This is a genomic window from Stenotrophomonas sp. S49, from assembly GCF_016624905.1.
Lineage (GTDB): Bacteria > Pseudomonadota > Gammaproteobacteria > Xanthomonadales > Xanthomonadaceae > Stenotrophomonas.
This window is the reverse complement of record NZ_JACVUD010000013.1, coordinates 1-57,024: the sequence shown is the minus strand read 5'-3', so window position 1 is coordinate 57,024 and position 57,024 is coordinate 1. Positions and strand designations below refer to the sequence as shown.

Genomic DNA, 57,024 nt, shown 5'->3' with positions numbered 1-57,024 from the left:
CCGCGTGCCTCCTGGCCGACATGATGCGCGGTGCCGCGCCTACTTCCCGGCCGAGGGATCGCAGCCGTCCTGCTGCTCGCAGAACTGTTGTGCCCGGCGTCGCTGTTCGGGAGTCAGCTCCGGCGGCGGCCGTGCGATGGCGGCCTGGATCTGGTCGGGGCCACCGGTGAGCTTGTTCAGACCGCGACCCGCCGCCAGTACGCCCTTCACCACGCCCATCATGATGTAGCCACCACCCATGCTCACCTGCTCGGGCGATGGCGGCTCGCTCCAGTCGCGACTGAAACGGTTGTCACCGAACTTCACCGGGTTCTTGAAACGGTACAGGTCCAGCGCCTCGTCCTCGGGCTTGATCGCACGTACTTCTCCCAACGTGGTGACATCGCCCTGCGGCGGCGCGGCGGCATCGGCGGCATCTGCGGCCGGCACCCCGCTCGCTGCAGGCGGGTCGATCACGGGGTCAACCTGCTGCGCGTGCGCAGTGGCGGCCAGCATCATGCCGGCCAGAAGTGCTCCCTGCAGTTCCCGTCGTGCCACAGCCATCGCCCTGTCTGGTACGTCCAATCCCCGAGGATACGCATCACGGCTTCAGATTTCGTTGGGCGCGGCGTGAACGTTCAGGGTGCATCCGATCTTGCGTTGTGCGGCACGCAACCTGCGATTTGCAACAATCGTCATTCCCATCGGTGCATCAGGCCGCCACGCTGCCGGGTTACCCACGCACGCGAGCACCATGGCCCACGTTCCGACACTCCTTCCGCTGCAGATGCGCTGCAGCTGATGTCACGCGTGGCATTGCTGGTCGGGCTGGCCTTGCTGGTGGCGATGGTCACGGCGGCCCTGCTTGAGTGGACGTCGCGCGTCCGCTGCAGAATGAACGCCCTGCGGCGAAGCAGCCCATTGCGCATGCTGGATGATCGGGAACGCGCCGCATTGGCGACGCTGCGCGTCTTGACCGGCTGCATCCACGACGACCAGGTACGCGTGCTGACCGGCGCATTCACCGGAGGGTCGCGCCGCGCCAACTACCCGGTCTGCGACGGCCAACTGGCCGGCATTCCCGTGCTGATGCCCCGCCAGGCGTGGTCACACCTCGCCGACCATAATGATGCCGAGGTGGTGATGGCCAGGCACTGGGCCGTCGTCGTGCGCCTCAATGGTTTCGAGGTGGCATCCCTCCGCCGTCCCGCCGCCGCGCGCATCCACGGTGAGCGGCGGGAGACACCGGCCGAAGTCGCGATGCGCCGCGGTCCCGGGTTGCGGCCCGCGGCACTGCCGATCACCGCCCTGGCGCTGTGGGCAGCCGTGGACCTGTCCGGCGTCGCGGCACTGTTCATGGTGCTGATTGCCGCAGGCACCGCGTGGCTGGCGTGGCCACGACGCCGCGGGCCCGCAACCACCCAGCGCGTGCTGCAGCTGCAGGGGCAGCTGCAGGCGTATCGGCAGCGTTCCGATGTCGGGCCGGTGTGGCTGCTGGGCGCCGACCGGCGCGTGCAGCTCCCGTGGGAATGGGCTGATGCCCGCGCGTTTGCCCAGCGGCGGTCGATGCGGCTGGAGGTCCGCGCCGATGATGGCGCGGTGCTGGGCGCAGGGCCGGGCTGGTGCCTGGCCCGCGATCGGCAACGCTTTCCGCCCGCTGGCGGGCTCTGGCAGCTGGCCTGGCTGAGCCTGCTGCTGTTGCTGTTGCTTGCCGGCTGGCTGGGCGATCTGCGATGGCTGCCGGTCGCGGCCGTGCTGGCAGCGTGGCATGCGCTGCGATGCATCCTGGCCATCCGCCAATCCCTCCGCCGCAACGCTGCACGCACCGCCGACATTGCGCAGCGCGCCAACCCCGGGCACTGAATGGTTCACTGCATCCCGGCACACCGTCTCACACCCTGAGACCCATCTGTGGTGCCATGTGACCCCTCGCAAACCGTCCCGGCTCCCTCCTCCATGGCCTACGAACTCGCCAAGCGCACGGCCGACGCCGAGCAGAAGCTCGCCACCCGCGACGGCCTGCCCGCGCGCGATGGCGCCCTGCTCAGTGCGCGCCTGCAGCGCCGCTACCACGACCGCATCACCGGCAGCTTCGCCATTCCCGGCCGCGAGGGCCGCTACGCGCCTGTTCCCGATTCGGTGCCGCCGGCCCTGGCCGCCGCCCTGAAGGCACGCGGCATCGAGCAGCTCTACAGCCACCAGGCCGAAGCCTGGGAGGCGAGCCAGCGCGGCGAGCACGTGGCCATCGTCACCCCCACCGCCAGCGGCAAGTCGCTGTGCTACACCCTGCCGGTGGTCAGCGCGGCCATGCAGGACAAGGCCAAGGCGCTGTACCTGTTCCCGACCAAGGCCCTGGCCCAGGACCAGGTGGCCGAGCTGCTCGAACTCAACCGCGCCGGCGACCTCGGCGTGAAGGCTTTCACCTTCGATGGCGACACCCCGGGCGATGCGCGCCAGGCCATCCGCCTGCACGGCGACATCGTGGTGTCCAACCCGGACATGCTGCACCAGGCCATCCTGCCCCACCACACCAAGTGGGCGCAGTTCTTCGAGAATCTGCGCTACATCGTTATCGACGAAGTGCACACCTACCGCGGCGTGTTCGGCAGCCACGTCACCAACGTGCTGCGCCGGCTCAAGCGCATCTGCGCGTTCTACGGCGTGCAACCGCAGTTCATCCTGTGCTCGGCCACCATCGGCAACCCGCAGGCGCATGCCGAAGCCCTCATCGAAGCCCCGGTCACCGCCATCACTGAATCCGGCGCGCCCAGCGGGCCCAAGCAGGTGCTGCTGTGGAACCCGCCGGTGATCAATCCCGACCTGGGCCTGCGCGCCTCGGCACGTTCGCAGAGCAACCGCATCGCCCGCATCGCGATCAAGTCCGGGCTGAAGACCCTGGTGTTCGCGCAGACCCGGCTGATGGTGGAAGTGCTGACCAAGTACCTGAAGGACATCTTCGACCACGACCCGCGCAAGCCGCCGCGCATCCGCGCCTACCGCGGCGGCTACCTGCCCACCGAGCGCCGCGAGACCGAACGGGCCATGCGTGCCGGCAACATCGACGGCATCGTCAGCACCTCGGCGCTGGAACTGGGCGTCGATATCGGCAGCCTGGACGTGGTCATCCTCAATGGCTACCCCGGCAGCGTGGCCGCCACCTGGCAGCGCTTCGGCCGCGCCGGTCGCCGCCAGCAGCCCGCGCTGGGGGTGATGGTGGCCAGCTCGCAGCCGCTGGACCAGTACGTGGTGCGCCATCCGGACTTCTTCGCCGAAGCCTCGCCCGAACACGCGCGCATCGCGCCGGACCAGCCGCTGATCCTGTTCGACCATATCCGCTGTGCCGCCTTCGAACTGCCGTTCCGGGTCGGCGATGGCTTCGGCCCGATCGATCCGGAGGTGTTCCTGGAAGCGCTGGCCGAAACCGAGGTCATCCACCGCGAGGGCGAGCGCTGGGAATGGATCGCCGACAGTTATCCGGCCAACGCGGTGAGCCTGCGCGCGGTGGCCGATGGCAACTTCGTGGTGGTCGACCGCAGCGATGGCCGCCAGCAGATCATCGCCGAGGTCGACTATTCCGCGGCCGCGCTCACGTTGTACGAAGGTGCGATCCACATGGTGCAGTCGACCCCGTACCAGGTGGAAACGCTGGACTGGGAGGGCCGCAAGGCCTACGTCACGCGCACCCACGTGGATTACTACACCGACAGCATCGACTTCACCAAGCTCAAGGTGCTGGACCGTTTCGATGGCGGCGTGGCCGGCCGTGGCGATTCTCACCATGGCGAAGTGCACGTGGTGCGCCGCGTGGCCGGCTTCAAGAAGATCCGCTACTACACGCACGAGAACATCGGCTACGGCCCGGTGAACCTGCCCGACCAGGAACTGCATACCACTGCGGTGTGGTGGCAGCTGCCGCAGGCGCTGCTGCTGCGCGCGTTCGCCAGCAAGCAGGATGCGCTGGATGGCTTCCTCGGCGCAGCCTACGCACTGCACATCGTCGCCACCGTGGCGGTGATGGCCGATGCGCGCGACCTGCAGAAGTCGGTCGGCAACGGCGATGGTTCGTGGTTCGCGATCGCCGACCAGACCGGCCGTGGCCAGCTGCGCGGCGGCGAGGGTGATCCCGGCATCGTCGAGCTGCTGCAGGAATTCGTGCCGACGGTGTACCTGTACGACAACTTCCCCGGCGGCGTCGGCCTCAGCGAGCCGCTGTGGCAGCGCCAGGCCGAACTGGTGCAGCGCGCGCGCGAACTGGTGCAGCGCTGCGACTGCAAAGCCGGCTGCCCGGCCTGCGTGGGCCCTGTGCTGGCCGCGCAGGAAGAGGATGACACCTCGCCGCGCGCGTTGGCGCTGCGCGTGCTCGACCTGTTCGATGCCGAGGCCTGCCAGCATGTGCGCGACGTGGTGGTGACCACGCGCGACCCGATGGAGCTGCTGGCACCGTGAGCCTGAGCCTGGACAAGCTGCGCCTGCTGCGGAAGCAGGCCGGCGACCCGAAGGCGAACGCGCCGGCCGCGCCCGAGCCACCGCCGGCAGCACCTGCCCCGGTAGCCGCCAACGATGCGCGGCAGCCTGCGGCCGAGCGCTCGGTGTTTGCCTGGGTGGAACAGGAGATCCGCCACAAACCGACCGGCGCGGCAGCACCTGCAACGGCACCGCCCGCACTGCGGCGGCCGGAGGTGGGCGGCCTGCATCGCCTGCTCGGCCTGCGCACGCGCGGCACCACCGCCCCGGTGCGGGCCAGCGCGCGGGACCGGCAGCTGCCCGGCGACGAAATCGCACCGGGCCTGTTCCTGATCGAATCACTGCAGCCGCAGGCGATTCCCGCGCAGCCGTTGTCGCTGGATTTCGCCCGCCGCGAGGGCGAGCACGTGGCCGCGCGCGACCTGCTGTTCTTCGATACCGAAACCACCGGCCTGGCTGGTGGCACCGGCACCCGCGCCTTCATGATCGGTGCCGCCGACTGGCATGCCTGCCCGCAGCGCGGCGAAGGCCTGCGCATCCGCCAGCTGCTGATGTCCACCATGGCCGCCGAGGACGCGATGCTGGCCACCTTCGCCAGCTGGCTGCAGCCGTCCACCGTGTTCTGCAGCTACAACGGCCGCAGCTACGATGCGCCGCTGCTGAAGGCCCGCTACCGGCTGGCACGGCAGCGCTGCCCGATCACCGCGTTGGACCATGTGGACCTGCTCTACCCCACCCGCCGCCGTTATCGCGGCAGCTGGGAGAACTGCAAGCTGTCCACCATCGAACGCCAACTGCTGCGCGTGGTGCGCGAGGATGACCTGCCCGGTTCGGAAGCACCGGCGGCATGGCTGCGTTACCTGCGCGGCGGCGATGCAGTGAACCTGCGCCGCGTGGCCGACCACAACCACCAGGACGTGGTGACCCTGGCCCTGCTGCTGCAGCGGCTGATCCGCGAGGAACAGCGCGAGCGCGAGACGCTGGCGCTGGTTGGGCAATAACACGGCGCGGATTCAGGCAGCGTTGACACAGCTGACACGCGCAGCGGCGACACTGCCGGTTATTCCATCCTGCGGAGTCGTGCCCATGCGTTCTTCTTCCCTGTTGCTGCTGGCCGCCATCCTGCCGTTGGCTGCCTGCAGCCACGCCGGCGGCAACAGCACCGCCGATACCGGCAGCCTGCCGGCCAAGGTGTCCGATGGCCCGCAGGAGTGCCGCCCCGAAGCGCTGGAAGCCTTCACCGGCAAGACCGCCGACGAGGCGACGATCAAGAAGCTGGTGGCCGACAGCGGCGCGCGCAACGCACGCGTGGTGAAGCCGGGCATGGCCGTCACGATGGATTTCCGCCAGGACCGCGTGACCGTGCACGTGGACGCGCAGAACAAGATCGAGCGCGCCAGCTGCGGTTGATGGGGTAGCGCCGGGCCATGCCCGGCGGGTTCCATTCGCATACGCGCCGCTGCGCTCGCCGGGCATGGCCCGGCGCTACCGCCTCGTCAGAGCTGCTGGGCCTTGCCGCTGGCCATGGCGCGGGCGATCACCTGCTTCACCTGCGCCGAGGCCTGCGCCTGCAGCTGGGCCTGGCGTTCCCCCAGTTCGGCCTGCCGGCTGCCCAGCGCGGACTGGCGCAGGCCCAGCTGGGCCTGCTGATCGGCCAGCTCGCTGATATCACGGCTGTGTGTGTCCTGCAGGTCCTGCATTGCACGACGCACTTCGGCGTCGGCTGCGCGGGCGATCGCGGCATCGTCGGTCACACCGCGTGTCGCCCTTGCCGCCTCGGCCGCAGCCTCACGGTTGATGTCGGTGGCGCGCACGGCCTTGCTGGCCGCCTGCGTCGCCACTCGGGCGATTTCACGCGCATGCACCGCCTGCTTGCGGCCCAGCTCGCCCTGTTGGCGCCCCAGCGCGCCCTGCTCGCGGCCCAGTTCACCCTGCTGCCGGCCCACTTCCGCCGACTGCGCGTAAACGCGCTGCAGCGGCTGGATCAGCGCCGGGTCACGCACGGCGTAGCGCTTGTTGCCCTCGCGGAACCACAGCACCGGGCCCTCGCGGCCGACATCGCGGCGGGCCTGCTTGATGTCGTCGATGGTGGCGCTGGCGTAGCTGCGGCCGTGGTCGATCAACACGTGGCCACGTTCCATATCGTTGCCCAGGTGCAGCTCGCCCACCGTGGTGTAGCTGTCGTCGCCATCCTCGTCGTCCACAGGGGGCGCCGGAGGTGCGGGCGGCGCAGCGGGGGCCGCCGGTGCGGCAGGCGGCGGGGGCATTACCACGTGGGCGGCGGAGGCCGGCACAGCGGGCGCGGCCGGCGGTGCAAGCGGTGCAGGCACCACCTTCGGCGGGGCGGGCGGCGCCGGCGGTGCCGGGGCGGCCACCAGACGCATCGGCGCCACGCCCACCGCAACCACCAGGGCGGTCAAGCCGATGGCGAGGATGCGCGGGCAGGCACGACGCGGCTGCAGGCTCATCAGGCGGCGCTTCAGGCTGGTGGTGCTGGGCGCGGCACTGGCCACGCCCAGATGCGGTGCCGGTGCTACGCCCAGCTGCAGCAGCAGGCGGCCATAGGCGTGGCGGCTGGCACCGTGCTGGCCGACCACCGCCGCATCCACCGCTTCCTCGCGGGCCTGGGCATATTCGCGCACGGCCATGCGCAGCAGCGGATGGAAGAAGAACAGGTGCTGCGCCAGGGCCGGCAGCAGCCCCCACTGCAGGTCACGGCGCTGCAGGTGCTGCAGTTCGTGGGTCAGCGCCAGATCCAGCGCATCGCCCTGCAGGGCATTGGCACCGGCCGGCAGCAGCAGCACCGGGCGCAGCGGACCCACCAGCTGTGGCGCGTCCACCTGTTCGCTCATCCACAGGCGCGGTGCGCGGCGGAGGCCGTGGGCGTCGGCAGCCAGCTGCAGCGCCTGCACCAGGGCAGCGTCTTCGCAGGGGTGCGAGGCGGCCAGCAGCGCGCGGCACTGGCGCCACTCACCGAAGGTGCGCCACGCCATCACCAGCACACCGGAAAGCCACAGCGCGGCCAGCGCCAGCGCCCACCAGGCCATCGGCGATACGCCGCTGCCGATCGACGCGGCGATGTCAGGGGCCTGGTTGATAGGCGCGGTGGCCAGCAGGTTCGCCGAGAGTTCCGGCGCCATCGGATGGATCGCATCGGCGGCCAGATCGGTGGCGCTCATCGCCACGTCCTGCGGCGCCGGCAGCCAGGCCAGCTGCAGCGGCTGGCTCCAGAACAGGCCCAGCACGGCCTGCAGCGACACCAGCCACCACAGGCGGCAGCGGGTGCTGGCCGACAACGACGGCAGTGCGCGGCACAGCCCATACACCAGGGCCACCAGCAGCACGGTCTGCAGACTGGTCCAGCCCAGGCGTTCCAGCAGGGAAATCAGCATCGTAGTGTCCATGGCTCAGCCCTCGTGGCGACGCGATTGGAGTTGGGCGACCAGTGCTTCCAGCTCGGCCAGCTCGTTGTCACTGACTTCCTGGCGCTGCGACAGGTAGGCCACGAACGGCGACACCGAACCCTGCAGGGTGTTGTCGACGAACTGGGCCACGGCGCCCTGCAGCACGCTCTCCGGGCCACGAGTGGCCTGGTAGCGGTAGACGCCCTCCTGCTGCTCGCGCTGAAGATACCCCTTGGCGCGCAGCCGCTCCATCATCGTCAGCACGGTGGAACGGGCCAGCCCGCGGGCCTCGCCGTAGCCACTGGCGACCTCGCCCACACTGGCCGGCGCATGTTCATCGATGTACTGCAGCAGGGCCAGCTCCTGGTCCCCGATGGTCTTGCCACGCATGACACCACTCCCTTGACTACACGTGTCGTCAATTTCTACGTGACGACAACTGTAGTCAACCCCCCGGAAGTCATGGGCCGACGAACGGTAGGGGTGGGTGATGGGCTTAAACCTTCTCCCCGCCCCACGCATCCGATCCCCGACAACCCGCCGGGAGTGCCCATGTTCCGCCCAACGCTACCCATCCTGCTCCTACTCGTTGCTGCCCTGCCTGTGGCAGCCGCTTCGCCCGGCCCTGATGCCGCCAACGAACAGGCCCGCCGCCTGATCCGCCAGACCATGCAGGACGAGCACATCCCCGGCCTGCAGGTGGCGGTGGTCAAGGACGGCCAGGTGGTGCTGTCCGAGGCCTTCGGCCTGGCCAACGTTGAAAACGGCGTCGCCGCCACGCGCAGCACGCGCTTCCCGCTGAACTCGGCCACCAAGGCCTTTACCGGCGTGGCGGCCGTGCAGCTGGCGCAGCAGGGCAAGCTGGATCTGGAAGCGCCGCTGGCGCGCTATCTCGATGCGCTGCCGGCGGCATGGCAGAACGTTCGCGTGCGCCAGCTGCTCGCGCACACCTCGGGCCTGCCGGACATCCTCGATGAGCGCGGGTTGCTGGGCGGTGGCACCGAGGCGCAGGCTTGGCAGGCCGTGACCGCGCGGCCGATGGATGCCGCACCCGGCCAGCGCTTCGCCTACAACCAGACCAACTACCTGTTGCTGGCGCGGATCATTGCGCGGCAGTCGGGCATGCCCTACGAACGCTTCCTCGCCAGCAGCCAGTTCGGCACGGTCGGCATGGACCGCACCACCTTTGGCGACAGCTACGACCTGGTACCCGATGCGGCGACGATGTACAGCTTGGCGCCGCGCGCGACTGAAGCGGCCGACACGCCGCCGCGACTGTCGCACTGGTTCTACGACGTGCCGCCCAGCCTATGGGCCGGCGGCGGCATCCTCACCACCGCCGATGACACTGCCCGCTGGCTGGCCGCGCTGGCCGACGGCCGCCTGCTGGGCGAACCCGCGCGCACGCGCATGTGGACGGCCGAGCCTCTCGCCGACGGCCGGGCCGGCCCTTGGGCCGCCGGCTGGCCGGTGCTGCAGGCGGCGCCGGACCGTCAGGTTGCCGGGATCGGCGGCGCGCGATCAGCGTTCATCGTCTACCCCGACCGCGGCGTGGCGGTGGTGGTGCTGACCAACCTGGTCGGTGCGAACCCGCAGCGGTTCATTCCGCGTATCGCCGATCTCTATGCGCCTGCTGCAACAGGGCCCTGAACACCTGCCAGCACGCGCGTCTCATCGGCCGTCTCAGCCACATGCAACACCAGTGTATGCGGCAGCTCCAGCGCAGGGTGCTGGGCAATGGCGCAGAACGCGAACACCTCCGCCAAGGTGTCGCGGTCGTGCCAGGTGGTCATCACGAAGTCCGCGCCCTCGCCCTCCAGCGATGCCAGGTCCACCGCATCATCCCAACCGCTGCACTCGATGCCCCAGGCCATCATGTAGCGGCAACCGCTGCGCACCAGCCAGTCGCTCACCCGCGCCTGCCACTCGGCCTCCACGGCGATTTCGACAGCAACAATGGCGCGGTAAGGGGAGCGGGTCCGTTCGGGCGGTATGGCGTCCGGCGGCAGCCACAGGTATTCAACGGTGCCGTCCATGCCCACCTCATCCTCTGTTCGCGCGCGCCGAGTATTGCTGCCGGCCAGCGACCGGCTCTACCGTCGGCTCAGCCGCGCGGGCCGCCCATCACCGGCAGGATCACGCCGCTGATGTAGCTGGCGCACGCGGGCGAGGCCAGGAACACATAGGCCGGCGACAGCTCTTCCGGCTGTGCGGGCCGACCCATGTCGCTGTCCTTGCCAAATTCGGCCACGTCCTGCGCCTGCTTGTCGGCGGGGTTCAAAGGGGTCCACACCGGCCCCGGCGCCACGCAGTTCACCCGGATGCCACGCGGCAGCAGCTGGCTTGCCAGCGCCTTGGTGAAGGCATGGATGGCGCCCTTGGTAGCCGAGTAATCGATCAGCGCCTTGCTGCCGAACAGGCCGGTTTCCGAGCCAGTGTTGATGATGCTGGCGCCCTCGCCAAGGTGCGGCAGCACCGCCCGCGCCATCTGAATGTAGCCGCCGATGTTGGTCTGCAGCGTCTCCTGCAGGTGCGCGTCTTCTAGGTCTTCAAGGCGCTCGCAGTGCAGCTGGAACGCCGCGTTGTTGACCAGGATGTCGATGCCGCCGAAGGCCTTGGCCACCTGCTTCACCGCCTTGTTGCAGAAGCGCGGGTCGCGCACGTCGCCGGCGATCACCACGCAGCGGCCGCCTTCGCGTTCCACATGCTGGCGGGTGATGTCCGCATCCTCGGCCTCGTCCAGATGCAGCACCGCCACATCGGCGCCCTCGCGGGCGAACAGCACCGCCACCGCGCGACCGATGCCGGAATCGCCACCGGTGATGATCGCGCGCATGCCCTGCAGCTTGCCGCTGCCCACGTAGTCGGGGGCGAGGAAGCGCGGCGCCAGCTCCAGCGCGTGTTCGTGGCCGGGCTTGGGCAGATGCTGGGCCGGCATGGTTTCCGGCTGCTTGCGCGTGCCGGCCTGGGTGGCCGTCTTCTTCGCCGCCTTCTTGGTGGCGCGCGCATCCTTGGCCTTCTCCTGGTCCTGCAGTCGCCGCTGCCGCGACGCCACGCGGGCCGCACGCGGATCACTGGCGGCGGCCTTGCGGGTGGCGGTCTTCACCACGCGCGGGCGATCGCTGTCGGCAACCGGCTTCGTCGCGGTGCTGCCTTTGCGCACTTTGGGCGATGCCTTGCGGCGGGCGGGCAATGTCTTGGTCGTGGCCATGCAGGTCTCCTCGGGAGGGAAAGGGGCCGCCAGCCGAAGGCCGGCGCTACCGGGGGCGGCGGGCGCCGCTCGTGCAGTGTCCCTACCGGGGCTGTTGGGCGCAGTGAGTGCGTTGTGTCCATCGCGTGCACGGCTTCATTCCGCCACCACGCGTGTCGTCGCACCCTGCAGCAACGACACACATCAGGAACGCCCCCATGAAGCACGCCATTGCCACCGCCGCCGTCTGCTTCGCCCTGGCTGCCTGCAGCAGCAGCCCGGTCGCCCAGATCCAGCCCATCGACGGCGTGATTTCCGGCCAGTGCCACACCGACATGGTGCGCGGCGCGGTCGGGCTGGCTGCCTCTGACATGACCGTCGAACGCGCCCGCGTGGACAGCGACAGCCTGAACGTGCAGGTCACCCGTGGCAGTCGCGAGCACAGCGGCAACACGGCCAGCGGCAATGCCGATCCGGCGGCGGGCGCGGCAAGCGAAGGCGGTGATCGCCTGACCATCGAGACTGGGCGCACCAACAACATCACCGCCATTTATTGCGGGTAACAGCCGTCGAGCAAGCTCGACGCTACGGGGCCCTCGCGCCACCCCGCCGGGCCAACCGCCGCGCCCGGCGCAGCACTTTCAGCGTGGCCTGTTCCCACTGCCGCGGGCCGCGCAGGCCGGCCAACGAGGCCAGCTCACCGCGCTCCCAGCCGGCAAACACGCACGGGTCGATATAGGCCTTGCGGCACACGGCCGGCGTGTTGCCCAGCCGGGCCGCCACCTGGCACACCACTTCGCGCTGCGCCTTGGCCAGCGCCCGCTGGCTGGCCGGTTCCGGCAGTTCGGTGGCGGCGAATGCCTGCACCGCCGCCAGCGTGCCGCCCCAGGTGCGGAAATCCTTGGCGGTGAAGTCCTCGCCCATCACCTCGCGCAGGTAGTCGTTGACCGCGCCGGAATCGACCGGCTGCACGACATCGTCGTCGTCGCGGTACTGGAACAGCGCCTGCCCCGGCAGCTGCTGCACGCCGCGCACCAGGGTGCCAAGCCGGCGGTCGCCCACGGTTACCTCATGCAGCTGCCCGGATTTGCCACGGAAGCGCATGCGCACGCGGCCGCCGCGCAGCAGGTCCAGGTGGCGGTTGCGCAGCGTGGTCAGGCCAAAGGATTTGTTCTCCTTGGCGTAGGTTTCATTGCCCACCCGCACCAGGGTATCGGCCAGCAGCGCGACCACCACCGCCAGCACCTTCTCGCGCGGGTAACCACGCTGCTTGAGGTCTCGGCTGAGTCTGCGGCGCAGGGCAGGCAGCGCTTCGCCGAAGGCGATGATGCGGTCGAATTTGCCCGAATCACGCATTGCCGCCCACTCGGCGTGATAGCGGTACTGCTTGCGCCCACGCGCATCGCGGCCGGTGGCCTGCAGGTGGCCGTTGGCATGGGCGCAGATCCACACCGCGGTGTAGGCCGGCGGAATGGCCAGCGCGCGGATGCGCTGCAGCGTGGCGGCGTCGCGCAGCGCGTGGCCGTCTGCATCGCGGTAGCTGAAACCCTTGCCTGCGCGGCGCCGGCTGATGCCCGGCTGGGTGTCGTCAACATAGCGCAGGCCGGCGGCGCGTGCGGCCTGGCGTTCGGGGGTGGGGGCGTTGGGCATGGCTGGCAGCATGGCCAGCGCCGTGCAGCCGACGCGTCAATAACGCAAGACAAACACGTGAGGGTGGGTTCGCGGCTATGCTCGGGGCATACCCTTCCATCCCTTTCTGGAGTCCTTGATGTCGTTTCCGATCCGCGCCCGATCCCTGTCCGCCCTGCTGCTGCCGGCCGTGCTGGCCTTGACCGCCTGCCAGGCGCCGTCGATGGACGAGCAGGATGCGGCGACCGCCCATGCCCAGCAGGCCGCCGAAGCGGCCAAGGCCCCGGCCGATGAAGCCGGCAAGGCCACCGAAGCGCCGCCGGCCGGCACCTGCGATGCCAGCCAGGTGCAGAGCCTGGTCGGCCAGGCCTACACCGATGCGGTGGGCAAGCAGGCCCAGGAAGATGCTGGCGCCAGCCAGGTGCGCGTGCTCAAGCCCAACGACGTGGCCACCATGGAATTCCTGGGTGATCGCCTGAATGTGGAAGTGGACGCCAAGGACGTGGTGAGCGGCGTTCGCTGCGGCTGAAAACCCCTGCGCTGGCAGGCACTTGCCAGCGCTTTGGTTGCACGCGCAACCGTGTGTTGCGGCGTTGCAGCAACTGTGATCTAGTCGAGGCATCCGGTGGCCTCACGATGCGCTCCAGGGAATGAGCGGGCACGAGTGTCCCCGCTCATTTCATTTCGCATCGAGGTAGAGATGGCCCCCCGCAACCGCCAAGGGCTTTACGACCCGCGCTCCGAGCGCGATGCCTGTGGATTCGGCATGGTCGCCCAGCTCGACGACCAGCCTTCGCGTCTGCTGGTCGACACCGCCATTGCCGCGCTCTCGCGCATGACCCACCGCGGCGGCGTCGCCGCTGACGGCCTGACCGGCGACGGCTGCGGCCTGCTGTTGCGGCGCCCCGATGCCTTCCTGAAACTGCTGGCCAGCGAGGCCGGCATCGCCATCGGCGCACGCTTCACTGCTGGCCTGGTGTTCCTGCCGCACGATGAAGCTGCCGCCCAGGCCTGCCGCGCGCAGCTGCAGCAGCAGATCGAAGCGGTGGGCTGCAAGGTGGCGGGCTGGCGCCTGGTGCCAACCGACGACAGCGTGTGCGGCCAGCTGGCGCGTGACACCCTGCCGCGCATCGAACAGGTGTTCGTCGATGCCGGTGTCGGCCAGGATGATGCCGGCTTCGCGCTGGCCCTGTTCTTGGCCCGCCGCCGCAGCGAACAGCAGCTGCGCGAGCACGCCGATTTCTACGTCACCACGCTCACCCCGAACGCGATCAGCTACAAGGGCATGGTGCTGCCGGACAAGCTCAGCCGCTTCTACACCGATCTGCAGCGGCGCGAACTGGCGTCCAGCGCGATCGTGTTCCACCAGCGCTTCTCCACCAACACGCTGCCGCGCTGGCCGCTGGCACACCCGTTCCGCATGCTCGCCCACAACGGCGAGATCAACACCATCGAAGGCAACCGGCGCTGGGCGCAGGCGCGCAGCAAGGTGTGGAAGACCCCGCGCTTCGATATCGCCGAGTTCGATCCGGTCATTTCCATGCACGGCTCGGATTCGCAGAGCCTGGACAACATGCTGGAACTGATGGTGTCCGGTGGCATGGAGCTGATCCAGGCGCTGCGCATCCTGGTGCCGCCGGCCACCCAGTCGCTGGAATTCAAGGACCCGGACCTGGCCGCGTTCTACGAGTTCTACGGTCTGAACAGCGAGCCGTGGGACGGCCCGGCCGGCATCGTTGCCTGCGACAGCCGCTATGCGGTCTGTACCCTGGACCGCAACGGCCTGCGCCCGGCGCGCTGGATGCTGACCGCCGACCGCCACTTCCTGGTCGCTTCCGAAGCCGGTGTGTGGGAAGTGCCCACCGAACGGGTGGTACGCAAGGGCAAGCTGGGGCCGGGCGAAATGATCGCCATCGACCTCAAGCGCGGCGACCTGCTCGATTCGGAAGCCATCGACCGCATCAACCGCGGCCGCGCGCCGTACAAGCAATGGCTGCAGCAGGGCGTGACCTACCTGCAGACCGAACTGATCGATCCGTCGCTGGTGGAAGAACCCTTCGACGAACGCACCCTGCGCAGCTACCACAAGCTGTACCAGCTCAGCAGCGAAGAAGTGGAGCAGGTGCTGCGGCCGCTGGCCGAAACCGAGCAGGAAGCCACCGGCTCGATGGGCGATGACACGCCAATGGCGGTGCTGAGCCAGCGCAGCCGCCCGCTTTACGACTACTTCCGCCAGGCCTTCGCGCAGGTCACCAACCCGCCCATCGATCCGCTGCGCGAAGACTGCGCCATGTCCCTGTCCACCCAGCTCGGCAAGGAGACCAACATCTTCCATGCCGGCCCGGAGACGGTGAACCACGTCATCCTGAATTCGCCGGTGCTGAGCCAGCGCAAGCTGCGCCAGCTGCTGAAGATGGACCAGTACGTGCAGGCCAACCGCCTGCTGGATCTGTCCTACAGCGAAGACGAGGGCCTGCGCGCGGGCATCGAACGCATCTGCAGCGAAGCCGAACAGGCCGCCCGCGAGGGCATGGTGATGTTGCTGCTGTCCGACCGCTACCCGGTGGCCGGGCGGCCGATGGTGCATGCGCTGCTGGCCACCAGTGCCATCCACCACCACCTCTCGCGCCTGGGCCTGCGCTGCGACGTCAACCTGATCGTCGAAACCGGCACCGCGCGCGACCCGCACCACATGGCCTGCCTGCTCGGCTTCGGCGCCACCGCGGTGTACCCGTACCTGGCCTACCAGACCCTGTTCGACCTGGGCCGGCGCGGCATCCTCAAGCTCAGCAAGGGCGGCGAGCAGTCGCAGATCGGCCGCCGCTACCGCAAGGGCGTCTACAAGGGCCTGTCGAAGATCATTTCGAAGATGGGCATCTGTACCGTGGCCAGTTACCGCGGCGCGCAGTTGTTCGAGATCATCGGCCTGGAACCGGACGTGGTCGAGCTGTGCTTCCCCGATACCGCCTCGCGTATCGGCGGCGCCGGCTTCGCGCGCCTGGACGCCGACGCCCGCGAACTGTGCGCGCAGGCCTGGGATGCACAGCAGGGCGTGGATGTAGGTGGCCTGCTGAAGTACGTACACGGCGGCGAGTACCACATGTACAACCCGGACGTGGTGACCACCCTGCAGCGCGCGGCGCGCAGCGGTGACCCGCGTGCTTGGCAGCAGTACTGCGATGCCGTGCATGCACGGCCGCCGTCGGCACTGCGCGACCTGCTGGAACTGGTACCGGCCGCTACGCCGACGCCGCTGGACGAGGTGGCCGCGGCCAGCGAACTGTTCCCGCGCTTCGATACCGCTGCCATCAGCCTGGGTGCGCTCTCGCCCGAGGCACACGAAGCGCTGGCCATCGCCATGAACCGCCTCGGCGGCCGCAGCAATTCCGGCGAAGGTGGCGAAGATCCCGCGCGCTACGGCACGCAACGTCGCAGCAAGATCAAGCAGGTGGCCTCGGGCCGCTTCGGCGTCACCGCCGAATACCTGGTCAATGCCGAGGTGCTGCAGATCAAGGTCGCTCAGGGCGCCAAGCCCGGCGAAGGCGGCCAGTTGCCCGGGCACAAGGTCAATGAACTGATCGCGCGGCTGCGCTACGCCAAGCCGGGCATCGGCCTGATCTCGCCGCCGCCGCACCACGACATCTATTCCATCGAAGACCTGGCCCAGCTGATCTACGACCTGAAGCAGGTGAACCCCACCGCGCTGGTGTCGGTGAAGCTGGTCAGCCATGCCGGCGTGGGCACGATTGCGGCCGGCGTGGTCAAGGCCGGCGCCGACCTGATCACCATTTCCGGCCATGACGGCGGCACCGGCGCATCGCCGGTCAGCTCGATCCGCTATGCCGGCGTGCCGTGGGAACTGGGCGTGGCCGAAGCGCACCAGGCGCTGCTGGCCAACGACCTGCGCGGGCGCACCCTGCTGCAGACCGACGGTGGCCTGAAGACCGGCCTGGACGTGGTGAAGGCCGCACTGCTGGGTGCGGACAGCTTCGGCTTCGGCACCGCGCCGATGATCGTGCTGGGCTGCAAGTACCTGCGCATCTGCCACCTGAACAACTGCGCCACCGGCGTGGCCACCCAGGATGACCGCCTGCGCGAAAACCACTTCACCGGCCAGCCCGAGCGCGTGGAGAACTTCTTCCGCCTGCTGGCCGAGGAAGTGCGTGGCTGGCTGTCCTACCTGGGCGCGCGTTCGCTGGAAGAGATCGTCGGCCGCACCGACCTGCTGCGGCAGATCGACGCGGCACCGCGCGAGGGCGTGCGCGTGGACCTGTCGCGCCTGCTGGCCGATGCCCGCTACGAGGGCAGCCATTGCGCCGCCCAGCGCCTGTACGAATCGCCGGACAGCCTGGCCACGCAGATGGACGGCCTGCTGGCCCAGGCCATCGAAGAGAAGCGCGGCGGCGAACACCGCTTCCTGATCCACAACACCGACCGCAGCATCGGCACCCGGCTGGCCGGCGCGGTGGCACGCGTGCACGGCAACCAGGGCATGGCCGAATCGCCGCTGGAACTGCGCTTCCGCGGCAGTGCCGGGCAGAGCTTCGGTGCGTTCAACGTTGGCGGCCTGCATCTGGAAGTGGAAGGCGAAGCCAACGACTACGTGGGCAAGGGCATGGCCGGCGGCCGCCTGGTGGTGCGCCCGCCGCGCGGCGCGCGCTTCGAGGCACGCAGCACCGCCATCATCGGCAACACCTGCCTGTACGGCGCCACCGGCGGCGAGCTGTTTGCCGCTGGCCGCGCGGGCGAGCGCTTCGCCGTGCGCAATTCCGGCGCGCTGGCGGTGGTGGAAGGGGCCGGTGATCACTGCTGCGAATACATGACCGACGGCGTGGTGCTGGTGCTGGGCAAGGTCGGCCTGAACTTCGGCGCCGGCTTCACCGGTGGCCTGGCCTACGTGCTGGACGTGGACCGCGATTTCGTCGACCGCTACAACCACGAGCTGATCGACATCCACCGCGTGTCCGCCGAGGGCTTCGAGAACTACCGCCAGCACCTGCACCGCCTGATCGGCCGCCACCGCGAGCTGACCGGCAGCATCTGGGCGCAGCAGATCATGGACGAGTTCCGCGATTACATCGGCAAGTTCTGGCTGGTCAAACCCAAGGCCGCCAGCATCGAGTCGCTGACCGAAACCCTGCGCCGCGCCGCCTGAGCGCGCGCACTGCACTGCCGAGACGATCATGAGCCGCAAGCACGCTTTCCAGTTCCTCGACCTGCCCCGCACCATGCCGCAGCGCATTCCCGTGGAACTGCGCACCTCCGGCGACTGGGGTGAGCTGTACGGAAAATTCGGCAAGGAAGACGCCCAGTACCAGGCCGGCCGCTGCCTGGACTGTGGCAACCCGTACTGCAGCTGGAAGTGCCCGGTGCACAACGCCATTCCGCAGTGGCTGCAGCTGGTGCAGGAAAACCGCATCCACGAAGCGGCCACGCTGTGCCACAGCACCAACCCGCTGCCGGAAGTGTGTGGCCGGGTGTGCCCGCAGGACCGCCTGTGCGAAGGCAGCTGCACGCTGGAGGAATTCGGCGCGGTCACCATTGGCGCGGTCGAGAAGTACATCGTCGATACCGCGCTGGCCACCGGCTGGCGCCCCGATCTGGAAGCGGTGCAGCCCACCGGCCACAGCGTGGCGGTGATCGGCGCCGGTCCGGCCGGCCTGGCCTGCGCCGACCGCCTGGCCCGCGCCGGCATTGCCGCGGTGGTCTATGACCGCTACGAGCAGATTGGTGGCCTGCTGCAGTTCGGTATTCCCAGCTTCAAGCTGGACAAGGATGTGATCCACCGCCGTCGCGAAGTGCTGGAGGGCATGGGCGTGCAGTTCCGGCTGGGCGTGGAGATCGGCCGCGACATCAGCATGCAGCAGCTGCTGGACAGCCATGACGCGGTGTTCGTCGGCACCGGTGCGTACCGCTACACCGACGGCGGCCTGGTCGGCCAGGACCTGAAGGGCGTGCTGCCGGCGCTGCCGTTCCTGGTGCAGAACAGCCGCATTGTCAGCGGCGATGACCCCAAGGGCCGGCCGATCGCCGGCTGGGAAGACACCATTGCCCTGCCCGACCTGAACGGCAAGCGCGTGGTCGTGCTGGGCGGCGGCGATACCGGCATGGACTGCGTGCGCAGTGCCGTGCGCCTGGGCGCGGCCAAGGTCACCTGTGCCTACCGTCGAGATGAAGCGAACATGCCGGGCAGCGCGCGCGAAGTGGCCAATGCGCGCGAGGAGGGCGTGCGCTTCCTGTTCAACCGCCAGCCGCTGTCGATCGAAGCCGGTGCCGACGATGAAGTGATCGGCGTGACCGTGGTCGAAACCCGCCTGGGCGAACCCGATGCCAATGGCCGCCAGAACGCGGTGCCGATCGACGGCAGCGAATCGCTGCTGGAGGCCGACGTGGTGATCATCGCCTTCGGCTTCTCGCCCACGCTGCCCCCGTGGCTGGCAGAACACGGCGTGGAAAGCCAGGGCAATGGCCGCATTGTCGCCGGTGGCAAGCAGCGCCTGCCGTACCAGACGGCGCACCCGCGCCTGTTCGCCGGTGGCGACGCGGTGCGCGGTGCCGACCTGGTGGTGACCGCCGTGGCCGAAGGGCGCGATGCGGCCGCCAGCATTGTGCGGCTACTGGCCAGCTGAGACCGTCGTGCCCGGCTGAAGCGGCGTGGCCAGCAGGTCGGCCACGGCCGCGTGCAGGTCGTGCGCCGCCACCGGCTTGGCCAGGAAGCGGTCCATGCCGGCGTCGTGGCAGGCCTGGCGGGTACTGGCCAGCACGCTGGCACTGAGCGCGATGATCGGCACCCGCGCCGCACCCGGGCGCGGGTCGGCACGGATCGCGCGGGCCAGCGCGAAACCATCCATGCCCGGCATCTGGCAGTCGGTGACGACCAGCGCGAACGACTGCGCCTGCCAGGCCTTCCAGGCCTGCGCACCATCGGCCACGGCCTGCACCCGCAGCCCATGACCGCGTAGACGGTTCACCAACAGCTGGCGGTTGGTGGGATGGTCCTCGGCCACCAGCACATCGACGCTGGGCAGCCGCTGCGACGGCCCCGGGCGCGCCGGTACCGGTAGTGCGGCGGGCGGCACGCAGGCCGGCAGCCACAGGTCCAGCCACAGCGTGCTGCCCTGCCCCACGCGGCTGCGCAGTTGCAGCTGGCCGCCCATGGTGGCAGCCAGCTCGTGGCAGATCGCCAGGCCCAGACCGCTGCCGCCGAACCGGCGCGTGGTGGACGCTTCGGCCTGGGTATAGGCATTGAACACCGCCCGCTGCCGAGCGGGGCTGATGCCAACCCCGGTGTCGGCCACCTGCAGCCGCACATGCTGGCCATCGCCCTGCTGCGGCGATGTCTGCGGCAGCACCTGCACGTGCAGTTCCACGCCACCGTGCAGGGTGAACTTCAGCGCGTTGCCGACAAGATTCATCAGGATCTGGCGCAGGCGCAGTGCATCCACCCACGAACCGGGCTGCAGGGCAGGATCCACTTCGCAGCGCAGGTACAGGCCCTTGCTGGCGGCCAGCGGCGCCAGCAGCCGCTGCACGCCCAGCAGCAGGGCGCGCAGGTCGGTGGGCTGGGGCGCCAGCGCCGCCGCTTGCGGCTGCAGGCGCTGGCTGTCCAGCACGTCATCCAGGATCTGCCGCAGCATCGTGGCGGCCTCGTCCAGGCTGCACAGCGCCTGCTGCTGGCGACTATCAAGCGCGGTGCTGCCCAGTTGTTCCAGCAGACCCAGCAGGGTGCTCATCGGCGTGCGGATCTGGTGGCTCATCGTGGCCAGGAAATGGGTCTTGGCCAGCGCGCCCTGTTCGGCCTCCTGGCGTGCATCCTCCAAGGCACGCGCCCGGTCGTGGGCGTCGGTCACGTCCATCCAGTAGCCGGTCCATTCCATGTCGCCGGTCTGCTCGCCATGCACGGCCACCGGCTGCGCACGCGAACGCACCCAACGCCAACCATGCCGGCCGCGGCTGCGGAAGCTGACATCGATCGGGCCACGCACCAGGGCGGCGGCATCGACATGTGCCAGCACCCGCGCACGGTCATCCGGATGCACGGCGGCCATCAGCTGCGCATGATCGATGCGCGCGGTATCCACGCTGACCCCGAACAAGGCATGCACATCGCCGGCAATGTGCGGCACGCTGTACACGCCGCTGCTGCTGCGTCGGGCGCGGAACACCACCGCAGGCAGGCTGGCGGTGACATCCAGCAGACGCTGTTCCAGCCGCTGCCGTTGCAACCCCTCGCGGTGCAGGCGCCAGAACCCGTAGGCGTGCACCAGCGCCAAGGCCATTGCAGCCAGCAGCGTCGGTACCAGCCAGCGCAGCGCACGCTGCGGCGGCGACCGCGCCTGGGCCTGCAACGGCGTCCAGCGCGCCAGCGCCTCGGCCTGCGCGGCAGGCGACGGTTCCTGCAGCAGCGGTGCATGGCGGGCCAGCCGCGCTGCGCATTCGGGCACGGTGGCCATGACCAGCGCATCGCTGAAGCCGGCCGGTGCAGCCACCCGCAGCACATCGCCGTAGAACTGCAGTGCAGCGCTGGCTTCGGCCAGGTTCACCACCACCGCATCCACGCGCCCTTCCACCAGCAGATCGAAGGCCTTGTCCACCGGCGCGGGGGGCAGCAGCAGGGCATACGGGGCTTGTTCGTGCAGGTGCCGGGCCAGCGGTTGCCGTTCGGGGCTGGCGACCGTAGCGCCCTGCAGGTCGCCCAGCCCCAGGACCGGACGCGCGCCACGCAGGCGCACGATCACCTGCGGCACCTGCAGGTAGCTGTGGCTGCTGACCCATCCCGCCGGCACCTGCGCACGCGGCCAGCCCAGGATGGCCTGGGTACCGGCGGGCAGCTGGCCTGCGGACAGCGCGGCGGCCGGCACCGGCCTGGCCTGCATGCTGGGATCGTGCTGCTGCAGGGCCTGCAGATACGTGGCCAGCACGCCGGCGGGCTGGCCCTGATGCACCATCGACAGGGGCGGACGATCGGTCGGATAGGCCACTGACCAAGGCCCCTGGCACGCGTCCTTGGCGTAGGCGGCGGGCATCGCGGCCAGCATGGCCAGCATGGCCCGGGCCGCACGGCCGGCAACGATCACGTTGGCATCCTCTCTGGCGCGGGCAAGCAGGCAGCGAAACTGCTCGGTGCCCTGCCGTCACGCTAGCGACTCGGGTCGGCACAACAATGAGGAAACTTGCAAAAGCCGCTCTAGCGCGCCAATCACGACATACACTGCCGCTTCTACCATCTGCTGGAATCCATGATGCGCATCGGCCTGGCCGCCAACCGTCTGCACCACCATGATCCCCGTGCGGCGCTGTTCCGCTGGTTGCGCGCCAGCGAAGCGGGCCTGCGCCAGCTGGGCGTGTCGCTGCATGCGGTGGGCCGCACCCACGATGCGATCGAGCGGCATGGCTTCCTGGCCAGTTACGAAGGCCTGCGCCGCTATCCGTACGGTCGCCAGGGTGGACTGATGAAGCTGGTGGCGGAAGTGGTCGGCATGGGCGGCGATCGCGTGCTGGATGGCGCCATCTACCTGATCGATCCGGTCGATCCGTCCTCGGTGTTTCCCGAAGCCACCGCCTTGAAGCGGCAGTGCGTGATCCACGGCAAGCCCTTCATTTCCACGGTGGCCACGGCGCGCGACTGGGTGGAAGTGGAACGCGTGCATGCCGGTCTGGCCGCCGACCCGGGCGCCGATGACCTGCATGCCTTCGGCCAGCAGACGCTGGCGCTGATTGCCCACGATGCGATGAAGCCGGCCATGCTCGCCTTCGCCGATGCGCACTTCGATGTGCTGGCACGGTTCGGCGAGCGGGTGGCCACCGGCACCACCGGCCAGCGCTTGAACGAGCTGGCGTGGAGCCGCGGCTGGCCATCGGATACGCCCTGGGTGACCCGCTACCAGAGCGGGCCGATGGGCGGTGATGCGCAGATTGCCGACCGGGTACTGGAGGGTCTGTGCCAGCGCGCGATCTTCTTCGAGGACCCGCACGTGGCACGCCAGCACGAAGCCGACATCCAGCTGCTGGAGCGCGCCGTCACCACCGTGACCGACCAGGCGGTGTGCATCACCGCACCGCAGGTGGCCGCCCGTTGGGCGACCGCAGCCGCAAGGCGCACAGCCCCGTAGAGTCGAGCTTGCTCGACTGAGCGCGATGCTTTAACCAAGAGCCGTCGAGCAAGCTCGACGCTACAGCAGCTGGCGCAGCATGGCCTTCAACCGGCGGCCTTCCAGCTGGAAGTAATCGCGCTGCTCGCGCCAGGCCGGGAAGCGCTGTTCCACTTCCTGCCAGAACGCCGGCGAGTGGTTGGCCTGGATCAGGTGGCAGAGCTCGTGCACCAGCACGTACTCGAACGCCGCCGGCCGGCCCAGCACCAGCGCCAGGTCCAGCGCCATGCTGCCATCGGGGGCCAGCGAGCCCCATTGCGAGGACATCACCTTCAGCCGCACGCGGCTGGGCGCGCGCGGCAGGCCCGGCAGGTACTTCGGCAGCCAGCGGCCGACATCGGCGCGGGTCTGGGCCTCGTAGAACTCGCGCAGCAGGCGCCGCAGCGTGGCATCGCCGGCACGGGTCGGCCACTGCACGCAGGCGCCGTGTTCGTCGATCTCCAGCCGGGCGTAGCGGCCTTCCTGCCAGCGCACCGGCAGCAGCTCGCCGCGCAGCGGCAGCTCGCCGGGCTCACCCGGCTGCAGCGGCGCCGGCAGGCCGTTGTCCTGGTAGACGCGCAGTTGCAGCGCCAACCAGTCGCGGTGCTGTTCCAAGAAGCGCTCACCCATCACCAGGCTGGCGCGCGGCGGCAGGGTCAGGCGCGCGCCACGCTCGTCCACGCTCAGCTTGATGCGGCGGGCGCGCGGGTCGCGCACGCGCAGCACCTCGATCTCGGCATCTTCCAGGCGCAGGCGCACGGTATCGCGCTGCACGGTGGCGGGCGGGGTCGTGCCGATCAGGCGGCGCAGCAGGCGGCTCATGTGTCCAGCATAGCGCCGTGCGCGGCCGCCGGATGACCGGCGGCCGACGGGGTGCCTGTTCAGTCAGCCTTGCTGAGCTTGAAGGCCTCTTCCAGCAGCAGGAACAGGCGGCGGATCTCGGCGCTCTGCAGGGCGAAGCGGGCGTCGAACTCGGCGCGGCGGCCGTCTTCGTCTGCGTGCTCCAGCTGGTCAAGGGCACCGTCGAGGAACTTCAGCTTGCGCACGATCAGATCGTCGCCGATCACGAAGGACAGGTTGTCTTCGAAGATCAGCGCCAGCTTGGTGACCTGCTTGCCGGCATCCAGGTGCTTGTCGATCTCGTCGCAGCGCAGTTCCTGGTGCTGGCACTTCACCACCGCGCCGCCTTCCACCGGGTCCTTCATCTCGCACTCTTCGCCCAGGCTCAGGCCGGTGGGCAGCGGTTCGCCGGCAATCCAGCCGGTCAGGATCGAGCGCGGCGCCACTTCGGCGTTCAGCGGCATGGCCGGGAAGCTGCCCAGCAGGCCGCGGATGTCGGACATGAAGTATTCGCCGGTCTTGCGGCTGGACGTATCCACGACCACGTAGCCGTGCTGCAGGTCGATGAACGCGTCATTGCGCGAGGACTTCACAAAGGCGCGCGGCAGCAGTTCGTGCAGCAGGTCGTCCTTCATGCGCTTGCGCTCGCGACCACCCGGGCGGCGGCCTTCCTTCTCTTCGATCTCTTCCAGCTTGCGCTCCAGCAGATCGTTCACCACCGCCGCCGGCAGGATCTTGTCTTCGCCACCCACGGTCAGCCACAGGTGGTCGGCGATGCGGTGCGACAGCTGTTCCTTCTCCTCGCGGCCAAACGGCGAGATGAAGCCACGCGAGTTCATTTCCAGCGCGCCCACCGGCTTGAGCAGGGCGTGCGGCAACAGGGTATCGACTTCGGAAAAATCAGTGGCGGTCGGGAAGCGGAAGAACGTCAGGTTGCGAAAGAACATGGAATTCCGGAAGGCAAGAGGAAAAAGGGACGATTCCGCTCAGGCAGCGGATATCTGTGCGGGTGTGTGGTCATCGGGCGGTGGCGGTGCACTGCCACGGTCCAACGCCATGAAATCAAACAATGCGGGGTCGGCCAGCTGCGAGGGATGCACCTGGCCCATGGCCCGTGCGATCTGGTCGACGCGGCCGGGGTGGTCGATGTCCCACTGCTTCAGCATCAGGCCCACCTGGCGGCGCTGCAGGTTTTCCTGGCTGCCGCACAGGTTGCAGGGAATGATCGGGAACTGGCGTGCCTGTGCGTAGGCGGCAATGTCGTGCTCGCGCACGTAGGCCAGCGGGCGGATCACCACGTGGCGGCCATCGTCGCTGCGCAGCTTCGGCGGCATGCCGGATAGCTTGGCGTGGTGGAACAGGTTCATGAAGAAGGTGGCCACCATGTCATCGCGGTGGTGGCCCAGCGCGATGCGGGTGAAGCCGTGCCGTTCGGCATGGGCGTACAGCGCGCCGCGGCGCAGGCGCGAGCACAGCGAACACATCGTGCGGCCTTCGGGAATGACCCGGCTGACCACCGAATAGGTGTCCTGTTCGATGATCTGGTACGCCACCCCCAGGCTGGCCAGGTACTGCGGCAGCACGTGTTCGGGGAAGCCCGGCTGCTTCTGGTCCAGGTTCACCGCCACCAGTTCGAACGGCACCGGTGCCTTCTTCTGCAGCTGCAGCAGCAGGTGCAGCAGGGTGTAGCTGTCCTTGCCGCCGGACAGGCAGACCATGACCTTGTCGCCGGCGCCGATCATGCCGAAATCGGCGATGGCCTGGCCGACCTGGCGGCGCAGGCGCCGTTCCAGTGCGTCATGCCCGCCCGCGCCCGCGCGCGCATCGCGCACCGCGCGCGGCACCGGGTCGGGAAGGGAGATCACAGCACTCATGCGCTCCATTCTAACGGCTTGCGGCCGCCCCGACCGGGGGTCGGAATTCCCCTCTCCCGGTCGTCATCATCGCTGTGTATGCTCGCAGACTGTGGACACCTACAGCCCCGCCGAGATCGTCGAACGCCTGGTCGCTCTGCGCGCCGAACACCGCGTGCTGGATGAACAGATCAGCCGCATGGCGGCCAATGGCGAGGACGAACTGGAATCCAAGCGCCTGAAGCGGCGCAAGCTGCAGTTGAAGGACTGCATCGCCAAGCTGGAAAGCCTGCAGATTCCCGACGAACCGGCGTAACGGCCCGTTCGGGTAGGTGCCATCCTCGGTTGGCCTGCTGCCCTGGTAGGTGCCAACCTTGGTTGGCTCGGGCGGAAAATGTGCGGACCAAGGTCCGCACCTACCCATTCCCGCCGGGCATGGCCCGGCGCTGCCGTCAGGCTTGCGGGGTCGGCTCGTCCGGGCGCGCCGCTTCCGGGCTGACCCGCTCAATGGTGTGGCGCAGCTCGCGGCCCAGGATGAACTTGGCGTCCTTGGCCCAGGCATCCAGCCGCTGGTCGAACACCAGCTTGCTGTTCTCATCCGGCCAGACCAGGCGCAGCTCGCGCAGCTTCTGGATGAAGCCGCGGAACAGGGTCTTGTCGAAGAACTCGGGCGCGGCCGGGGCGTACAGCAGGCTCAGGCGCTGCGCCGCCTGCTGGCACAGGCTTTCCAGTTCCGCGGTACCGAGCACGCCCGGGCCGTTCTTCACCAGCACCGAAATGGTGATGTAGTAGCGCTCGAACGCCTGCTGCAGGGAATGGCCGATCGCGCGCAGGCGGAAGACCTCGTCGGTCTGTCCGGTGTTGCGCGCCAGGATGCCGCCGTCATCGTCATTGATGTTCTGCAGCAGGCCTTCGCGCACGAACACGTCGATGGTCTGCTCGATGCGCTGGGCGAATTCATCTTCGCTCCAGGGCAGGAACAGCTCGGCCTGCAGGAACGGGTACACCGTGCGGCCCAGCTGCACCAGGCCGGTGCGGCTCATGCGGCGGTTGTTCTGGAAGCAGCAGGCCACCCACGAGGACGCGGTGAACAGGTGCAGCACGTTGTTGCGGAAGTAGCTGAGCAGCACCGCGGTGTCGCCGCTGACACTGAGCACGTCACCCAGCGGGTGCTTGATGCGTGTCAGGACGTTGATTTCCTCGGCGTGGGCGATGATGCGCTCCGGCGAGTGCGGGGTCACCGTCACCCGGTCCGAATACGGCATCTCGACCAGCAGGGTCTTGCACAGCTCGATCTGCGCGATCAGGTCGGCCTCGCCCATCGCGTGCTTGGGCGTGGACAGCAGCGCCAGCGCCAGCAGGTTGATCGGGTTGACGTCGGCGGCGCCGTTGATGCGCACTTGGATGCGCTCGGCCAGGGTATCGACGGTGCTGGACAGCCAGCTCGGCTTCTCGTCTTCCGAGACGGCCTCGCCCTTCCACTCCGGCGCCTTTTCAGCCAGCACGTCGTTCAGCGCGATGGGTTCGCCGAAGTTCACCACCACCTGGCCGTAGTTCTGCTTCAGCACCTTCGGGATGCCCCACAGCAGCTGCCAGATCGATTCCTTTTCCTTCGGCCGCCCGGACAGTTCATCCAGGTAGCTGCCGCCTTCCATCAGCTTTTCATAGCCGATGTAGACCGGCTGGAACAGCACCGGCTTGCGCGGCTGACGCAGGAACGCGCGCAGGGTCATCGAAATCATGCCGCCCTTGGGCTGCAGCAGGCGCCCGGTACGCGAGCGGCCACCTTCGACGAAGTACTCGATGGAATAGCCGCCGGCGACCAGCTGCGCCACGTATTCACTCAGCACTGCCGAATACAGCGCGTTGCCGCGGATCGAACGGCGGATGAAGAACGCGCCGCCCTTGCGCAGCAGGGTGCCGACCACCGGCAGGTTCAGGTTGATGCCGGCCACGATGTGCGGCGGCACGATGCCACGGTCGTACAGCAGGTAGGACAGCAGCAGGTAGTCCATGTGGCTGCGGTGGCTGGGCACGTACACCACTTCGTGGCCTGGCGCGGCGGCCTTGAACTTGTCCAGGTGGTGCACCAGCACGCCGGCGTAGATGCGGTTCCACACGTGGCTGAGCATGAAACTGGCCGAGCGCACAACCGGGCTGGAATAGTCCGCGGCGATTTCCCAGGCGTAGGCATGCGCCTTCTTCCAGGCCTCGGCGGGCTTGGAGTTGTCGCGCTTGGCCTGGGCTGCGATGGCCTCGCGCACCGGTTCGGCGGCCAGCACCTGGTCCACCAGCAGGCGGCGGGTGGAAAGATCCGGGCCGATCACCGATTCACGGATGCGGCGGAAGTGGGTACGCAGCACGCGCTGCAGCTTGCGCACCGTGCGCTCGGGCTCCAGGCCCTCGTCAACGGTGGAACGCAGCGAGATCGGCGGGGCGAAGCGCACGATGGTGCTGCGGCCGTTCAGCAGCAGGCCCAGCAGGCGGCGGAAGCGGCCGACCAGCGCCCAGTTTTCCGAGAACAGCACCGCGAACCAGCCGCTCTGCTTGTCCGGCGCGCGGCCGACGAAGATCGAGACCGGCACCAGGTGCACGTCCAGATCGTCGCGCACGCGGTGCGCCTGCAGCACCTTGGCCAGCGAATCGGAATGGGTCTTGGCGCCGCGCTGCTCGGGAATGAGCGAATTGCTGGAGCTGCGCCGCGACAGCGCCAGGTAGGCGCGCTTGCGGCCGGTGGGGTCACCGGCCAGCGGCACCAGCGGCGACGGCAGACCGGCCTGGCGGCAGGCCTTGTCCAGGATCAGCGCGTTGGACAGGCCGTAGTCTTCCAGCACGTAGACCACCGGGCGGCCGTCGTTGTACTGGCCCGGGTCTTCCGGTTCGATCTTCAGCGACAGCCACGGTTCCACCAGCCGGCCCAGCAGCCGCGCCCACAACGGGCGGCGGCCCGCGGCACGCGCAGCCGCAGGCGGCGGTACCGGGTTGGGGCCGGTGCCGGTCGAGGGGGACGCCGGCACTGCATCGGCGGGCGTCGTCTGGGATTCTTCGCCGGGGAACGGCAGCGGGTTCTGTTTCGACATCGGCGCCATTATGGCTTAGGCGGCGGTGTTGCCGCTTCCCCGGCCGCGTCCGGGGCCGCTGGGGGTGCCGGTGCGGCGGCCGCGCGCGCGGCATCGGCCTGGCGCAGCAGGGCGTCGGTATCGGCCAGGGTACGGGTCAGGTACCAGTGGCCTTCGCGACGGCTGAGCGGCAACTGCAGGGTCAGGGTGCTGCCGGCCAGTTCGTAGGTCATGCGGACGAGGGCGTTGTCGCCCTGTACCGACAACAGCTCACCCTGCAGGCTGCGCAGCGCTTCGTCCACGCCCAGCCCGTAGCTGGCCAGCACGGCCTTCAGGGTGTGGATGAACGGCGCCAGCTGCTGCAGGCTGCCTTCCATGCCGGCCGCACGCAGGCCCTCTTCATCGCCGAAGCCGACCTTGCCGGCGGCACCGACCAGCGCGCTGATGGTGCTGCGCGCGCGCGCACGGTCGCTGATCGGAGCGCCCTGCGCCCACAGGGCCAGGGTCTGCACCAGTTGCACGTAGTGCGCCTGCTGGCTGGGCGTGTAGCCCTTCTGGTGCTGCAGGTACTGCACCCCGAAGTTGCCCATCGACTGCGCGGCCTGGCGCACCGCGCTGGCCTGGCCGGCCAGCTGGCGGTCGAAGCTGCGCTGCAGGCGGCTGCCGGCTTCGGGTTCGCGCAGGGCCGACAGCATCGGCAGCAACTGGTCACCCAGCGGCAGTTCGGTCAGCGGCCACTGGCTGTGGCCTTCGTCCCAGGCCTGCTGCAGCCGCTGGTACTGGCTGGGCGGTACGGCCAGCCTGGCGTAGCCCACCAGATCATCTTCGGCCAGGCGCTGGGCCATGGCCTGTACTGCAGCGACCGGCTCAGCGGCAGGCGCGACGGCATCTGGGCTGGACTGGCGGCAGGCGGCCACCGCCAGCAGCAGCACGGCCAACAGCCCCCCGTAACGCGCAGACCTTGTTTGCACTGCCCTTGCCACGCTCATGCATTCGGACTCCCCGGACCGGTCCGCATCTTGCGGCCTGCGAGGTGACAGCGGCAAGCCGCACGGTCACGGTTTCCCGCACAGCCCGGGGTCGGATCCCTTCTGCGGCCCGGCAGAAGGGCGCTGACCCCACTGCGCAGGCACACAAAAAAAAGAGCCCGGATCACGGGGATCGCAGGCTCTTCAAGCCGGCACAAGGCCGGAGGACAAGGTGTCGCACAGTTCCGGCACGAAGCCGGATGGCGGCGATGCTACGCCGACCTTCAAGCTCAGGCAATACTTCATGTAACACAAGTTAAATAATTGATTTTATTGACTCAATCCTTCTGCCACACCGCTTCGATGAAATCCACGGCATGTTTTTCGGCGATTCGGGCATAAATGCCGGGATAGCCGGCCAGCGCGCAGCCCTCGCCCCAGCTGACGATGCCGAACTGGGTCCAGCCTTCGCGCAGGCGCAGCAGCAACGGCCCGCCGGAATCGCCCTGGCAGCTGTCCATGCCTTCGCGGCCGGCACAGATGACCTTGCCGCGCGACAGCTCGCCGGCGTAGGCCTGCTGGCACTCGGCGAAGGGCACGAACGGCACCTGCACGGTCTGCAGGTGGGTGGGGAAGGCATCGGCGCCGCTTTCGGTGGTGCCCCAGCCGATTACGGTGAAATCGCGGCCGGGCTTGAGGTAGCTGGCATCCGGGCGCAGCCGCAACTGCACGGGCTCGGCGTCGGCCAGCGGCGCGTCCAGCTGGATCAGGGCCACGTCGTGTTCCAGCGCGCTGCCGCTGTTGAACGCCGGGTGCACGTGCAGGGCGCGCACGTTCGAGGGCCGCGGGCTGGCTTCGGTGGACAGCGCCGTGGCGCCGCCCAGCACCGCCAGCGCAGCCGGCTGTGCGCCCTGCACGCAATGGGCGGCGGTCAGGACCCAGGACGGTGAGATCAGCGTGCCGCCGCAGAAGTGACGGTCGTAGTCGGTATCGCCGTAGGACAGCCCCTGCAGGCTGACCATGAACGGGTACTGGCCCGGCTGGGCGCTTTCGCCGCCGATGATGCGCGGCGTTTCGCGTGGCGCCGGCGCTGCGCTGGCGGTGCTGGACGCGGCGAGCAGGCCGGCCAGCAGGAACAGGGTATTGCGATCCATGTAGGTGTACTCCCTTCATCGTGAGTGGGCCGGCAGGCAGAGGCCATGCCGGTTCACCGATTGGGAAGCACAGGAGCGCGCCGTTGCGCCGACCCGCGCACAGTTTTCGCCGCTGGGGATGCTTGCGACAGGCTCATCCGCGCAACTGCGAACGCCATCCCACGGTGGGTGGGATGGCGTTCGGGGTGCGGCCGTGCGTCAGGTCGCCGGCAGGCTCAGCGGGCAGCCAGAGCCGCCACGATTTCCTGCTGGATGGCACGTGCGGCTGCCTGCGGATTGGCCGCCAGCCGGATCGGGCGGCCGACCACGATGGCGTCGGCGCCGTCGGCGAAGGCCTGGGCCACGCCCACCGTGCGCTTCTGGTCATCACCGACCGGGCCACCAGGACGGATGCCCGGGCAGACGATCGAGAACCCGGCACCGGTGGCGGCGCGGATCGGACCGGCTTCCTGGCCTGAGGCGATCACCCCGTCGATGCCGGCTGCCTGGGCGGCCAGCGCGCGCTCGACCACCACGTCCACCGGTTCGCGGTCGATACCCATCTGCGCCAGGTCCGCACGGCCCATCGAGGTCAGCACGGTCACCGCCAGCAGGCGCATGTCGCTGCTGTTGGCGGCCGCGCAGGCTTCCATCATGGCCGGGTGCCAACCGTGGATGGTGGCGTAGCTGACCGGCCACTGCGACAGGCGCTTGATCACCGCAGCGGCGGTGGCCGGAATATCGAAGAACTTCAGGTCGACGAACACGCGCTTGTCGCGGCGGGCCAGTTCGTCGAGCACCTGGAAGTACTCGCCGGAGGCCAGCAGTTCCATGCCGATCTTGTAGAACGCCACGCTGTCGCCCAAGCGGTCCACCCACTCCAGCGCCTGCACGCGGTCGGGCACGTCCAGGGCGAAGATCAGGCGCTCGTCAGCGCGCAGCGGCAGGGGTGCGCGGCTCACGGTGCGTAGTCCAGCGCGGCGCGCTTGGCATCATGGCGGGCCTGGCGCGACTGGCTGTAATCGTTGTTGAACTGGGCCGGCTCGAAACCGCCGTAGGTCGGGTTCGGCAGCATCCACCAGCGCTCGCCGAACCAGTCGTGGTACTGCTGCAGCAGCGCGTCACGGCCTTCGTTGGTGTTGGCGGTCACTTCGACGAAATCGCCCAGCTGGTCGCCGAACTGCATCAGCACGCGGTACTTCTGCCCGGCCAGGCGGCGGCGGCAGTTCTTCTCGCTGCCGGCCTGCTCGCAGCCTTCCACCACGGTGCCCAGGCCCAGGAACACGCTGTCATCGGCCACCGGCAGGCCCTGCTCGCGCAGGTTGGCCAGGGTCGCGTCCTTCAGGTGCACGGCGCGGTTGGAGATGTACAGCAGGGTCACGCCCTTGGCGTTGGCGGCCTTGGCGAAATCGACAACGCCGGGAATGGCCTTGGCCTTCTTTTCGGCCACCCACTGGTCCCAGCTCAGCTCGTCGTATTCCTTGCCATCGCGCACCAGGCGCGCCTGGTAGGGCGAGTTGTCCAGCACGGTTTCATCCAGGTCGAGCACCACCGCCGGCTTCAGGCCCTTGGCATCGTTGCCGCGCTCTTCCGGCACCAGGGCGTCCCAATGGGCTTCCTTCAACGCCACGTCCAGGTGGTCGGCGGCGGCGCGGTAGGTCTGCTCGGTGATCGCCTTGTATTCCTGCGCACGCTGCATCCACAGCACCGCATTGAGGTTGTCGTTGGCGGTGGCATCGGGCGCGCCTTCTGCCTTGGCAGTGGCGGCCGCAGCCTCCGGGGCGGCGGCTTCAGCGGCGGGCGCATCCACGCGCTTGCAGGCGGACAGGCCGAGCGCCGCAGTGGCGAGCAGGCTCAGGGACAGGGCAACGGGACGACGCATCAGGATTCACCGGCATTCAGATATACCGGCCCATTTTACCGGCAAAGACGCCACCGGGGCCGTTATGCTTCCCGGTTCACCCGTTGCGTGCTGCAGGCTGCCATGACCGATTCCGCCCCGACCCCCGACGTTCCCCTGCTCGACGCCGTCCAGGCCCGCCTGCTGGGCTGCCTGGTGGAGAAGGAGGCGACCACGCCGGACACCTATCCGCTGACAGTGAATGCTGCGCAGTCGGCGGCCAACCAGAAGACCGCCCGCGAGCCGGTGATGAACGTCGATGCCGGCAGCGTGCAGCACGCCCTGCGCCAGCTGGAGACGCTGGGCCTGGCCCGCCAGCACTTCTCTTCGCGCGCCGACCGCTACGAGCACCGCCTGCAGGCCGCGCTGGACCTGACCCGCCAGCAGACCGTGTTGCTGGCAATGCTGCTGTTGCGCGGGCCGCAGACCCTGGGTGAACTGGTGACGCGCAGCGAGCGCCTGCACCGTTTCGCCGACACCGACGAGGCCCGGCATGCCATCGAACGCCTGCAGCAGCGTGGCCTGCTGCTGGTCCTGCCGCGCGCCAGCGGCCAGCGCGAAGACCGCTACATGCACCTGCTGTGCGGTGAGGTGGACGGCGCGGCGCTGGCCGCGAAGTACGCCAGCAGCGGCGGTGGCGGCAGTCCCGCCGGCGCCGACCCGGACCTGCTGGCCCGGGTGGAGCAGCTGGAAGCCACCGTGGCAGAACTGCAGGCGCAGCTGGCAGAACTGCGCGGCTGAGTGGGTTCCGGCGGGGGCGGCCTGACCGCCCTCGCCCTGCAGACTCAGGTCGGCGTATCCACGTCGTCCCAGTCGGCCTGTTCAAAGCAGAACAACCAGTTCAGCGCGTAGTGGCGCTCGTAGATCACACCGCCCTCCAGCGCACCGGGCATCGGTGCACCCTGGCGCTGGGCCTCGCGCGCAGCCCAATGCAGGCGGTAGTGCAGATCCAGCGCATCCAGCAGCTCGGCGGTGTCGCGCAGGGTTGCAGGTTCGCTGCCACTGTCAGCCTTCTGCAGCAAGGCGCCCACCACATCCGGCACGGCACAGGTCGCCTGCGGCCACGGCAACACCTCGGACAGGCCCAGCGCCCACAGCAGCACGGCCAGGCTCTCGTAGCGCCAGCCGAACGGCAGAGCAGCCTCGGCGTCCCCGTGCTCGATGAAGGCGGCCTCGGCCGGGCTCAAGGCCTCGGGCAGGGCCGGCAGGCGCTCGGCCAACTCGGCCAGGCTCAACGGTGGGTCACCGGCCTGCAGCGCCTCGGCGCGCAGCGCACACGCCAGCAGCGCCTGCGCTCTGGCCCAGACCTGGGCAGGCGCGCGCAGCTGTGCCTCGGCCGCGCCCACCACGGGTGGCAATGACGGCGGGGCATGCAGCGCGTGGGCCTGCAGCTGCTGCTGGCTGCGCGCCCGGCGCTGCTCGGCGTCGACTGGATAGGGCACCTGCGCCTGCGGATCGAGCGCGTCACCCAACAGCACCTTGCCGGCCGGATCGCGGACGCTGCCATCTTCCAGGAAGCACACCGCGTTGGCCTGGAGCAGCCAAGGCTGCAGCGCCCCAAGATCGGCTTCGGCCAGCTCGAACAGGTAGTGCTGGCGCACGCGCTGCACGTGCCGCATCAGGTGATAGCGCGCGGCGGTCATCTGGCCGTCGCCATGGCCCAGCACGTAGTTGACGAAGCCGCCCAGGTGCGGCGCCAGTGCGGGGTCATCAAGACCACGGACGTTGGCAGCGTCAGCCTGTGGTGGCGGTGCCAGTACGTGGCCGAGGGTGGAGTACGCGTTGATCAGCATCGGAGCATCCGTGCAGGAAAACAGACCTGCACCTTACTCCACTGGCTCATGCTGGCTGTTGAACCGCCGCAGCGCCCGGTGTGGCATACAAGCGGCTGGCCGCGTCCACGCCCGGCAGCTGGATCACCCCGCGTTCCTGCATGCCCAGGCCCAGCAGGATGCGCCCGGAGGCCACGTTGTCCAGGTCGGTGATGCCGTACAGATCCTCGATGCCCAGCTCCGCACGCGCATGTGCGAACACCGCCCGCGCTGCCTCGCTGGCATAGCCCTGGCCGCCGAACGCCGCCAGCACCGCATAGCCGATATCCGGCCCCGGCAGGCCATCGCGCCGCACCAGACCGGCATTGCCCAGCCAGGCGCCATCGGACAGCCGCTCGATGGCGTACATGCCGAACCCGTTCAACGCATAGCTGTGCAGCACCCGCAGCGCGATGTACTCGCGCGCCTGTTCCTCACTGCGCACGTTGCGGTCACCGATGAAGCGCAGGAAGCCGGGATCGTTGAGCAGCGCCAGCATCGGCGCCGCATCGCGATCCGGCTCGAGGGCGCGCAGGCGCAGGCGTTCGCTTTCGATGGGGTGCATGCGCAGGTCTCAATCCGAAAACCCGATTCTGCCTCAGCGCCCTGCTGTGGGTTTTGATTTTCTTTGCATTGCCGTGGCAGGACGCGCCCGGAATCTGTCAGAGGCCGGTCGGGGCGGGTTCGCGGGGGTATCCGCGCCATGGATGGCGCGGCTAAGCCCCCAGGGAAGGATTCACGGCGTCCCCCGCGAACCCAACCCGCCCGGCCAAGCACGGCTGTTGCAGTCGACTAACACTCGACTTTACCCACCGCCAGCCACGAGGGGCTGCGCCGTTGGCCGATAACCTTCAGTCGTCCGCAGACACCGTCCGACCCGACGCCCATTCGCGCAATGCCGCCACCTGTTCGGCCATCAGCACCGACAGCGGGCGCGTGGCCCGCAGTTCGGTCATCAGCAGCTCGGTATCCAGCGGACGGCCCTCGGCATGGGCCGAATACAGGCCGGCCACGATCGCCTGCTCGATCTCGGCACCCGAGAACCCGTTCGCGGCCGCGGCCAGCGCCGGCAACGCGAAATCATCGGGATTCAACTGGCGTCGGCCCAGGTGCAGGCGCAGCAGTTCCACGCGCACATCCGGCGCGGGCAGGTCGACAAAGAAGATCTCGTCGAAACGGCCCTTGCGCAGCAGCTCGGCCGGCAGTTCATGCACCTGGTTGGCGGTGGCCACGATGAACACCGGGGCCTTGCGCTCGGCCATCCAGGTCAGCAGGTAGCCCAGCACGCGGCGCGACACGCCGCCGTCCTCGCCGCCACTGGCCAGGCCCTTCTCGATTTCATCCATCCACAGCACGCACGGCGCCAGCTGCTCGGCCGAGGCCAGCGCCTGGCGCAGGTTGGCCTCGGTTTCGCCGTGGTACTTGTTGTACAGCGCGCCCACGTCCAGGCGCAGCAGCGGCACGCCGAAGCCGGCGGCGGTGGCCTTGGCCAGCATCGATTTGCCACAGCCCTGCACGCCCAGCAGCAGCATGCCGCGCGGCGGGTCCAGGCCGGCCGGCGCAGACCCGGCAATGAAGGCCACCCGGCGCTGGTTGATCCAGCGCTTGAGCCGGTTGGCACCAGCCACCTCGCCGAAGCGCGCACTGTCGTGTTCGAAGAACAGGTGGCCGCTGCGGTTCAGCAGCTCGAACTTCAGTCGCGCCAGCTGCGGCAGGTCGTCGTCGCGCAGCGCGCCGTCGGCATAGATCAGCTGCCGGGCAATGCGCCGGGCATCGACCAGACTCAGCCCCTGCAGGTTCTTCAGGATCTTCTTCACCGCCTCGCTGTCCACTTCCACGCGGCGGCCGCCGTGTTCGCGGGCGTAGGCGTCGGCCTCCTCGCGCAGCATCTTCAGCAGCGCGTTGGCGTCGGGCAGGCGCGGGTTGAAGCGCACCGCCAGGGCTTCCAGCTCGGCCGGCAGTTCCACTTTCGCGCCGATCAGCACCAGCACGTGCGGCTGGCTGTGGCGGCGCTGGATCAGGTCGCGCAACGCCCGCTGGTGGCTGGCATAGCCCAGGTAGGGGTGGAAATCGAGCAGCAGGTAGATGCCGCGCTGTTCGGCCTGGCGGATCATCTGCAGCGCCGCACTGGCATCCGGCGGCCCCACCGCCTCGTCCTCGCGTTCCAGGTCGATGCGGCGCAGGCCCTCGGTGATGGACCAGCGGTGCAGGGCACGCCAGACATGCATCAGCGTCTGCCGGAACAGTTCGACGATGCGACCCTCATCCTGGGTCTCGATCACGATCAGGGGCGTGTTGGCGCGGATCAGCGCGCTCAGGTCCTGCAGTTCGCTCATGCGGGTTCGATCCTTCGGGGGCGCCACGATAGCAAAGGCCGGGCCGGGGTTCAGCACAGCGCTACCTTCCGTCACGGGCGCCGGTGTACGCTCGGGGCACATACCCGGAAGCGAGGCTGGCATGAAGACGATCCTGGTGGCCGGTTCCAAGGGCGGGGTGGGCAAGACCACCGTCGCCACCCACCTGGCCGCATACGCGGCATTGCAGGGCAAGGCCACGGTGATCGCCGATGCCGACCCGCAGGGCTCCAGCACGCGCTGGGCCCAGCGCCGGGCCGGGCTGGAAAGCGCGGTGCTGCCGATCGATGTGTACCGCAAGAAGCAGTGGGCGCAGAAGCTGCCCGACGGCACCGATACCGTCATCATCGACGCACCGGCCGGCGCGCTGGCCGACGATATCCCCCATTTCCTCGATGCCGCCGATGCCGTGGTGGTGCCGGTGCTGCCGTCGGCGCTGGACATCGAGGCCATCGTCGGCTTCCTCAACAGCCTGGCCGGCAACCCGCGCGTACACAGCCGCAAGCTGCCGGTGGGGCTGGTGCTGAACCGTACCAAGCCGTGGACCCAGACCTCGCAGCAGGCCTTGCAGATGCTGGCCGAATGGCCCTACCCGGTAGTCACGCAGCTGCGCGACAGCCAGAGTTATGTGGTCATGACCGGCCTGGGCCGCAGTCTGTTCGACTACCGTTCGGCGCAGGTGCGCGAGCACCAGGCCGACTGGGAACCGCTGCTGGCCTGGCTGAAGCTGTAAGGCTGGTGTTCTTCCTTCCTGTGTCACTCCCGTAGGCCAATGGAAAACTGCAATGCGTGAACTGATCCTGCTGCGCCATGCCCATGCCGAACCGGCCACCCCTGGCCAGGCTGACCTTGACCGACCGTTGTCGCCGGTGGGGCTGGCCGAGGCCGAAGCTGCCGGCAAGTGGCTGAAGGACAACAACCTGCTGCCCGACTGTGTGCTGTGCTCGCCGGCGCGGCGCACCCGCGAAACGCTGGAAGCGGTGATGGCGGCCATCGGCTATGTCGAAAAGCGTCTGGAAGACAGTGTCTACGAGGCCACCCCCGGCACCCTGGCGGCGCTGGTCGATGACCGCCGCGACCTGGACCGGCTGCTGATCGTTGGCCACAACCCGGGCCTGGAACGGCTGGTGGCCCTGATGACCGAAGGCACCAGCAGCGACTACCGGGGCATGCCGCCGGCGGGCGTGGCGGTGCTGGGCTTCCCCCGCGAGGCCAGCATCGAGCCCGGTGTGGCCAGCTTGAACGCGTTCTGGTGGCCGTGAAGCCATGAGCCTGGCGTTGCCGGGCCGCTGCCTGCTGGCCTGGCTGCTGCTCCCCGGCGCAGCCTGGGCCGGGGTGCCGGCGCCCTCTACCCCCACCTCCCTGCCGCCGGTGGTGAGCGAAGCCCGGCGCACGATGCTGCTGGACCTGGAACGCTCGCAGATCGGCTTCGAGGTGCGCTCGCGGCTGGGCCAGCGCATCGAAGGCGTGTTTCCGCATTTCGAAGGGCGGGTGGAGGTGCTGTCCGACGGTCGCCACCAGGTGCACCTGAAGATGTTCACCCGCACCGTGGAAATTCCCGGCAAGGAACGCTACACCGGCTGGATGCGCGGGCCCGAATTCTTCGATGCCGGGCGCTATCCCTTCGTCGAATTCGACTCGCTGCCGTATTGGCCGGAAACGGTCGAACGTGGCGGTGAGATCCAGGGCCGGCTGACCCTGCGCGGCGTCAGCCATCCTGAATCGCTGCAGGTAGAGAAGGCGGAATGTGGCCGACCCGGCTATGATTGCGATGTCGTCAGCCGCGGTACCGTGCAACGAGGCCGGTACGGCATGGACAGCTGGCAGCTTGCCTTGAGTGACCGAGTGACTTTCGTATTGCGCGCGCGCCTGAGCGAGGCGTCCAAACCGTGAATTTCCTGTTGCGCGTGGTAGCGCTGGCAACGGTGTTGCTGGGCAGCGGGTGTGCGTCGTTGTCGCACGCCCAGCGTGACCGTGCCGAGGCCATCGCCGTGCAGGCGCGCTCGGCCCAGGTCGATTGCCAGCGGGCCGACCGCTGCGCGCAGGATTCACCGCTGCGCGCCCTGGCCGGCCGTGCCTTCAGCGAATCCACCGATACCCAGCCGCGGCACTACGCCACCCTGCTGGACGAGGGCGAAGGTGCGCTGGTGGCGCGCCTGAACCTGATGCGCAGCGCCACCCGCAGCATCGACCTGCAGACCTACATCTTCGACAAGGACGACAGTGCGCGCCTGGTCATCGACGAACTGCTGGCCGCCGCCCGGCGCGGGGTGAAGGTGCGGGTGCTGATCGACCAGCTGTCGGCCATCTCCGACCTGCAGATCCTGGGCGCGCTGTCAGGGGCCCACCAGAACTTCCAGCTGCGGGTGTACAACCCGACCTTCGGCAAGGCGCGGCTGAACTACTTCGACTACGCCGGTAGCGTGCTGTGCTGCTTCCGCCGCTTCAACCAGCGCATGCACAACAAGCTGCTGGTGATCGACGATGCCATTGGTGTGGTGGGCGGGCGCAACTACCAGGACGACTATTACGACTGGGACCGCGAATACAACTTCCGCGACCGCGATGTTCTGATTGCCGGCCCCGAAGCGCGCGCCATGGCCGCCAACTTCGATGCGTTCTGGCGTGCCCCGCGCAGCGTGCCGGCCGAGCGTCTGAACGATGTGGGCCGCACCCTGCTCAACGAGGGCGTGCCGGCGCTGCCGCCAGCGCAGTTCCGCCGCCCCGAACGGGTGGAGCGGGTCAGTGAGGAGGCCAACGACCAGGGCTTCATCACCCGCAGTTTCGTGGACACCGCACTGCCGGTGGCCTCGGTGCGCTACGTGGCCGACCTGCCGCGCAAGCACCGCCGCGAGCGCGCCGATGCACCCCTGGCCGGCCAGCACGTGACCGAACCGCAGCTGGACAGCCTGATTGCCGGTGCGCAGAAGGAAGTGATCCTGCAGACCCCGTACCTGGTGCTGTCCAAGCCGGCGCAGGCGCTGTTCCGCGACCTGCGCAAGCGGCCCGAGCCACCGCGCATCGTGGTGTCCAGCAACAGCCTGGCCGCCACCGACAACCCCATCGTCTATGCGCTGTCGTACAAGTACAAGCGGCGCAACATGCGCGAACTGGGCTTCAACATCTTCGAATACAAGCCGTTCCCGCTGGACGCGCCGGTGGACTACCGCAACCTGCTGCCCGACCCGATTGCCGGCACGGGCACTGAAGCGAGCGGGCGCAGCAGCCTGATCGGTGGCAGCGCGGCTGGCAGCAATGCCGGCGGCAACGATGCGCCGCCGGCGCCGCAGGCGGACAGCGAGCCGGTGCGCCGGGTCAATCCGCGTCTGGGCAGTGCCTACGAAAACGGCCGTGCGCGCCGTCGCGCCGCCGGCAGCGAGGTGGAAACCCGCCTGCTGCGTACCGAAACACGCCCCTCGTTCCTGGGCAGCAAGGCCGTGAACAAGCCCCTGCCCGTGACCCGCAAGGGCGCACGCATGGGCCTGCACGCCAAGTCGCTGGTGGTCGACCGCCGCATCGGCGTGGTCGGTACCCACAACTTCGATCCGCGCAGCGAGAACTACAACACCGAAGGCGCGGTGATCATCGACGATCCGGTGTTCGCCGAACAGCTGGCGCAGAGCATCCTGCGCGACACCCACCCGCAGAACGCGTGGACGGTGGCGCCGCGCAGCAAGCCGCCGGTGTTGTCCGGGCTGAACTACAGCGTGGGCAAGGCCTCCGAAGCCTTGCCGATCCTCGATTTCTGGCCGTGGCGCTATGCCACCGACTACGAGTTCCAGCCCGGCCCCGACTGCCCGCAGCCGTTGCCGCGGCAGAGCCCGGATTTCCATACGTGTTACGTGGCCGTGGGTGACTTCCCGGAAGTCAACGTCGGCCCGAAGTGGTTGCTGGTGCGCATGCTGACCGCATTCGGCGCCGGTCTCGTTCCCATTCTCTGAAGGTGCCCCATGCCGCAGGTGTTCCGCGAAGCCGTCTCGATCGACCAGCTCAATGCGCTCAGCCGCAACACCGCCATCCAGTCGCTGGGCATCGTCTTCAGCGCCGCCGGTGAGGACTGGCTGCAGGCCACCATGCCGGTGGACGAACGCACCCGCCAGCCGTACGGCATCCTGCACGGTGGCGCTTCGGTGGTGCTGGCCGAAACCCTGGGCAGCAGCGCCGGCAACCTGTGCGTGGATACCGCCAAGCAGATCTGCGTGGGCCTGGAAATCAACGCCAACCACGTGCGCGCAGTGCGCTCGGGCACGGTCACCGGCACGGCGCGTGCGCTGCACGTGGGCCGCAGCACCCAGCTGTGGGAAATCCGCATTGAAGACGAGCAGGGCAAGCTGGTGTGTGTGTCCCGGCTGACCCTGGCGGTGGTTGCAGCAGGCCACGGCTGAACCCGGTGGCCGCGGTGCCTTCCAGCGCAGCCTTGCCGCTGCGCATCGTGTCCAGCGGCGCCTGGCTGCCGCGCCGGCGCATCGCCTCGACCGTGTTCGACCAGCGCTGGAACAAGCCGGCAGGCTGGGTCGAACGCCACAGTGGCGTGGCCAGCCGCGCCCATGCCGAGGCAGACGAGCGTGCGTCGTGGATGGGTGCGCAGGCCGCGCGCGATGCGCTGCAGCGGGCCGGGCTGGGGCTGGGCGACATCGACTGCATCATTTCCGCGTGCGGGGTGATGGAACAGGCCATTCCCTGCCAGGCCGTGCTGATCCAGCGTGCGCTGGGGCTGGGCGACAGCGGTGTGCCTTCGTTCGACGTGAATGCCACCTGCCTGGGCTTCGTGGTGGCGCTGGAAATGGCCGGCAGCCTGCTGGCGCTGCAGCGCTACCGGCGCGTGCTGATCGTGTGCAGTGATATTCCCAGCGCCGGGCTCGACCCCGATGACCCGTTGACCGCGCCCTTGTTCGGCGATGGCGCCGTGGCGGTGCTGGTCGAACGTGCCAGCGACGACCAGGCATCGGCCCTGCTGGCCACGCGCCTGCGCAGTTACGGCGATGGTGCAGCGTTGTGCCAGGTGCCGACCTGCGGCACCGGCATGCGCCTGCACGATGCGCCCGAGGCGTACCGTGCCGCGCACTACTTCCAGATGCAGGGCCGCGCGCTGTACCGCGAGGCGGCGCGGCGCCTTCCAGGTTTCCTGCAGGACCTGCTGGCCAGCGCCGGCATCGACCTGCAGGGCTGCGATGTGATCGTGCCGCACCAGGCCAGCGGCCAGGCCCTGGACCACCTGCAGCGCGTGCTGGGCCTGCCGCCGCAGCGGCTGGTGCGCATCCTGGCCGAGCACGGCAACCAGTTGGCGGCATCGCTGCCGATGGCCCTGCACCAGGCCCTGCTCGATGGCCGCCTGGTGCGCGGCGGGCACGCCCTGCTGATCGGTACCGGGGCCGGCCTGGCCCTGGGCGGCGCGGTGCTGCGCTACTGATGGCGCGCGTCCTGGTTACCGGCGCCAGCGGTTTCATCGGCCAGCACGTGGCACGCGCGCTGGCCCGCGACGGCTGGCAGGTACGCGCCAGTGGCCGCGATCTGGCCCGCCTGCAGCCGCTTGCACTGGACGGCATCGAAGCCTGGCCCGGCGATCTGGCGCAGGCGCCGCTGCAGCCCCTGCTGCAGGGCTGCCAGGCCGTGGTGCACTGCGCGGCGTTGTCCCAGCCGTGGGGCCCGGCGGCAGACTTCCAGCGTGCCAATGTGCTGGTCACCCAGCGCCTGCTGCAGGCAGCACAGGCGGCGGGCGTGGACCGCTTCGTCCATCTGGGCTCGCCCAGCATCTATTTCCGCTTCGCCGACCAGTACAACGTGGGCGAAGCGTTCCAGCCGCCGGCGCGCTGGATCACCGACTACGCGCGCAGTAAGTGGGAATCGGAACAGGCCGTGGCCAGCGCCGCAGGGCAGGGCCTGCACACGGTGGTGCTGCGCCCGCGCGCGGTGTTCGGGCCGGGCGACCGCGCCATCCTGCCGCGCCTGCTGGCCGTGGCCGCCGCTGGCCGCTTCCCGTTGATCCATGCGGGCCGCGCGATGATCGACGTGACCCCGGTGGACGATGCCGTGCAGGCGGTGCGTTGCGCCCTGCACGCCGGCCACGCATGCGCCGGTCGCGCCTACAACATCAGCGCCGGCGAACCGGTGGCCGTACGCGCGCTGGTCCAGGGGCTGTTCCAGGCGATGGGGCTGCAGGTGCAACTGCGCAATGTGCCGCGCCGCGTCGCGCTGGCTGCCGCCGGCGTCGCCGAGACGCTGGCCCGGCTGCGCCCGGGCTGTCCCGAACCACGCCTGACCCGCTACGGCGTGGGCGTGCTGGGCTATTCGCAGACCCTGGATATCAGCGCCGCACGGCGTGATCTGGGCTACCAGCCGCAGGTGGGCGTGCAGGCCGCATTGCAGCAGTTCGCTGACCACTGGCACCGCAGCGGAGGGCGCGATGGTGCGCTTTGAGTGGGAACTGCTGGAAGCGGGCCACTGCGTGCACCGGCAGCGGGCGGTGCGCCAGGGGGCCAGCTGGCATCGCTGCGAATTCCCCGCGCTGGTGGCACTGCTGCGCCACCCGCAGCGCGGCTACCTGTTGTTCGACACCGGCTATTCCGACGCCTTCCTGCAGGCCACTGCGCGCTTTCCCGAGCGCCTGTACCGGTGGGTTACGCCGGTGCACCTGGCCCCCGGCCAGAGCGTGCGCGCACAACTGCAGCAGCGCGGCATCGGCACCGATCAGATCCACCAGGTGGTGCTGTCGCACCTGCATGGCGACCACGTTGGTGGCGTACTCGATTTTCCCGGCGTGCCGCTGCTGTGTTCGCGCGCCGCCTGGCAGGACCAGGCCGCACGCGGCCGCCTGCGCGCGCTCAGCGTGGGCCTGCTGCCCGCACTGACCCGCGATGCCGCCCCGCGCATGCGCTGGCTGGAAGAACTGCCGGAAATGGACCTGCCGGCTGCGTTCGCCGCCTTCGGCAAGGGGCGCGACGTGCTCGGCGATGGCAGCCTGCTGGCAGTACCGCTGCCCGGCCACGCGGTGGGCCAGCACGGGCTGCTGTTTGAAGGGGTCGACGGCCGCCCGGTGTTCCTGGTGGCCGACGCGGCGTGGTCCAGTGGTGCCATCGCCGATGGCGTGCCGCCGCCACGCCTGGTCACGGCGCTGCTGGGCCACACCGGCGCCTACCGCCAGACCCTGCAGCGCCTGCAGCACGTCGGCCGGCAGGTGGATGACCTGCAACTGGTGCCGGCGCATTGCGGGCAGTGGCGGCCGCGCGCGCGACTGTAGAGTCGAGCTTGCTCGACTGCCCTTCGCGGCCCGGTTGATTCCGCGCCAGAAGCCGTCGAGCAAGCCCGACCCCACCGCCATACGGCGCCGTCAACAGGACACCGTGTTCCTGCCCATGGCCCCCGTCAATAGGACTTATGGCCGAAATCGGCTGGCAGCGATGGCAGCCCTCCGGTATCGTTCGCGGATGACTTCCCCCACCCCGGCCCCCCGCGGCGGCGTGGCGCGTGTGTGCCGTTACCTGTACCGCGTACCGCTGCTGTTGGTCCATATCTTCGTGTTCCTGCCGCTGACCCTGATCGGCATGCTTCCGCCGTGGGCCGATATCCGTGTCGGCCAGGTCCGGCTGGGCGCCAAGGTGGTGAACCTGTGGCAGGGCGGCCTGATGTGGATCTTCGGCTTCCGCCTGTCACGGGTGGGCGAGCCGTTGCCCGGCGCCGTGCTGTTCGTCGCCAACCACGTCAGCTGGGTCGATATCAGCATTCTGCACAGCCAGCGCATGATGGGCTTCGTGGCCAAGCGCGAAATCGCCAGTTGGCCGGTGGTGGGTTGGCTGGCCGCGCGTGGCCAGACCATCTTCCACCAGCGCGGCAACACCGAATCGCTCGGTGGCGTGATGCAGGTGATGGCCGAGCGCCTGCGCGAAGGCAAGGGCGTGGGTGTGTTCCCGGAAGGGCGTACCCGTGGCGGCCACGAAGTGGGTCCGTTCCACGCGCGCATCTTCCAGGCCGCGGTCGAAACCGGCGTGCCGGTGCAGCCGGTGGCGCTGATCTACGGCGCACACGGCAACGCGCAGACCATCGTGGCATTCGGCCCCGGCGAAAGTTTCTTCGCCAACTTCCTGCGCCTGCTGGGTGAACCGGCGCGGCGCGCGGAAGTGCATTTCCTGGCGCCGATCGGTGCGCAGGACCTGGAAGGCCGCCGGCGCATCGCCGAAACCTCGCGCGCGCGCATCGTCGCGGCCATGGAAACGGCGTAAGGCGGCGGTGGCCATAGACCCGCCACCGTCCCTGTCGGCTGTGCCGCCGATGCTCACTGCGGCCGATTACCAGCCGCCGCGCTGGCTGCGCAACCCGCACCTGCAGTCCATGCTCAGTTCCAGCCGCATGCGCCTGCAGCGCGGCCTGCTGCTGCTGGCCGCCACCGGTGCGGTCAGTGAAGAACTGATCCTGGACGGCGGCGATGGCGTGCGCCTGCAGGGCTGGCACAACTACATCGAAGGGCGCGAGCCCAAGGGCATGGCCCTGCTGCTGCACGGCTGGGAAGGCAGCGCCGAATCCAGCTACATGCGCATGGCGGCCGCGCGCATGATCGAAGAAGGGTTCGACGTGGTGCGGCTGAACTTCCGCGACCACGGCAACACCCATCACCTCAATCCCGGCATTTTCCATTCCAACCGCATCGACGAAGTGGTGCAGGCCACTGGCGATATCGCGCGGCGCTGGCCGGGGCTGCCGCTGGTGGCGGCCGGCTATTCGCTGGGCGGCAACTTCGTGCTGCGGCTGGCCCTGCGCGCGCCCGCCGCCGGCGTGCCGCTGCTGCAGGTGGCCTCGGTCTGTCCCGTGCTGGACCCGGCCCTGACCATGGAAAGCATCGAAAACGGCCCGGCCATGTACGACTGGTACTTCCGCCGCAAGTGGGCCGGCTCGCTGCGCCGCAAGCGCGATCTGTTCCCCGAACTGAGCGACTGCGACGACCGCGTGCTGAAGCTGGACATCCGCGCGCTCACCGCCTGGCTGGTGGAACGGCATACCGATTTCGGCTCGCTGCAGGCCTATTTCGACGGCTATTCCATCGCCGGCGACCGCCTGTCCACGCTGCAGGTGCCGGCCGATATCCTGATGGCCCAGGACGATCCGGTCATTCCGTACTCCACCTTCGGCAACTGGCAGTTGCCGCAGCAGGCACGGCTGGAAACCGCGTGCTGGGGTGGCCACTGCGGGTTCCTGGAAAACTGGCGTGGCGATGGCTTTTCCGAACGCTGGGTGGCCCAGCGCCTGCGCCGGGTACTGGGCGGCTGAACCGGCAGCACCGCGCGGCCCGCTACAATGCGGGTTTGCACTTGAACCGGACCGCCATGCAAGACCAGATCATCCAGGCGCTGCGCCAGAACCAGGCCGACCAGGCCGTGCAGCTGGCCCAGGCGTGGACCCACGACGAACCGGGCCAGGCCCAGGCCCACCGCTGGCTGGCGCTTGCGCTGCAGCAGCAGGGCCAGCCGCAGGCTGCGCTGGACGCGCTGCAGCAGGCACTGCAACTGGCCCCCGACGACGCCCAGCTGCACCTGCAGCAGGCCGGGCTGCTGCTGGCCCTGCGCCAGTTCGACGGTGTTGACGATGCGCTGCTGCGCACCACCGACCTGAACCCGAACGCGTTCCCGGCCTACCTGATGCAGGCTCACCTGGCCATCAGCCGCAACGACTTCGATGAAGCGCAGCGCCTGTCCACCCTGGCCGGCCGGCTGGAGCCGGATCATCCGGAACTGCTGACCATCGATGGCATGGTGGCCCTGCGCCGCGGCGATGCCGACCGCGCACTGGCCCTGCTGTCGGCCGCGGGCCAGGCCCTGCCGGATGACCCGCGCGTGCTGTACGCGCTGGGCTTTGCCTACCTGGGCAAGGACATGCTGGCCTTCGCCGAACAGGCCTTCCGCCGCGTGCTGGTGTTGAACCCGGCCATCACCTCCCTGCATGGCCTGGTGGTGCAGCTGGCGCTGCGCCAGGGCAACCTGGACGCCGCCGCCGAGGCCATGCAGGTCGCCCTGCAGCAGCCGTCGCTGGACGTGCCGCCGATGCGCCGCCTGGCCGGTGAACTGTCGCTGCGCAGCGGCCAGCCGCTGCAGGCACTGGAACACCTGCTGCCGCTGCTGGATTCCCAGCCCGAAGACCGCCAGGTGCTGCAGCTGCTGCTGATGGCCTGGCAGCGACTGGGCCGCGAAGAAGAAGCGCGCGCACGCCTGGACGCGGTGCTGGAGGCGAATGCTTCGCTGCACGACCCGTGGCTGGCCCGCCTGGCCGTGGAAGAAGTGGGCAGCGATGCCGCCGTGGCCGTGGTCGAGCGCTGGATCGCTGCCATGCCTGCGCACCTGCCGGCACTGGAAGCGCGCATGCGCCTGCACGACATGGCCGGCCAGCACGCTGAGGCCGAAGCCGTGGCCGAACGCATCGTGGCGCTGGAACCGGGCCGGGTGAGTGCCGAAACCCGCCTGATCGACGGCCTGATGCAGCGTGACCCCGACGCCGCCATCGCCCGTGTGCAGGCGCTGATCGGCCAGGCCGGCGAGGGCGCGCAGAGCGACCTGCGTACCTGGCTGGGCGAAGTACAGGACCGCGCCGGCAAGCCGGCCGATGCCCTGCGTACCTGGCTGGCCCTGCAGACCGAGCAGGCCCCGCAGCGCCTGCCGCTGCCGCCGCAGGCCAAGGCCCCGCCCAGCTGGCCGGCGTTGGCCGAGATTGACGAGGCAACGCGCCAGAGCGGTTCGGCGCCGATCTTCCTGTGGGGTGCACCGGGTTCGGGCGTGGAACGGGTTGCCACGGGTCTGGCTGCCGCCAGCCCGGTGCTGCGCAGCGATCGCTACACCAACACCCCGCCCGACGATGCCTTCCAGAACTACCACACCCTGCAGGACCTGGCGTCGGGCGTGCTGACCCCGGAACGCCTGGTGCAGCGCTGGCGCGAGCAGTTGCCGGCGCGTGGCGTGGAAGATGACACCATCATCGACTGGCTGCTGTGGTGGGACAACGCGCTGCTGTGGTCGCTGCGCCCGCAGTTGCCGCAGGGTCGCCTGCTGGTGGTGCTGCGCGACCCGCGCGACATGCTGCTGGACTGGGTTGCCTACGGCTCGGCCGCGCCGCTGGCGATGACCTCGCTGGCCGAGGCCGCCGAGTGGCTGGCGCGTGCGCTGGCCCAGGTGGCCAGCCTGCACGAGGACGATCTGTACCCGCACGTGCTGCTGCGCATCGATGCCATCGGCAATGATCCGCGCGCGATGGCAGCCATGCTGGAACAGTTGTTCGAGCGGCCGATGCCGGTGGCCCCGCAGCTGGGTGCACCGCGCTTCCCGCCGGGCCACTGGCGCGTCTACCGCGACGTGATGAATGCCGCCTTCGCCCAGCTCACCCCGGTCGCGGTGCGCCTGGGTTACCCGGAAGAATAAGGAGAGCCTGATGCAACTGAGCAGCCACAGCCTGGTCAACGGCGCCCCGGTGCCGCGCGAATTCGCCGCCGGCGATGCCAATGGTTTCGCGCCGGACCGCAACCCGCACCTGGCCTGGAGCGAGGTGCCGGCCGGCACCCGTTCCTTCCTGCTGGTGTGTGTGGACCCGGATGTTCCCACGGTGCCGGAAACCGTCGGCCGCAGCGACATGACCGTGCCGCGCGACCAGCCGCGCTGCGATTTTGTGCATTGGGTGATGGCCGATATTCCGGCCGACGTGCACGAGATCGCCGCAGGCAGCTGCAGCGATGGCTTCGTGGTGAAGGGCAAGACCGCGCCCGCCGGCCCGGTCGGCAGCCGCCAGGGCGTGAACGATTTCACCGGCTGGTTTGCCGGCAATCCGGACATGGCCGGCGATTACCTGGGCTACGACGGCCCGTACCCGCCGTTCAACGACGAGCGTGTGCATCGCTACTTCTTCCGCGTGTTCGCCCTGGATGTGGCCAGCCTGGACCTGCCGCAGCGCTTCACCGCGGCCGACGCCTACCGCGCGATGCACGGCCACGTGCTGGCCGAAGCCGCGCTGCACGGCACCTACACGCTGAACCCCGCGCTGTAAGCCCGACCGCGCGCCCGTAGAGTCGAGCTTGCTCGACTCCGCCCTCTGTAGAGTCGAGCCATGCTCGACTGCATGAGAAGCAGTCGAGCAAGCTCGACTCTACTTATTTCTTCTCGATGGCCGACTCGACCACCATGTCCAGCACGTATGCCTGCGACGGTGCATCGGCCGGCGGGTTCTTCACTGCGTAGCGCTTCACCCGCACCACGTTGCGCACGCCGTCTTCATGCGTGTAGCCCTCGATGTTGCCGTAGAAGTTCTCGAACGCGCCCGGGGTGCCCTGCTTCAGGCCCTTGTCGTCGAACTTCACTTCACGCACCTGCAGGCACTGGTAGTCCGGAATCAGCGGGTGCGAGCACTTGGCGGTCTTCGCTGCCACTTCCAGGAACACGGTTTCGCCCGGCCCGCCGTAGCGCGTTTCCGCGGTGGGTTCGGCCGCGAACAGCAGCACCTCGCCCTTGGCGGTGGTCAGGGTCAGGCTGCCGTCGGCACCCTGGGCGGTCTTCAGTTCACCCTGCAGGCGGCTCGACACGGCCTCATCCAGCGCCATCACTGCGGCGTCGGTGCAGGCCATCTGGGTCGATGCCATCGGGCTGATCGTCAGCGTGCCATCGGCCAGGGTGTAGCTGCCGCCCATGCGGTTGCAGGTGTTGCTGATCGACACGCGCCCGTCGGCGAAATCCAGCGTGACCGGCGCGTCGCTGCGGGCGAACAATGCGTCGATGCGTGCGCCGTCGGCGCCGGTGGCCTGCTGCAGGCGCCAGTGCTGGCTCTGCAGGCGCTGCGCATCCAGATGGGCCACGGCCTTCTGGTCGCCGGCCTTGGCGGCCGCCGGGGCCAGGTCATCGCCGCCGGTGCCAGCCGGTGCGGTGGTCGGGGTCTGGCTGCAGGCGGCCAGCAGGGCCAGCGGCAGGAGCAGGGTAACGGTGCGCTTCATGGTGGATCTCCTTGGGAACCCGGATGCAAACGGATCACGGCCGGGCAGGGGGTTGGCCTGCCCCGGCGTCGTTCAGCTGCCGGACGGCAACCACAGCAGCAGCGCCGCGCCCAGCGCGATGCGATAGAACGCGAACGCGGTGAAGCGGTGCGACTTGATATAGCCCAGCAGCCACTTCACTACGACGAAGCCGGTGATGACCGCGGCAACGAAGGCCACGCCCACGTCGGTCCAGTTCTCGCTGGCCAGCTTGCCTTCCTTGGCCAGTTCCAGGAACGCGTAGGCACTGGCGGCGAACATGGTGGGAATGCCCACCAGGAAGACGAATTCAGCGGCGGCCGCGCGCCGGCTCAGGCCCAGCAGCATGGCCAGGAAGATGGCCGAGGCCGAACGCGAGGTGCCGGGGAACACGCCGGCCACCACCTGCGCCAGGCCCACGCCGATGGCCACGGTCCAGGTCACTTGGTCGCGGTCGGGCAGGCGCGTGGTGTAGGCCTCCACCAGCAGCATCCAGATGCCACCGATGATCAGCGCCCAGGCCACCGGGCTGACCGTTTCCGGCAGCTCCCAGCCCAGCATGCGCACCGGCAGGCCGACCACGGCGGTCACCAGGAACGCGGCGCCCAGCTTGAACACGTAGTCGCGGTTCTCGCGCTGGCCCAGCCCGGTGGCCAGTTGCCACAGGCGCTGGCGGAACACCAGCACCACCGCCACGATCGCGCCGGCCTGGATGATGATGTTGAAGAAATCCGAACGCGGGCCCAGCCAGTGCTGGGCGATCAGCAGGTGGCCGGTGCTGGAGATCGGCAGGAATTCGGTCAGGCCTTCGAGGATGCCCAGCAGCAGGGCGGAGAGCAGGTCGTACATGGGCAGGGCAGGCACGTTCGGTGGCGGGAACAAGCCCGAGAGAATAGACCATCCCTGCCGCACCAAACGGGTGCGCGCGGGGCGCTGTGCACCCCTTTGGTGCGCACGGTCGTGCACCCCGCTGGGGCGTGCCATTGCAAATCAAGCAGTTGCGGCCAAGAAAAAGTTGGCACGGTCATTGCTGTACCTCAGCAGGCATTCATTCCCACCCGAGGTCGTACCGATGTCCGTGGAAAACGTTGAGAAGCTGATCAAGGACAACCAGATCGAATTCGTCGATCTGCGTTTCGTGGATATGCGTGGCGTCGAACAGCACGTCACCTTCCCGGTCAGCATCGTCGAGCCGTCGCTGTTCGAAGAGGGCAAGATGTTCGACGGCAGCTCCATCGCTGGCTGGAAGGGCATCAACGAATCGGACATGGTCCTGCTGCCGGACCCGGCCAGCGCCTATGTCGATCCGTTCTACGCCGATCCGACCATCGTGATCAGCTGCGACATCCTCGACCCGGCCACCATGCAGCCGTACGGCCGCTGCCCGCGCGGCATCGCCAAGCGCGCCGAGGCCTACCTGAAGTCGTCGGGCATCGCCGAATCGGCGTTCTTCGGCCCGGAGCCGGAATTCTTCATCTTCGACGCCGTGCGTTTTGCCAATGAAATGGGCAACACCTTCTTCAAGGTGGAATCGGAAGAAGCGGCCTGGAACAGCGGCGCCAAGTACGACGGCACCAACAGCGGCTACCGCCCCGGCGTGAAGGGTGGCTACTTCCCCGTGCCGCCGACCGATTCGCTGCACGACCTGCGCGCTGAAATGTGCAAGACGCTGGAACAGGTCGGCATTGAAGTGGAAGTGCAGCACCACGAAGTGGCCACCGCCGGCCAGTGCGAGATCGGCACCAAGTTCAGCACCCTGGTGCAGAAGGCCGACGAACTGCTGCGCATGAAGTACGTCATCAAGAACGTGGCGCACCGCAACGGCAAGACCGTCACCTTCATGCCCAAGCCGATCGTCGGCGACAACGGCAGCGGCATGCACGTGCACCAGTCGCTGTCCAAGGGCGGCACCAACCTGTTCTCCGGCGACGGCTACGGCGGCCTGAGCCAGCTGGCGCTGTGGTACATCGGCGGCATCTTCAAGCACGCCAAGGCCATCAACGCCTTCGCCAACTCGGGCACCAACAGCTACAAGCGCCTGGTGCCGGGCTTCGAAGCCCCGGTCATGCTGGCCTACTCGGCCCGCAACCGTTCGGCCTCGTGCCGCATTCCGTGGGTGTCCAACCCGAAGGCGCGCCGCATTGAAATGCGCTTCCCCGATCCGATCCAGTCGGGCTACCTGACCTTCACCGCGCTGATGATGGCCGGCCTGGACGGCATCAAGAACCAGATCGACCCGGGCGCACCGAGCGACAAGGATCTGTACGACCTGCCGCCGGAAGAAGAGAAGCTGATCCCGCAGGTCTGCTCCTCGCTGGACCAAGCCCTGGAAGCGCTGGACAAGGACCGTGAGTTCCTGAAGGCCGGCGGCGTGATGAGCGATGACTTCATCGACGGCTACATCGCGCTGAAGATGCAGGAAGTGACCAAGTTCCGCGCGGCCACCCACCCGCTGGAATACCAGATGTACTACGCCAACTGATTGGGTGGCGATGGCGGCGGGTACCCCTCCCACCCGTCGCCATCGCCTCCGATCTTCGCGGCTGGGGAGCCGCATGGCGGGCCCTGTGCCCGCCTTGGTAGAGCGGACCGTTGGTCCGCTGAAACGGAACGCGGGCCATTGGTCCGCTGATCCAGGGGCAAGAGAGACCGGACACGCGACAAGGGCCGCCCTCCCTCCCGCGTCGGCCGTGCAAGGAGAGAGGCACGGCCGTCCCGGCCCCGTTCGTGTCCGGTGCAACAGCCACGGCCATCGCACTGATGGCCCGTGGTTGCCAGATGCCACCGCGCAACCGCGCCGTGGCCCCATCCACCATCGGGACATGCGCATGAAACTGATCTCCGCCATCATCCGACCGTTCAAGCTCGACGAGGTCCGCGAGGCCCTTTCCGACGCAGGCGTGTCGGGCATCACCGTGACCGAAGTGAAAGGCTTCGGCCGCCAGAAGGGCCATACCGAGCTGTACCGCGGCGCCGAGTACGTCGTCGATTTCCTGCCCAAGATCAAGATCGAAACCGTGGTCACCGACGAGCGTGCCGAAGCGGTGATCGAAGCGATCCAGAGTTCGGCAGGCACCGGCAAGATCGGCGACGGCAAGATCTTCGTCACCGCCGTCGAGCAGGTCATCCGTATCCGCACCGGCGAAATCGGCGCCGACGCGCTGTAAGCCCCCTTCCGGAGATTCCCCCATGAAGATGCGCCTTCTCGCCGGGTGGCAAGCCCGGTTCCATCTGGTGTGCCTGTTGATGCTGCTCAGCGCATTGGCCGCTGGCGTCTGGCCGGGCGCTGCCCATGCCCAGGCCCAGGTCACCCCGCTGGGCAATGAAACCGTGGCCGTTGAGCCGCTGCAGGCCCCGGCTGCGGCCGCACCGGCTGCCGCTGAAGCGGCTGCGCCGGCGTTCGACCACGGCGACGTCGCCTGGATGCTCACCTCCACCCTGCTGGTGCTGCTGATGGTGGTGCCGGGCCTGGCCCTGTTCTACGGCGGCCTGGTGCGTTCGAAGAACGTGCTGTCGGTGCTCAGCCAGATCCTGGTGGTGTTTTCGCTGGTGCTGCTGCTGTGGGTGGCCTACGGATACAGTGCGGTGTTCAGCGCCGGCAATCCGTTCTTCGGTTCGTTCACCGAATTCGCCTTCCTGAAGGGCTTTACCCCCGATTCGGTGGGCAACACGCCCATCGCCGGGCTGCCTGATTACTTGTTCGTGGCCTTCCAGTCCACCTTCGCCGGCATCACCACCGCACTGATCGTCGGCGCCTTCGCCGAACGCATCAAGTTCCGCGCAGTGCTGCTGTTCTCGGCGCTGTGGTTCACCTTCAGCTACATCCCGATGGCGCACATCGTCTGGGGTGGCGGCTACCTGGGTGAAATGGGCGCGATCGATTTCGCTGGTGGCACCGTGGTGCACATCAACGCCGGCGTGGCCGGCCTGGTCGGCGCATGGTTCCTGGGCAAGCGCCTGGGCTATGGGCAGACCGCACTGAAGCCGCACAACGTGCCGTTCACCTACATCGGCGCGATGCTGCTGTGGGTGGGCTGGTTCGGCTTCAATGCCGGTTCCGCCGCGGCCGCTGACACCATCGCCTCGCTGGCCTTCCTCAACACCGTGCTGGCCACTGCGGCGGCGGTGCTGGGCTGGACCCTGGTGGAAGCCATCACCAAGGGCAAGCCGTCGGCACTGGGTGCAGCGTCGGGCGCAGTCGCCGGCCTGGTCGGCATCACCCCGGCCTGCGGCACCGTCGGCCCGCTCGGCGCGATCGTGATCGGCTTCGTGGCCGGCGTGGTCTGCGTGTGGGGCGTTACCGGCCTGAAGCGGCTGCTGAAGGTGGACGACACCGCCGACGTGTTCGGTGTGCACGGCGTGGGCGGCATCGTCGGCGCCATCCTCACCGGTGTGTTCAGCGCGCAGTCGCTGGGCGGCACCAAGGCCGATCTGGATATCGGCCACCAGGTGTGGGTGCAGGTGGTCAGCGTTGGCCTCACCGTGGTCTGGTCGGCGGTGGTGACCGCGGCCATCCTGCTGCTGGTGAAGGTGGTGGTGGGCCTGCGCGTGACCGAAGAGGCCGAGCGTACCGGCCTGGATGTCACCTCGCATGGTGAATCGGCCTACGAGGCCTGATGCAACGGCGGGCGGCCTGCGAAGGTCGCCCGCCACAGCATCCACGCATGGCGTGGATCTACGGCGTACTCCATGGGCATGCATCCTCGCGCCTGATCACGCACAATCGGGGCATGCACCCGATCCGCACGTCCCTCCTGCTTTCGGCCTGCCTGTTGCTGGCCGCCTGCGCGTCCACACCGCAGGATGTCCGCAACCCGTTGGCTACGTGGGTGCCCTCACCCAACCAGAATGCGCGTGGTCCGGTGGCCATCGTCATCCACCATACCGACCAGGAATCGGTGCAGCAGAGCCTGCACACGCTGCGAACCGCCAACAGCGGCGGCCCGGTCAGCGCGCATTACCTGATCGGCGCCGATGGCCATCGCTACCAGCTGGTGGCCGATGCACGCCGCGCCTGGCATGCCGGCGCCGGCCGCTGGGGCACGCTCACCGATCTGAACTCCACATCGATCGGCATCGAGCTGGACAACAACGGGCATACGCCGTTCACCGCAGCGCAGATCGACGCGCTCATCGTCCTGCTGCGTGATCTCACCACGCGCCTGAACATTCCGCCGCGGCAGGTGATCGGCCACGCCGATCTGGCACCCACGCGCAAGGCCGATCCCAGCCGCTTCTTCCCGTGGCAGCAGCTGGCCGCCGCCGGTTTCGGCGTGTGGCCGCGCGCCAGCGATGGTCCCGCACCGGACGGCTTCGATGCGTGGAACGCGCTGGCCCGTTTCGGCTACCCGCTGGACGATCGCGAAGCGGCCGTCGCCGCGTTCCACCGCCGCTTCCGCGCCAGCGACGATCTGCCCAGGACGCTGGATGCTGAAGACGCGCGCATCCTGCATTCGCTGCTGCTGCAGACGCCTTGAACCCATCCCGGTAGCGCCGGGCCATGCCCGGCGAGCGCGCAGCGCGGGATCTGCGTTTCGCCGGGCATGGCCCGGCGCTACCCAGGTTGCCGGGCCACCATCGGCCCCACTACATTGCGACGATGATCACTGTTACGTCGTCCCCACGCGCACTCCTCCTCCTGCTTGGCGCCGCGGTGCTGGCGGGCTGCTCCACCACCAGCCCCCGTCCCGAAGCGCCTGCCGCAGCAAAGCCGGCCGCCACCTACGCCAAGGCCGACTGGAATGCGTTGCCGGCCGTTTCCGATGCCGACCTGCTGGCTGGCTTCAGCGCCTGGCGCAGCAGCTGCCCCCGCCTGAAGAACGATGCGGTCTGGGCCCAGACCTGCACGACCGCGGCCACGGTGTCCGACAAGGACCCGGCCGCGATCCGCGCCTTCCTGCAGCGCGATCTGCAGGTGTATGCACTGCGCGCCGGCGGCCACCGCGAACAGGGCCTGATCACCGGCTACTACGAACCCATCTACGGCGGCAGCCTGACCCGCACCGCGACCGCCACCGTACCGGTGTACGGCACGCCCGATGACCTGGTGGTGGTGCAGCTGGACAGCCTGTACCCGGAACTGAAGGGCAAGCGGCTGCGCGGCCGCCTGGACGGCAAGGTGCTCAAGCCCTATGACGATGCCGGCACCATCGCCAGCAAGGGCGCCAAGGCGCCGGTGCTGGCCTGGCTGACCGACCCGATGGACCTGCAGCTACTGCAGATCCAGGGCTCGGGCCGGGTGCGCCTGGCCGATGGCAGCCAGGTGCGGCTGGCCTACGCCGAACAGAACGGCCACCCCTACCGCGCCATCGGCCGCTGGCTGGTGGACCAGGGCGCGCTGAAGAAGGAAGACGTGACCATGGACGCGATCCGCGCCTGGGCCCGGGCCAACCCGGCGCGCGTGCCCGAACTGCTGCGCAGCAACCCCAGTTACGTGTTCTTCGTGCGCAACCCCGACAGCCCGGAAGGCCCGCGCGGCTCGTTGAACGTACCGCTCACCGCCGGCTACAGCGTGGCGGTGGACCGCAGCGTGGTGCCGCTGGGCAGCCTGCTGTGGCTGTCCACCACGCGCCCGGATGGCAGCCCGGTGGTGCGCCCGGTGGCCGCGCAGGACACCGGCGGTGCCATTGCCGGCGAAGTGCGTGCCGACCTGTACTGGGGCAGCGGCGACGCCGCCGGCAAGCTGGCCGGCGACATGAAGCAGCAGGGCCGCATCTGGCTGCTGTGGCCGAGGGGCGCCGCCCTGCCGAACTGACCCGGCCGGGGTCGGATACCTTTCCGAAGGAAGGGGCTCTGACCCCGGATGCCTGATAATGGCGCCATCCGAACTGTCCGGCCCCCGCAATGAAGAACGTCAAAAGCCACACCACCAAGAAGTACTACAAGCATTGGGCCGAATCGGGCCTGGGCAAGGGCAACGTGCTGATGGAAGCCCGCGGCGAGAACATCGTGCGCCAGGTGGAAATCTACGGCACCAAGCTGGTCTGGGCCGACGAGCACGGTCAGAGCGACGACCGCTTCGTGCTGGCCGACCAGCCCGTCTCGTTCCTGGATTTCGACGAAGACGACGAAATCAGCGCCCGTGAATTTGAAAGCGCCTGGAAGAAGGCCCGCGAAGCCACCGGCTACCCGGTGTAACCCCCCGCGCGATACCCGCTCCACCGCCCTTGTAGAGTCGAGCTTGCTCGACTGCTCCACCGCCCTTGTAGCGTCGAGCTTGCTCGACTGCTCTCGGCAACGGCAGGTGCGAAGTCGAGCATGGCTCGACTCTACAAAGAGCGTGGGCGAAATGTTATAGAATTACATTTTGCCCGCCCCCTTCCGCCCCCCATGAAGACCCCCAC

General features: G+C 68.8%; 51 protein-coding genes (1 of these 51 only partly in view). 31 read left to right on the top strand and 20 right to left on the bottom strand.

Annotation, left to right across the window (positions count from 1 at the left end):
* A protein-coding gene (locus IAE58_RS04945; protein ID WP_199932775.1) for a hypothetical protein crosses the window boundary here: on the top strand, positions 1-24 show its end. The gene continues 1,311 nt to the left of window position 1, outside the view; only the last 24 of its 1,335 coding nucleotides appear in the window; its start codon lies off the left edge, out of view; the stop codon is at positions 22-24.
* Between the two features lie 15 nt (positions 25-39).
* On the opposite strand, the gene IAE58_RS04940 is transcribed toward IAE58_RS04945, so the two are convergent.
* The gene (locus IAE58_RS04940; RefSeq protein WP_199932776.1) at positions 40-543 is read right to left on the bottom strand and encodes a hypothetical protein; all 504 of its coding nucleotides are present in this window, start codon (positions 541-543) and stop codon (positions 40-42) included.
* A 237-nt stretch (positions 544-780) separates the two neighbouring features.
* Here IAE58_RS04940 and IAE58_RS04935 point away from each other — a divergent pair, with 237 nt between their 5' ends.
* The 4 genes from IAE58_RS04935 (at position 781) to IAE58_RS04920 (ending at position 5,853) form a co-directional block, all read left to right on the top strand.
* Positions 781-1,842 (top strand): hypothetical protein, encoded by a 1,062-nt coding sequence (locus IAE58_RS04935; RefSeq protein ID WP_199932777.1) that lies wholly within the window; start codon positions 781-783, stop codon positions 1,840-1,842.
* Between the two features lie 93 nt (positions 1,843-1,935).
* Positions 1,936-4,425, top strand: coding sequence for a DEAD/DEAH box helicase (locus tag IAE58_RS04930; RefSeq protein ID WP_199932778.1), 2,490 nt, complete (start codon positions 1,936-1,938; stop codon positions 4,423-4,425).
* Positions 4,422-5,444 (top strand): ribonuclease H-like domain-containing protein, encoded by a 1,023-nt coding sequence (locus IAE58_RS04925; RefSeq protein WP_199932779.1) that lies wholly within the window; start codon positions 4,422-4,424, stop codon positions 5,442-5,444. The genes IAE58_RS04930 and IAE58_RS04925 overlap by 4 nt, the downstream gene beginning before the upstream one ends.
* Positions 5,445-5,529: 85 nt before the next feature.
* Complete coding sequence (locus IAE58_RS04920; protein ID WP_199932780.1) at positions 5,530-5,853, top strand: I78 family peptidase inhibitor; 324 nt, start codon at positions 5,530-5,532, stop codon at positions 5,851-5,853.
* A gap of 86 nt (positions 5,854-5,939) precedes the next feature.
* Here the strand turns inward: IAE58_RS04920 and IAE58_RS04915 are convergent, their stop codons facing one another.
* Positions 5,940-7,847, bottom strand: coding sequence for a M56 family metallopeptidase (locus IAE58_RS04915; RefSeq protein WP_199932781.1), 1,908 nt, complete (start codon positions 7,845-7,847; stop codon positions 5,940-5,942).
* Positions 7,848-7,850: 3 nt separating this feature from the next.
* A complete protein-coding gene (locus IAE58_RS04910; RefSeq protein ID WP_164073873.1) occupies positions 7,851-8,237 on the bottom strand; it encodes a BlaI/MecI/CopY family transcriptional regulator in 387 nt (128 codons plus the stop codon).
* A 162-nt stretch (positions 8,238-8,399) separates the two neighbouring features.
* On the opposite strand from IAE58_RS04910, the gene IAE58_RS04905 reads away from it, so the two are divergent.
* Positions 8,400-9,497, top strand: a complete 1,098-nt coding sequence (locus tag IAE58_RS04905; RefSeq protein WP_199932782.1) for a serine hydrolase domain-containing protein — start codon at positions 8,400-8,402, stop codon at positions 9,495-9,497.
* Here IAE58_RS04905 and IAE58_RS04900 read toward each other — a convergent pair.
* Both IAE58_RS04900 and IAE58_RS04895 read right to left on the bottom strand, forming a co-directional pair.
* Positions 9,470-9,883 (bottom strand): hypothetical protein, encoded by a 414-nt coding sequence (locus IAE58_RS04900; protein WP_199932783.1) that lies wholly within the window; start codon positions 9,881-9,883, stop codon positions 9,470-9,472. The genes IAE58_RS04905 and IAE58_RS04900 overlap by 28 nt on opposite strands.
* A 68-nt stretch (positions 9,884-9,951) precedes the next feature.
* A complete protein-coding gene (locus IAE58_RS04895; RefSeq protein WP_199932784.1) occupies positions 9,952-11,058 on the bottom strand; it encodes an SDR family oxidoreductase in 1,107 nt (368 codons plus the stop codon).
* A gap of 197 nt (positions 11,059-11,255) precedes the next feature.
* On the opposite strand from IAE58_RS04895, the gene IAE58_RS04890 reads away from it, so the two are divergent.
* Positions 11,256-11,600, top strand: coding sequence for a hypothetical protein (locus tag IAE58_RS04890; protein WP_108747990.1), 345 nt, complete (start codon positions 11,256-11,258; stop codon positions 11,598-11,600).
* A 22-nt stretch (positions 11,601-11,622) separates the two neighbouring features.
* Here the strand turns inward: IAE58_RS04890 and IAE58_RS04885 are convergent, their stop codons facing one another.
* Complete coding sequence (locus tag IAE58_RS04885; RefSeq protein ID WP_199932785.1) at positions 11,623-12,687, bottom strand: DNA topoisomerase IB; 1,065 nt, start codon at positions 12,685-12,687, stop codon at positions 11,623-11,625.
* A gap of 118 nt (positions 12,688-12,805) precedes the next feature.
* Here IAE58_RS04885 and IAE58_RS04880 point away from each other — a divergent pair, with 118 nt between their 5' ends.
* From IAE58_RS04880 to IAE58_RS04870, 3 genes are all read left to right on the top strand, one after another.
* Complete coding sequence (locus tag IAE58_RS04880) at positions 12,806-13,195, top strand: I78 family peptidase inhibitor (RefSeq protein ID WP_108751744.1); 390 nt, start codon at positions 12,806-12,808, stop codon at positions 13,193-13,195.
* Positions 13,196-13,366: 171 nt separating this feature from the next.
* The gene (gene gltB, locus IAE58_RS04875) at positions 13,367-17,821 is read left to right on the top strand and encodes a glutamate synthase large subunit (RefSeq protein WP_199932786.1); all 4,455 of its coding nucleotides are present in this window, start codon (positions 13,367-13,369) and stop codon (positions 17,819-17,821) included.
* A 28-nt stretch (positions 17,822-17,849) separates the two neighbouring features.
* Positions 17,850-19,295 (top strand): FAD-dependent oxidoreductase, encoded by a 1,446-nt coding sequence (locus IAE58_RS04870; RefSeq protein ID WP_199932787.1) that lies wholly within the window; start codon positions 17,850-17,852, stop codon positions 19,293-19,295.
* Here IAE58_RS04870 and IAE58_RS04865 read toward each other — a convergent pair.
* Positions 19,281-21,743, bottom strand: a complete 2,463-nt coding sequence (locus IAE58_RS04865) for a response regulator (RefSeq protein ID WP_325166830.1) — start codon at positions 21,741-21,743, stop codon at positions 19,281-19,283. The genes IAE58_RS04870 and IAE58_RS04865 overlap by 15 nt on opposite strands.
* A gap of 165 nt (positions 21,744-21,908) precedes the next feature.
* On the opposite strand from IAE58_RS04865, the gene IAE58_RS04860 reads away from it, so the two are divergent.
* Positions 21,909-22,778, top strand: a complete 870-nt coding sequence (locus tag IAE58_RS04860; protein ID WP_199932788.1) for a methylglyoxal synthase — start codon at positions 21,909-21,911, stop codon at positions 22,776-22,778.
* 60 nt (positions 22,779-22,838) lie between these two features.
* On the opposite strand, the gene IAE58_RS04855 is transcribed toward IAE58_RS04860, so the two are convergent.
* Genes IAE58_RS04855 through ttcA form a run of 3 tightly spaced genes read right to left on the bottom strand, consistent with a single transcriptional unit; the run spans position 22,839 to position 25,510 of the window.
* Positions 22,839-23,618, bottom strand: a complete 780-nt coding sequence (locus IAE58_RS04855; RefSeq protein WP_108760841.1) for a SprT family zinc-dependent metalloprotease — start codon at positions 23,616-23,618, stop codon at positions 22,839-22,841.
* 59 nt (positions 23,619-23,677) lie between these two features.
* Positions 23,678-24,583 (bottom strand): recombination-associated protein RdgC, encoded by a 906-nt coding sequence (locus tag IAE58_RS04850; RefSeq protein WP_108747982.1) that lies wholly within the window; start codon positions 24,581-24,583, stop codon positions 23,678-23,680.
* 39 nt (positions 24,584-24,622) lie between these two features.
* Positions 24,623-25,510, bottom strand: a complete 888-nt coding sequence (gene ttcA / locus IAE58_RS04845) for a tRNA 2-thiocytidine(32) synthetase TtcA (protein WP_199932789.1) — start codon at positions 25,508-25,510, stop codon at positions 24,623-24,625.
* 91 nt (positions 25,511-25,601) lie between these two features.
* Here ttcA and IAE58_RS04840 point away from each other — a divergent pair, with 91 nt between their 5' ends.
* Positions 25,602-25,805 (top strand): YdcH family protein, encoded by a 204-nt coding sequence (locus tag IAE58_RS04840; RefSeq protein WP_199932790.1) that lies wholly within the window; start codon positions 25,602-25,604, stop codon positions 25,803-25,805.
* Between the two features lie 136 nt (positions 25,806-25,941).
* On the opposite strand, the gene plsB is transcribed toward IAE58_RS04840, so the two are convergent.
* From plsB to IAE58_RS04815, 5 genes are all read right to left on the bottom strand, one after another.
* A complete protein-coding gene (gene plsB / locus IAE58_RS04835; protein WP_199932791.1) occupies positions 25,942-28,578 on the bottom strand; it encodes a glycerol-3-phosphate 1-O-acyltransferase PlsB in 2,637 nt (878 codons plus the stop codon).
* Positions 28,578-29,537, bottom strand: coding sequence for a hypothetical protein (locus IAE58_RS04830; RefSeq protein ID WP_199932792.1), 960 nt, complete (start codon positions 29,535-29,537; stop codon positions 28,578-28,580). Before IAE58_RS04830 ends, plsB begins: the two co-directional genes overlap by 1 nt.
* Positions 29,538-29,854: 317 nt before the next feature.
* Positions 29,855-30,670 carry a serine protease gene (locus IAE58_RS04825; RefSeq protein WP_199932793.1) on the bottom strand — a complete coding sequence of 272 codons (816 nt, stop codon included), beginning with the start codon at positions 30,668-30,670 and terminating at the stop codon, positions 29,855-29,857.
* Positions 30,671-30,885: 215 nt separating this feature from the next.
* The gene (gene pyrF / locus IAE58_RS04820; protein WP_199932794.1) at positions 30,886-31,611 is read right to left on the bottom strand and encodes an orotidine-5'-phosphate decarboxylase; all 726 of its coding nucleotides are present in this window, start codon (positions 31,609-31,611) and stop codon (positions 30,886-30,888) included.
* Positions 31,608-32,531 (bottom strand): 5'-nucleotidase, lipoprotein e(P4) family, encoded by a 924-nt coding sequence (locus IAE58_RS04815; protein WP_108751735.1) that lies wholly within the window; start codon positions 32,529-32,531, stop codon positions 31,608-31,610. The genes pyrF and IAE58_RS04815 overlap by 4 nt, the downstream gene beginning before the upstream one ends.
* Positions 32,532-32,633: 102 nt before the next feature.
* On the opposite strand from IAE58_RS04815, the gene IAE58_RS04810 reads away from it, so the two are divergent.
* Positions 32,634-33,290, top strand: coding sequence for a DUF480 domain-containing protein (locus tag IAE58_RS04810; protein ID WP_199932795.1), 657 nt, complete (start codon positions 32,634-32,636; stop codon positions 33,288-33,290).
* 44 nt (positions 33,291-33,334) lie between these two features.
* Here the strand turns inward: IAE58_RS04810 and IAE58_RS04805 are convergent, their stop codons facing one another.
* The 3 genes from IAE58_RS04805 to IAE58_RS04795 all read right to left on the bottom strand — a co-directional run bounded on the left by IAE58_RS04805 (position 33,335) and on the right by IAE58_RS04795 (position 36,696).
* A complete protein-coding gene (locus IAE58_RS04805) occupies positions 33,335-34,342 on the bottom strand; it encodes a DUF4272 domain-containing protein (protein WP_199932796.1) in 1,008 nt (335 codons plus the stop codon).
* A gap of 46 nt (positions 34,343-34,388) precedes the next feature.
* Complete coding sequence (locus IAE58_RS04800; RefSeq protein ID WP_108747973.1) at positions 34,389-34,925, bottom strand: GNAT family N-acetyltransferase; 537 nt, start codon at positions 34,923-34,925, stop codon at positions 34,389-34,391.
* Between the two features lie 286 nt (positions 34,926-35,211).
* Positions 35,212-36,696 (bottom strand): AAA family ATPase, encoded by a 1,485-nt coding sequence (locus IAE58_RS04795; RefSeq protein ID WP_199932797.1) that lies wholly within the window; start codon positions 36,694-36,696, stop codon positions 35,212-35,214.
* 121 nt (positions 36,697-36,817) lie between these two features.
* Between IAE58_RS04795 and IAE58_RS04790 the strand changes: the two genes are divergently transcribed.
* The 12 genes from IAE58_RS04790 (at position 36,818) to IAE58_RS04735 (ending at position 48,726) form a co-directional block, all read left to right on the top strand.
* The gene (locus tag IAE58_RS04790) at positions 36,818-37,447 is read left to right on the top strand and encodes a ParA family protein (protein ID WP_199932798.1); all 630 of its coding nucleotides are present in this window, start codon (positions 36,818-36,820) and stop codon (positions 37,445-37,447) included.
* 52 nt (positions 37,448-37,499) lie between these two features.
* Positions 37,500-37,976: a histidine phosphatase family protein gene (locus IAE58_RS04785; RefSeq protein WP_108748018.1), complete on the top strand. Its 477-nt coding sequence runs from the start codon at positions 37,500-37,502 to the stop codon at positions 37,974-37,976.
* A 4-nt stretch (positions 37,977-37,980) separates the two neighbouring features.
* Positions 37,981-38,607 (top strand): YceI family protein, encoded by a 627-nt coding sequence (locus IAE58_RS04780; RefSeq protein ID WP_199932799.1) that lies wholly within the window; start codon positions 37,981-37,983, stop codon positions 38,605-38,607.
* Entirely contained in the window at positions 38,604-40,655 is a 2,052-nt protein-coding gene (locus IAE58_RS04775) for a phospholipase D family protein (protein WP_199932800.1), read from the top strand. Before IAE58_RS04780 ends, IAE58_RS04775 begins: the two co-directional genes overlap by 4 nt.
* 9 nt (positions 40,656-40,664) lie before the next feature.
* On the top strand, positions 40,665-41,099 hold the full coding sequence (locus tag IAE58_RS04770) for a hotdog fold thioesterase (protein ID WP_108748021.1): 435 nt from the start codon (positions 40,665-40,667) through the stop codon (positions 41,097-41,099).
* 5 nt (positions 41,100-41,104) lie between these two features.
* A complete protein-coding gene (locus tag IAE58_RS04765; RefSeq protein ID WP_199932801.1) occupies positions 41,105-42,124 on the top strand; it encodes a 3-oxoacyl-[acyl-carrier-protein] synthase III C-terminal domain-containing protein in 1,020 nt (339 codons plus the stop codon).
* Positions 42,124-43,131, top strand: a complete 1,008-nt coding sequence (locus tag IAE58_RS04760; RefSeq protein WP_199932802.1) for an NAD-dependent epimerase/dehydratase family protein — start codon at positions 42,124-42,126, stop codon at positions 43,129-43,131. Before IAE58_RS04765 ends, IAE58_RS04760 begins: the two co-directional genes overlap by 1 nt.
* Entirely contained in the window at positions 43,118-43,951 is an 834-nt protein-coding gene (locus IAE58_RS04755) for an MBL fold metallo-hydrolase (RefSeq protein WP_199932803.1), read from the top strand. Before IAE58_RS04760 ends, IAE58_RS04755 begins: the two co-directional genes overlap by 14 nt.
* Before the next feature lie 187 nt (positions 43,952-44,138).
* Positions 44,139-44,930, top strand: coding sequence for a lysophospholipid acyltransferase family protein (locus IAE58_RS04750; protein ID WP_108748025.1), 792 nt, complete (start codon positions 44,139-44,141; stop codon positions 44,928-44,930).
* Between the two features lie 7 nt (positions 44,931-44,937).
* Positions 44,938-45,972: an alpha/beta fold hydrolase gene (locus IAE58_RS04745; protein WP_108751775.1), complete on the top strand. Its 1,035-nt coding sequence runs from the start codon at positions 44,938-44,940 to the stop codon at positions 45,970-45,972.
* Between the two features lie 56 nt (positions 45,973-46,028).
* Positions 46,029-48,107 (top strand): tetratricopeptide repeat protein, encoded by a 2,079-nt coding sequence (locus IAE58_RS04740; protein ID WP_199932804.1) that lies wholly within the window; start codon positions 46,029-46,031, stop codon positions 48,105-48,107.
* Positions 48,108-48,117: 10 nt separating this feature from the next.
* Positions 48,118-48,726 (top strand): YbhB/YbcL family Raf kinase inhibitor-like protein, encoded by a 609-nt coding sequence (locus IAE58_RS04735; protein WP_199932805.1) that lies wholly within the window; start codon positions 48,118-48,120, stop codon positions 48,724-48,726.
* A 103-nt stretch (positions 48,727-48,829) separates the two neighbouring features.
* Here IAE58_RS04735 and IAE58_RS04730 read toward each other — a convergent pair whose 3' ends face one another.
* Entirely contained in the window at positions 48,830-49,663 is an 834-nt protein-coding gene (locus tag IAE58_RS04730) for an META and DUF4377 domain-containing protein (protein WP_199932806.1), read from the bottom strand.
* 72 nt (positions 49,664-49,735) lie between these two features.
* Positions 49,736-50,530: an undecaprenyl-diphosphate phosphatase gene (locus tag IAE58_RS04725; RefSeq protein ID WP_108748030.1), complete on the bottom strand. Its 795-nt coding sequence runs from the start codon at positions 50,528-50,530 to the stop codon at positions 49,736-49,738.
* Between the two features lie 223 nt (positions 50,531-50,753).
* Here IAE58_RS04725 and glnA point away from each other — a divergent pair, with 223 nt between their 5' ends.
* The 6 genes from glnA to IAE58_RS04695 all read left to right on the top strand — a co-directional run bounded on the left by glnA (position 50,754) and on the right by IAE58_RS04695 (position 56,818).
* Positions 50,754-52,163 carry a type I glutamate--ammonia ligase gene (gene glnA / locus IAE58_RS04720; RefSeq protein ID WP_108751779.1) on the top strand — a complete coding sequence of 470 codons (1,410 nt, stop codon included), beginning with the start codon at positions 50,754-50,756 and terminating at the stop codon, positions 52,161-52,163.
* A 346-nt stretch (positions 52,164-52,509) separates the two neighbouring features.
* Complete coding sequence (locus IAE58_RS04715; protein WP_164275288.1) at positions 52,510-52,848, top strand: P-II family nitrogen regulator; 339 nt, start codon at positions 52,510-52,512, stop codon at positions 52,846-52,848.
* 22 nt (positions 52,849-52,870) lie between these two features.
* Positions 52,871-54,298, top strand: coding sequence for an ammonium transporter (gene amt / locus IAE58_RS04710; RefSeq protein WP_199932807.1), 1,428 nt, complete (start codon positions 52,871-52,873; stop codon positions 54,296-54,298).
* 113 nt (positions 54,299-54,411) lie between these two features.
* Positions 54,412-55,158, top strand: a complete 747-nt coding sequence (locus IAE58_RS04705) for an N-acetylmuramoyl-L-alanine amidase (RefSeq protein WP_199932808.1) — start codon at positions 54,412-54,414, stop codon at positions 55,156-55,158.
* 122 nt (positions 55,159-55,280) lie between these two features.
* A complete protein-coding gene (locus IAE58_RS04700) occupies positions 55,281-56,435 on the top strand; it encodes an MltA domain-containing protein (RefSeq protein ID WP_199932809.1) in 1,155 nt (384 codons plus the stop codon).
* An 89-nt stretch (positions 56,436-56,524) separates the two neighbouring features.
* Positions 56,525-56,818 carry a hypothetical protein gene (locus IAE58_RS04695; protein WP_199932810.1) on the top strand — a complete coding sequence of 98 codons (294 nt, stop codon included), beginning with the start codon at positions 56,525-56,527 and terminating at the stop codon, positions 56,816-56,818.
* Positions 56,819-57,024 lie beyond the last annotated feature (206 nt).

Coding starts and splice junctions, on each gene's coding strand:
- IAE58_RS04930 (WP_199932778.1), top strand. CDS start 1,936: ATGGCCTACGAACTCGCCAAGCGCACGGCCGACGCCGAGCAGAAGCTC.
- amt (WP_199932807.1), top strand. CDS start 52,871: ATGAAGATGCGCCTTCTCGCCGGGTGGCAAGCCCGGTTCCATCTGGTG.
- IAE58_RS04795 (WP_199932797.1), bottom strand. CDS start 36,696: ATGAGCGAACTGCAGGACCTGAGCGCGCTGATCCGCGCCAACACGCCC.
- IAE58_RS04895 (WP_199932784.1), bottom strand. CDS start 11,058: ATGGCCACGACCAAGACATTGCCCGCCCGCCGCAAGGCATCGCCCAAA.
- IAE58_RS04915 (WP_199932781.1), bottom strand. CDS start 7,847: ATGGACACTACGATGCTGATTTCCCTGCTGGAACGCCTGGGCTGGACC.
- IAE58_RS04755 (WP_199932803.1), top strand. CDS start 43,118: ATGGTGCGCTTTGAGTGGGAACTGCTGGAAGCGGGCCACTGCGTGCAC.
- IAE58_RS04700 (WP_199932809.1), top strand. CDS start 55,281: ATGATCACTGTTACGTCGTCCCCACGCGCACTCCTCCTCCTGCTTGGC.
- IAE58_RS04805 (WP_199932796.1), bottom strand. CDS start 34,342: ATGCTGATCAACGCGTACTCCACCCTCGGCCACGTACTGGCACCGCCA.
- IAE58_RS04935 (WP_199932777.1), top strand. CDS start 781: ATGTCACGCGTGGCATTGCTGGTCGGGCTGGCCTTGCTGGTGGCGATG.
- IAE58_RS04940 (WP_199932776.1), bottom strand. CDS start 543: ATGGCTGTGGCACGACGGGAACTGCAGGGAGCACTTCTGGCCGGCATG.
- IAE58_RS04780 (WP_199932799.1), top strand. CDS start 37,981: ATGAGCCTGGCGTTGCCGGGCCGCTGCCTGCTGGCCTGGCTGCTGCTC.
- IAE58_RS04790 (WP_199932798.1), top strand. CDS start 36,818: ATGAAGACGATCCTGGTGGCCGGTTCCAAGGGCGGGGTGGGCAAGACC.
- IAE58_RS04730 (WP_199932806.1), bottom strand. CDS start 49,663: ATGAAGCGCACCGTTACCCTGCTCCTGCCGCTGGCCCTGCTGGCCGCC.
- IAE58_RS04725 (WP_108748030.1), bottom strand. CDS start 50,530: ATGTACGACCTGCTCTCCGCCCTGCTGCTGGGCATCCTCGAAGGCCTG.
- IAE58_RS04900 (WP_199932783.1), bottom strand. CDS start 9,883: ATGGACGGCACCGTTGAATACCTGTGGCTGCCGCCGGACGCCATACCG.
- IAE58_RS04785 (WP_108748018.1), top strand. CDS start 37,500: ATGCGTGAACTGATCCTGCTGCGCCATGCCCATGCCGAACCGGCCACC.
- glnA (WP_108751779.1), top strand. CDS start 50,754: ATGTCCGTGGAAAACGTTGAGAAGCTGATCAAGGACAACCAGATCGAA.
- IAE58_RS04825 (WP_199932793.1), bottom strand. CDS start 30,670: ATGGATCGCAATACCCTGTTCCTGCTGGCCGGCCTGCTCGCCGCGTCC.
- IAE58_RS04715 (WP_164275288.1), top strand. CDS start 52,510: ATGAAACTGATCTCCGCCATCATCCGACCGTTCAAGCTCGACGAGGTC.
- IAE58_RS04910 (WP_164073873.1), bottom strand. CDS start 8,237: ATGCGTGGCAAGACCATCGGGGACCAGGAGCTGGCCCTGCTGCAGTAC.
- IAE58_RS04695 (WP_199932810.1), top strand. CDS start 56,525: ATGAAGAACGTCAAAAGCCACACCACCAAGAAGTACTACAAGCATTGG.
- IAE58_RS04705 (WP_199932808.1), top strand. CDS start 54,412: ATGCACCCGATCCGCACGTCCCTCCTGCTTTCGGCCTGCCTGTTGCTG.
- IAE58_RS04885 (WP_199932785.1), bottom strand. CDS start 12,687: ATGCCCAACGCCCCCACCCCCGAACGCCAGGCCGCACGCGCCGCCGGC.
- IAE58_RS04740 (WP_199932804.1), top strand. CDS start 46,029: ATGCAAGACCAGATCATCCAGGCGCTGCGCCAGAACCAGGCCGACCAG.
- IAE58_RS04800 (WP_108747973.1), bottom strand. CDS start 34,925: ATGCACCCCATCGAAAGCGAACGCCTGCGCCTGCGCGCCCTCGAGCCG.
- IAE58_RS04880 (WP_108751744.1), top strand. CDS start 12,806: ATGTCGTTTCCGATCCGCGCCCGATCCCTGTCCGCCCTGCTGCTGCCG.
- IAE58_RS04905 (WP_199932782.1), top strand. CDS start 8,400: ATGTTCCGCCCAACGCTACCCATCCTGCTCCTACTCGTTGCTGCCCTG.
- IAE58_RS04735 (WP_199932805.1), top strand. CDS start 48,118: ATGCAACTGAGCAGCCACAGCCTGGTCAACGGCGCCCCGGTGCCGCGC.
- gltB (WP_199932786.1), top strand. CDS start 13,367: ATGGCCCCCCGCAACCGCCAAGGGCTTTACGACCCGCGCTCCGAGCGC.
- IAE58_RS04890 (WP_108747990.1), top strand. CDS start 11,256: ATGAAGCACGCCATTGCCACCGCCGCCGTCTGCTTCGCCCTGGCTGCC.
- IAE58_RS04815 (WP_108751735.1), bottom strand. CDS start 32,531: ATGCGTCGTCCCGTTGCCCTGTCCCTGAGCCTGCTCGCCACTGCGGCG.
- IAE58_RS04760 (WP_199932802.1), top strand. CDS start 42,124: ATGGCGCGCGTCCTGGTTACCGGCGCCAGCGGTTTCATCGGCCAGCAC.
- IAE58_RS04850 (WP_108747982.1), bottom strand. CDS start 24,583: ATGTTCTTTCGCAACCTGACGTTCTTCCGCTTCCCGACCGCCACTGAT.
- IAE58_RS04750 (WP_108748025.1), top strand. CDS start 44,139: ATGACTTCCCCCACCCCGGCCCCCCGCGGCGGCGTGGCGCGTGTGTGC.
- IAE58_RS04770 (WP_108748021.1), top strand. CDS start 40,665: ATGCCGCAGGTGTTCCGCGAAGCCGTCTCGATCGACCAGCTCAATGCG.
- IAE58_RS04830 (WP_199932792.1), bottom strand. CDS start 29,537: ATGAGCGTGGCAAGGGCAGTGCAAACAAGGTCTGCGCGTTACGGGGGG.
- IAE58_RS04855 (WP_108760841.1), bottom strand. CDS start 23,618: ATGAGCCGCCTGCTGCGCCGCCTGATCGGCACGACCCCGCCCGCCACC.
- ttcA (WP_199932789.1), bottom strand. CDS start 25,510: ATGAGTGCTGTGATCTCCCTTCCCGACCCGGTGCCGCGCGCGGTGCGC.
- IAE58_RS04860 (WP_199932788.1), top strand. CDS start 21,909: ATGCGCATCGGCCTGGCCGCCAACCGTCTGCACCACCATGATCCCCGT.
- IAE58_RS04810 (WP_199932795.1), top strand. CDS start 32,634: ATGACCGATTCCGCCCCGACCCCCGACGTTCCCCTGCTCGACGCCGTC.
- IAE58_RS04870 (WP_199932787.1), top strand. CDS start 17,850: ATGAGCCGCAAGCACGCTTTCCAGTTCCTCGACCTGCCCCGCACCATG.
- plsB (WP_199932791.1), bottom strand. CDS start 28,578: ATGGCGCCGATGTCGAAACAGAACCCGCTGCCGTTCCCCGGCGAAGAA.
- IAE58_RS04920 (WP_199932780.1), top strand. CDS start 5,530: ATGCGTTCTTCTTCCCTGTTGCTGCTGGCCGCCATCCTGCCGTTGGCT.